Here is a 55,074-nt window from a genome sequence, read left to right as displayed (position 1 = left end):
CAGATAGCGGCGGGATTCCGCAGACGGGTGGCGGGTGGTGAGGGTAGCGTACACATCCCCCGGCGCCATGCTGTTGATGATGTTCGCGGCCTGCACTTTGTCATTCGAGAAGACGCGCAGCACGCTGCCCGCCCCGCCGTTGTAGGCGGTGATCACCGCATAGCGACGTGAGGTTGGGTTATCAATCCCGCCGAGATAGACATTGTTCAGCATCGCCAGATAGGCCGTGCCGGTATCAATGTTGCTCTGCGGGTCAAACAGGTAGCTGCGGCTCGGCGTGCCGGATTTCCCCTGCGCGCGGAACACGTCTTTACCGGCGCTGTGCTGCACAACCTGCATCAGCCCCAGCGCGTCGGAACGGCTTACCGCGTAGGGGTTGAACGAGGACTCGGTCTGCATAATCGCCAGGATAAGCGACTCATCCACGCCATACTTACGCGACGCCTGACGCACCATGCCCAGATACTTATGCGCACGCTTGTCGAGGTGGTTCGGCACCAGGTTGATGGTGACGCTGTAGATCACTTTCAGGCCGTTGGTACGGCTTTTCAGGCGCGTTTGCAGCAGATAGTCGGCAAATTTCGTGGCGCGGCCTTCCCAGCGGATCGGCTGACCGGTCTGGTCAACGACCTGGCCATACAGGAACGGCTCTTTGGAGATGGTGATGTCATCGGCATCAGAGTAGAGGTCGATAGACCCCGGATCGTCGCCCATCAGCAGGGTTTTAATGATGGCCTGACGTAAATGCGCCGCAGGTTCAGTCCCCGCGATGGTTTCGACCGTAATCGTACCGTCATCAAAGTTGATGTGGCTACGGGTCTGATAGGCGTCGGTGTACTTAACGTAGTCCTTCGGTCCGGCAATAAGAACTTCGTTAAATCCCCATATGTTCTCGATGTTGTGGGCAAACTGCCCCATCAAAATGTCAAAACCGTTGGTGTCCTTGACCCAGGCTTCGTTGTATTCATCGCCTTTTTTGGAAGAACAAGACACAAGCAACGGCGCAACAAGGGCTAGCGCTAAAAGTTTTTTCATCATTCCGGGAGTGCGTGTTGTGTTTGCTTTGGGGTTGCTGTTGCCGGGTGGCGCGCTGCGCTTACCCGACCTACAAAACCGTAGGCCCGTGCAAGCGCAGCGCAGCCGGGCAGCAGCTGCGCGTTATTATTTTTCCGGTGGCGTATAGCCTTCGATGTGGACGTCTTTACCCTCGAACAGGAAGTTCACCATCTCCTGCTCCAGCAGTTTGCGGTGTTCCGGGTTCATCATGCTGAGCTTTTTCTCGTTGATCAGCATGGTCTGTTTTTTCTGCCACTGTCCCCAGGCTTCTTTGGAGATCTCGTTGTAAATGCGCTTACCCAGGTCGCCCGGGTAGAGCTGGAAATCCTGGCCTTCAGCGTCGCGCTGTAGGAAAGTACAAAAAATGGTTCTGGCCATACTCATTCCTCTTTGTCTTGCCGATGCTAAACCATTGCACCGACACGTAATTGCTGTAACAGGCGCTCCACGGGAGCCGCCAGCCCGACTGATGGCGGTTGCGCTAAGTTATACCAGAGAGCGGTGCCTTCATCCATGCACGACGTGAATGAGGACACGGGAAGCCACATCGGCACAATGTCCAGATGGAAATGGCTGAAGGTATGACGGAACGCGTTGAGTTGCGTCAGGGTTTCGGCCGCAATGCCGCGCTGTTCAAGCCATGCCCGAAGCGAGGCTTCATCCTCAAACTGTGGGAAGCAGTATAGACCACCCCACAGGCCACTCGGCGGGCGCTGAGCGAGAAACACCTCGTCGCCATGCTGCATCAGCAGCATGTACCCGGTGCGTTCAGGCAGCGTCTGCTTCGGTTTTTTCCCCGGATACTGCGCCCAGGTGTGGTTCGCATAGGCCACGCAGAGGTTGTTTACCGGGCAGAGTTCGCACTTCGGTTTTGAACGGGTACAGACCATCGCGCCCAGATCCATCATCGCCTGGTTAAAACGCTCCACCCCTTTCGCCGGAGTGACCGCTTCACTTATCTCCCACAGGCGTTTCTCAACCTCTTTCTTACCCGGCCAGCCATCTACGGCGTAGCAGCGTGCGAGCACGCGCTTGACGTTGCCGTCGAGAATAGGGAAATGTTTGCCTAAAGAGAGGGAGAGGATTGCGCCTGCGGTCGAACGCCCGACGCCGGGCAAATCCGCCACCTCGTCGAAGGTTTCCGGGAATTTACCGTTGTGGCGCGTCGCGACCTGCTGTGCGGCCTTGTGCAGGTTGCGCGCGCGGGCGTAATAGCCAAGCCCGGTCCACAGGTGCAGCACCTCGTCCAACGGGGCGTTCGCCAGATCGGTGACTGTCGGGAAGCGCGCCATAAAACGCTCGAAGTAAGGAATGACCGTCGCGACCTGCGTTTGTTGCAACATCACCTCGGAGAGCCATACTTTGTACGGCGTTTTTTCAATTTGCCAGGGCAGGGTTTTACGCCCGTATTTGTCGTACCAGTCCAGCACCTGGGCTGAAAATTGAGAGGCTTGCATGGTCATCGATTCGCTTAATCAGGGACGCAGATTGCAGCACAGCGTCAATCTGCTGTAAACCGGATCTTTCCCATGCTTGCATAGAAGCCTTAACTTTGGATAATGCCCGTTTCCCGAACATTCTCACAAGCAGACAACTCTTTTATGAAAAACGACGTCATTTCACCGGAATTTGATGAAAACGGTCGCCCGCTGCGCCGTATTCGCAGCTTTGTCCGCCGTCAAGGGCGCCTGACAAAAGGGCAGCAACACGCGCTGGACAACTACTGGCCGGTGATGGGCGTTGAGTTCAGCGAGCAACCGCTCGACTTCACCGACCTGTTTGGCCGCGACGCGCCAGTGACCCTGGAGATCGGCTTTGGTATGGGCACCTCGCTGGTCACTATGGCGAAAGCGCGCCCGGAGCAGAACTTCCTCGGTATTGAAGTACATTCGCCGGGCGTCGGCGCATGCCTGGCAACGGCCCATGAAGAGGGCGTTGAGAACCTGCGCGTCATGTGTCACGACGCGGTGGAAGTGCTGCACAAAATGATTCCTGACAATTCTTTGAACATGGTTCAGCTCTTTTTCCCTGACCCATGGCACAAAGCGCGTCATAATAAACGCCGTATCGTTCAGGCACCGTTTGCCGAGCTGGTGAAAAGTAAGCTCAAGCTGGGCGGCGTTTTCCACATGGCAACCGACTGGGAACCTTATGCGGAACATATGCTGGAAGTGATGTCGTCCCTGGACGGGTATAAAAATCAGTCTGAAAGCAACGACTACGTACCGCGTCCGGATTCACGTCCGGTGACAAAATTTGAACAGCGTGGCCATCGTCTTGGTCACGGCGTATGGGACTTAATGTTCGAGAGGGTGAAATAATGGCAAAGAATCGTAGCCGTCGTCTGCGTAAAAAGATGCACATCGAAGAATTCCAGGAAGTGGGTTTCTCCGTTGCCTGGCGTTTCCCGGAAGGCACCAGCGTTGAGCAGATCGATCAGGACGTTGATGCGTTCATCAACGAGGTGATCGAGCCAAACAAGCTGGCCTTCGACGGTAGCGGCTATCTGGCGTGGGAAGGTCTGATTTGCACCCAGGAAGTGGGGAAATGCACCGAAGAGCATCAGGCGCTGGTACGCAAATGGCTTGAAGACCACAAACTGGAAGATGTCCGCGTTAGCGAACTTTTCGACGTTTGGTGGGACTAATAAAGCAAGAACGGGGCCAGCATTAGCTGGCCCATTTTGTCTGAGGGAGTGTTTAAGATGCGCAAAACGTTGCTGGCTGTTGCTTTACTGGCAATCGGATCCACCGCCCATGCGGAGTATAAATGTAGCGTCACCCCGCGTGATGACGTGGTGCTGAGTCCGCAAACCGTGCAGGTTAAGGGCGAGAATGGCAATCTGGTGATTACGCCGGATGGCAACGTGACCTTTAACGGCAAACCGCAAAACCTGACGGCCGCCCAGCGCGAGCAGGCGATGGACTACCAGGCCGAGTTGCGTACCGCGCTGCCCTGGATCAACGATGGCGCGCTGACCCGCGTTGAAAAGAGCCGCGTGGCGCTGGATAAAATCATCACCAAAGAGGTGGGGGAGAGCAGCAATATGCGCACCCGCCTGACGAAGCTGGATAAACAGCTGAAAGAGCAGATGAACCGTATTATCGAGACGCGCTCTGATGGCCTGACGTTCCACTATAAGGCGATCGATCAGGTGCGTGCCGACGGTCAGCAGCTGGTGAACCAGGCGATGGGCGGCATTCTCCAGGACAGCATCAACGAGATGGGCGCCAAAGCGGTGCTGAAGGGTGGCGGTAATCCTTTGCAGGGTGTACTGGGTAGTCTGGGCGGACTGCAAACCTCGATTCAGAACGAGTGGAAGAATCAGGAAGCCGATTTCCAGCAGTTCGGCAAAGACGTGTGTAAGCGCGTGGTGTCGCTGGAAGACAGCCGGAAGGCGCTGGTGGGGACGCTGAAGTAATTCACTTAGCCCCTCACCCTAACCCTCTCCCCAAAGGGGCGAGGGAATAGTTTGCGCCCTCACATTAACCCTTTTCCTAAAGGGGCGAGGGGATGTTTGCCCCCTCTCCCTTTCAGGGAGAGGGCCGGGGTGAGGGTTGCAGCGCTTGCAGCGTTTCAAGGATCCTTTCTAACACCGCCTCTTCGTTATTCCAGAGTTCGTTGTTCCAGAATCGAATGACGTGCCAGTCCTTATGGTTTAACCACAATGTCCTTTGTCGATCGTATTCCTGATTTTCATCATGTTGTCCGCCATCCAGCTCAACGGCCAGCCGAGCCGCGCAACAGGCGAAATCCAGAATGTAGTTACCTACCGGGTGCTGTCGGCGAAATTTATAATTTTCGAAACGGCGGCTGCGCAGTAAATACCAAAGCCGTCTTTCTTCCTGTGTCAGCTCGCGTCTGAGCTGCTTTGCGTATGAACGTATTGTTTCCATCCCCACACTCTGCCAGCCTTTCCCTCAGCCAGCAGAACGGGATGTAAAATCCTGAATCAGCCTTCAGGATTTTCAGCGAGGAACAACTCAAGAAGGGAGTTCAGGAACAGCTTGCCGTACTCGGTGATCTGCCAGGACTCATCACACTCGGTCAGATACACCTGCGCCAGCGCCTCGTCAATCTGCGGGCGAATCACTGACTCCGGCAGCCCGGTATAACGCGTAAATTCCGCGCGCGGAGCGGCTTCCAGCAGACGGAAGCGGTTCATAAAGAACTCAAACGGCTTATCCACCGCCTCGACGTCGTGCTGACGCTCCAGGTAGCGGCCTTCCATATACCCGCGCGGATGACGCGTTTTGGCGGTACGCAGAATGCGTCCGTCCGGGAAGGTCACCTTGCCGTGCGCACCGCAGCCAATTCCGAGATAGTCGCCAAAACGCCAGTAGTTCAGATTGTGCTGACACTGATAGCCCGGCTTCGCATACGCCGACGTTTCGTATTGCTGATATCCCGCCGCGGTCAAAAGCTGGTGGCCCTGCTCGAAGATATCCCACAGCGCGTCGTCGTCCGGCAGCACCGGCGGGCGCGAACCAAACAGGGTGTTCGGTTCAATGGTCAACTGATACCACGACAGATGCGGCGGGTTCAGTTCAATCGCCTGACGCAAATCGTCAAGCGCTTCTTCGAGCGACTGATCCGGCAGGCCGTGCATCAGGTCGAGGTTAAAGCTGCGCAGCCCAAGCCCCGTTGCCAGGTTTGCCGCGCGCTTTGCCTCTTCCGGGCCGTGAATGCGCCCCAGACGCTTCAGCTTTGGCTCGCTAAAGCTCTGCACGCCGATAGAGATACGGTTCACGCCCGCACGCTGGTACTCGACAAAACGGTCGGCCTCAACGGTGCCGGGGTTGGCTTCCATCGTAATTTCAGCATCCGCTGCCAGGTTCAGGCGTGCGCGCACACCGTCCAGCAGCGTCTGCATCGCCGGGCCTGAAAGCAGGCTCGGCGTACCGCCACCAATAAAAATGGTCTTCACTTCACGTCCCTGTGCGTACGGTACATCGGCATCCAGATCGGCCAGCAGATGCGCGACGTAATCATCGTGCGGCACTTCACCCTTCAGCGCGTGCGAGTTGAAATCACAGTACGGACATTTCTGCACGCACCATGGGATGTGAATATAAAGACTCAGAGGCGGCAAATTAGCCATTACGCAGTGCTTCCAGTAACAGTTTCAGGGCGCGTCCACGGTGGGAGATCGCGCTTTTCTCTTCGCGGGTGAGTTCCGCAGCGGTTTTGCCCTCGGTCGGGACAAAGAAAATCGGGTCGTAACCAAAGCCGCCGTTGCCCGCCGCTTCACGGGTGATCACGCCCGGCCAGCTGCCGTGACAGACAATCGGCGTGGGATCTTCCGCGTGACGCATGTAGACCAGCACGCAGTGGAACTGCGCGGTACGCTGTTCGTCAGGAACGTCTTTCAGGGCCACAAGCAGCTTTTCCAGGTTCTGCTGGTCGGTGGCGTCCGGCCCGGAATAGCGGGCGGAGTAAATCCCCGGCGCACCGCCCAGAAAATCCACGGCCAGACCGGAATCATCGGCAATCGCGGGCAGTCCGGTTACCTGCGCCGCATGGCGCGCTTTCAGAATGGCGTTTTCGATAAACGTCAGGCCGGTCTCTTCGGCGGAGTCCACGCCCAGCTCGGTCTGAGCCACCACGTCCAGCCCAAAATCATTTAATAGCGAGGCCAGCTCGCGCACTTTACCGGCGTTACCGGTGGCGAGAACAACTTTCTGCATGGTTTAGTCCTGTTCTGTCAGAGCCGCGACTTCCGTCGGGATAGATTGCGGGTTAAGGATTTTTACCTGTTTATGCCGGCCAAGTTCACCTTTCTCAATGATGACCTGGCTTTTAGCGACGCGAAACTGTTTAGCCAGATATTTGGTCAGATGCGCATTCGCCTGGCCGTCAACCGGCGGGGCCGTGATGGCGACTTTTAGCTCGTCGCCATGCAGCCCAACAATACTGTCGCGGCTGGCTTTCGGCTGAATGTACAGCCGTAAAACCAGCCCGTCGGCGCAGGGGCTAACTGCACTCATAACGCCATCCACAGCCCCGGCAGCAGCATATTACCCGTCGCCTGTAACAGTTCCGCGATACCCATATTCAGCACGTACAGCAGCAGAACGAGAAGCATCGGTGAGAAGTCGATTCCGCCCATCGCAGGCAGCAGGCTACGAATTGGACGCAGCAACGGTTCTGTCAGCTGAATCAACGCGTACTCCACCGGGCTACGGCCCCGGCTTACCCAGCTCATGATCGCCATCACCAGCAGGACCCAGAAGATCAGCGAGCCGACGGTTTTAACCAGGATCAGAACGGCTGAAATCCAGATAATCGGCTGGAAAGTGATGACCATAAACAGCACGATCGCTTTGATAACGCTCAGAATAAACGCCATCAGCAGAGATGAACTGTCAATCGGCCCCATTGCCGGAATGATGCGGCGAAGCGGCCCCACAATGGGCTGCGTGATTTTCACGATAAATTGTGAGAATGGATTGTAAAAATCACAACGGGCCCACTGCATCCAGACGCGCAACAGCAGCGCCATCGTATACAGTTCAATGACCGTTGAAAGCAGGAAAGTCAACGTCTTCATGGCGTTCCTCAGGTTTCCTTATTATTAGGGGTAATCGCGCGCACCGAAAATTGCTGTGCCGATGCGCACCATGGTGCTGCCTGCCGCGATGGCGGCTTCCATATCATCCGACATGCCCAGAGAAAGCGTGTCTACCGTGTCATAGCGCGCTTTAAGCGCCTCAAATGCTACAGCCATTTGCTGTGCTACGGCAAACTGCCTTTCATAACTTGACTCTGGCGCCGGGATAGCCATCAGCCCGCGCAGGGTTAAGCGCGGCAGCGCCGCCACGTCCGCCGCCAGCGCATCCAGTTCGCTCAGCGTAATGCCGGACTTGCTGTTTTCATCGCTGATGTTGATTTGAATTAGCACGTTAAGCGCTGGCATCTCAATAGGGCGCTGGTCGCTCAAACGGGTAGCGATACGCAGACGATCGATGGTGTGACACCAGTCGAAGTGCTCTGCTACCAGACGGCTTTTGTTCGACTGTAGCGGACCGATAAAGTGCCATTGCAGGTCTGCATTTCCCCGTTCCCGGAAAGCGAGAATCTTATCTACGCCTTCCTGCACATAGTTTTCACCAAAGGCACGATGACCGGCGGCTATCGCTTCTGCGATGGCGCTCGCAGGCTTGGTTTTGCTGACTGCAAGCAACGTAATTTCTTCTGAAGCACGGCCGCAACGCGTTGCCGCGGCTGAGATTTTGTCCCGGACCTGTGCCAGGTTATGCGCAATGTCGTTCATTTTCCGAGGAGTTGTCTATGGATGTGGAAGAAATTGTGGCCCTTAGTGTAAAGCATAACGTCTCCGATCTACACCTGTGCAGTGATTCACCACCGCGCTGGCGCAGGTCAGGCCGTCTTGAACCTGCGCCGTTTCCGCCCCCGGATGTGGAGGCATTATTAAAAGCGTGGCTCAATGACGAACAGCAGGGCGCCTGGTGGGCAAACGGGCAGGTGGATTTTGCCGTTACCCTCACAGGCGGTCAGCGGCTGCGCGGCAGTGCGTTTAAGCATATGCACGGCGTTTCGATCGCGCTGCGCCTGTTGCCGCTGACGTGCCCGCAGCTCTCTGCGTTAGGCGTGCCGCGCGCGATCCCGGAGCTTTTGTCCAATGACAATGGCCTGATTCTGGTCACCGGCGCCACCGGCAGCGGGAAATCGACCACTCTGGCCGCGATGGTCGATTTCCTCAATCACCAGACGGACGGGCATATTCTGACCCTGGAAGATCCGGTGGAGTTTATGTACCAGAGTGAACGTTGCCTGATCCAGCAGCGGGAGATAGGCCTGCACAGCCCGTCCTTTGCCGAGGCCCTGCGCAGCGCTCTGCGTGAAGATCCGGATGTGATTCTGCTTGGTGAGCTGCGCGACAGCGAGACGATACGCCTGGCGCTGACGGCGGCGGAAACCGGCCATCTGGTGTTGGCCACGCTGCACACGCGCGGTGCGGCGCAGGCGATCGAGCGCCTGGTCGACACCTTTCCGGCGCAGGAGAAAGATCCGGTGCGTAATCAACTGGCGGGAAGCCTGCGTGCGGTTCTGGCGCAGAAGCTGCGTCAGGATGTCCAGGGCGGGCGCGTGGCGCTGTATGAGCTACTGGTGAATACGTCGGCGGCGGCAAACCTGATCCGCGAAGGCAAAACCTGGCAACTGCCGGGCATTATTCAAACGGGGCAGCAGGCGGGGATGCAGAACTTTGAGCAGAGTCTGGCGGAGCGACGGGCGCAGGGGCGGGTGTAGGCCCCGGCGCTCAGTAACCCTGGTCGAAATAGCTTTCGAGGATAATGACGGCTGAAGCTGAATCCACGCTGCCTTTGTTCAACGCCCGGAAGCCACCGTGCTCGAACAGGCCAGCGCGTGCCTCGACGGTGCTCAAACGTTCATCGTGCAGCTTAACGGAGACACCAAAGCGGCCATGGATTTTGTTCGCGAACTTGCGCGCGCGGGCGGTAAGCGGCTGCTCGGTGCCGTCCATGTTCAGCGGCAGACCGACAATCACGTCGTCCGGCTGCCACTCTTTGAGCAAGCGCTCAATAAGGTTCCAGTCCGGCGTGCCGTCGTTAGCTTTCAGCGCAGTGAGCGGGCGAGCGGTGCCGGTGATCCGTTGACCCACAGCGACGCCGATGCTTTTGGTGCCGAAGTCGAAGGCGAGAAGGGTGCCGCTCATTACGCGTGCCCCGCAACGCCAGGCATGGTCAGAATATCAATGCCAATCAGTTTTGCCGCGTCACGCCAGCGATCGGCGATAGGGGTTTTAAACAGGATATTCATATCCGCAGGGGCCGTCAGCCAGGCGTTGTCCAGAATTTCTTGTTCCAGCTGCCCTTTTTCCCAGGAAGCGTAGCCGAGCGCAACCAGCACCTCAGAAGGCTGATTTGCCGTGCCCAGTGTTTCGAGCACATCGCGAGAGGTGGTGACGACGGTGTTATCGGAGATACGAATGCTGGACGAGAAAACCGGCGGGGTATGCAGGATAAAACCACGATCTTCTGCAAGCGGGCCGCCGAGCATCACCGGTTTATCGAGACGGATTTCCGGCAGCCGCGCTTCAGCAGGGATTTTCAGCTTGTCCAGAATCCCTTCAACCTGAAGGTTTTCCAGCGGCTTATTGATGATAATCCCCATCGCGCCGTCTTCGTTGTATTCACAAATATAGACCACGGCGCGGCGGAAAATCGGATCCTGGAGAGCAGGCATGGCAATAAGAAAGTGATGCTGTAAATTCATTGTCAGAGGTACTGTTTCCTGGTTTAAAAAGCGACAGCGCCCAGTATGGGGATAAACACAGGCGCTGTCACAGGTTATTTCTGTAAACGTTTTTCGATAGCGTCCATCAGCATTCCGGTGATCGAGATCGGGAATTCCGCTTCGATTTCACGAATGCAGGTTGGGCTGGTGACGTTCACTTCGGTCAGACGATCGCCGATGATATCGAGGCCAACGAAGATCAGGCCTTTGGCTTTAAGCGTAGGGCCGACGCGGCGGGCAATTTCCCAGTCGCTTTCGCTTAACGGACGCGGTTCGCCACGGCCGCCAGCCGCCAGGTTGCCACGGGTTTCCCCTCCCTGCGGGATACGCGCCAGGCAGTAAGGCACCGGCTCGCCGTCTACGACCAGCACACGCTTGTCGCCGTCTTTAATGGCTGGCAGATAGTTCTGTGCCATACAGTAGCGGGTTCCCAGCTCGGTCAGCGTTTCGGCAATCACGCCAATGTTCGGATCGCCCTCTTTCACCCGGAAGATCGACGCGCCGCCCATGCCGTCCAGCGGTTTCATGATGATGTCGCCGTGCTTCTGCCAGAATTCTTTCAGCTGCGTTTTGCTGCGGGTGACGAGCGTTTCCGGCGTCAGGTCAGAGAACCATGCGGTATAGAGCTTCTCGTTGCAGTCGCGCAGGCTCTGCGGCTTGTTGACGATCAGCGTGCCTTTCTCTTCGGCACGCTCAAGGATATAGGTGGAATAAATGTATTCGGTGTCGAACGGCGGATCTTTACGCATCAGGATGACGTTGAGGTCGGCCAGGGCAATATCCTGCTCGGTACCGAATTCGTACCATTTTTCGTAGTTCTGCTCGACGTTAACGATGCGGGTGCGTGCGCGGGCTTCACCGTTGATCAGGTAAAGATCGTTCATCTCCATGTAGTGGAGTTCATAGCCGCGACGCTGCGCTTCCAGCAGCATAGCGAAGCTGGAGTCTTTCTTGATGTTAATGTTTGCGATGGGGTCCATCACGATGCCGAGCTTAATCATCTTCTTCTCCGGTTATGGGTCTTTGCTTCAACCCAGATCGCCAAATCGCACCTGTAGCGCGGTAATGGCGGTGAGTGCCGTTGTCTCAGTGCGCAGAACGCGAGGTCCCAACAGAATATCAGTAAACTGGTAACGCGCCGTCATGGCAATTTCGTCAGCCGACAGGCCGCCTTCCGGGCCAATCAGCAGGCGTACACGCTCAACGGGCAGCGGCAGCGTATTGATGCTGGCGCTGGCGCGCGGATGAAGATTGAGCTTAAGCCCGCTTTCATCTTCTGCACACCAGTCCTCCAGATCCATCGCCGGGCGGATCTCCGGGATACGGTTGCGGCCGCTCTGTTCGCAGGCCGCAATGGCAATTTTTTGCCACTGCTGGATCTTTTTGTTCAGACGTTCCGCATCCAGTTTAACGCCGCAGCGCTCAGAAAAAAGTGGCGTAATGAGGCTTACACCCAGTTCAATGGATTTCTGAATGGTGAACTCCATCTTTTCCCCACGCGACATCACCTGGCCCAGGTGAATGTGCAGCGGGGATTCCCGGTCATCCACGTCGCCACGCAGCACCTTCACGTGCACGCTTTTTTTATCGGCGCGCGTAATTTCAGCGTCGAAAATCTGATTAGAGCCGTCAAAGAGCTGAATCGCCTGGCCTGCACCCATGCGCAGCACGCGACCAACATGGTTTGCGGCATCATCAGACAGGGCGATTTCGCCGCCTGGGGTAATCAGTTCAGGGTGATAGATGCGAGGGATGCGCATAGTCAGAAATTCCATGTGTCATGCGATATAAGCGAATTGCCGTAGTGTAGGTTAGCTCTTTTGCGCCTGGCAAGCCCGCTGGACGTAAGGGTTGTGATTCCCCTGGACTTTGGCGATACGTTCGTCGCGCTGGCATTCCCAGTCCGTCACCGGGTAGAGCTTGTCCCAGGCATTGAAGAGTTGCGTCTGCTGGCGGGAAAGATTGAGATCGTAGCGGTCGCGCATATAGAAATAAGTGCGGGCGATGCTACCGCGCGCGCGGGCAGGCGGTTCGGCGACTTTCTCTTTGAAATCGACCTTCATGGCGCACTGACCGTACTGGCCTTCGCCACCGTTCCACTGGCTGTACATGAAGTTTCCGCGGTCGCCATTGACCTCACCCACGGCGGGTTGCAGGTTGTGCATATCGCTTTCCATCTGGCGGTAGACCGGATCTTTTGCGCAATTTTTACGTCCACCGTCCTGCCAGCACTGGCGCTGGTGGCCAAACTGCCAGGCCGGAACGACATGTTCCCATTCGATTCGGCTGGCGCGGTTCTCGTTCTTGCGCACCTTATAGCCGCAGGATCCCAGATCCACGACCCCTTTCTTACCCTGCCAGTTAATTTTACAGCCGCAGTAGAAATCACCCGGTACGTCGGCGTTAATCTTTACGCCTGCGGTTTTTGCCTGAGAGAAACTGTGAATACCGTCGGCCAGAGCATGGCCGGAGAGCGCTGTCGCCAGAAAAGCGACCGCGAGAGAAACATTACGGGACATCTTACACTCCGTGTCAAAACGAGCCCGCAACGTAACGAATGTTGTTCCCGTATGCAATCAGTCAGATCAGGAAAGTTCCTGAAAGTTCGCGTGATTATTCCGCAACCAGCGGTTCGCCGCATTTAACGCAGCGGTAGGTCGCCTCGCCCCGCACTACGCGGTTATGGCGGCGGACGGTAAGCTGGTGCTGCTGGCACTGGCAGCGGTAGGGGAAGGTATTGCGGCGTACCGATTCCAGCTCGAACTGATGGGTGCGACGGGCCGGAACGCCGAGCACCGCCTCCATCATCCACTTCCACTCTTTGCCGTGCGGCGCGACGCGGCCAAAGTGCTTCCACACCAGCAGATGCGCCAGCTCGTGCGGCACCACTTCTTCGATAAACGCCTGCTGATTTTCCATCATCAACACCGGGTTGAGGCGGATCTCATACGATTCCAGCCAGGCGGTACCTGCCGCGGTGCCACGCTGCTGATAGACCAGCTTCGGTTCAGGATAATTGCGGCCGAGCTTCAGGTTGGCATGGGCGAGTTTTTCCCGCAGGCTGCGCATAACGGCTTGCTGAATGGCGATGGGGAGACGGGGTGCTTTCATAGGGGCAGAGCATAAAGCGGGAAGCGGGGAGGCGCAAGAGGCGCCTCCCGCAGGAGGATCAGTCGTGTGCGCCGATTTCGCGCAGAGGACGACCTTTCATCAGGTTACGTTCAATGTGTTCCAGTGAAACATGTTTGGTTTCAGGAACCAGCCAGATAGTGAGAACAATAAAGAACAGGTTCAGACCGGCGTAGACCCAGAAGGTGTTGGCATTACCCAGAGTATTAAGCATGGTCAGGAACGTTGCGCCGACGATCATGTTGGCAATCCAGTTGGTCGCGGTAGAGCAGGTGATGCCAAAATCACGTCCTTTCAGCGGCTGGATCTCAGAGCACAGCACCCAAATCAGCGGACCGGCGCTCATCGCAAACCCAATGATAAACATCAGCAGCATCGCCACGGCGAAGTACTGTGCCGTTGGGGAGTGAATGCCCATGTGCATCATGGTACCCAGCACGCCCATCCCGACGGCCATCACCAGGAAGCCCAGCGTCAGGGTTGGCTTACGTCCCCAGCGGTCCACCAGGCCGATAGCGATAAAGGTCGCCAGCACGTTGGTCAGGCCGACGATCACGGTGCCCCACATCTGCTCGGTGGTGTTGGTGTAGCCCGCCAGTTCGAAGATTTTCGGCGCGTAATACATGATGACGTTCATCCCGGTGAACTGTTGCATGATCTGTAACAGCACGCCGAGGAACACCGCGCGGCGGAAGTTGCTGTTCTCTTTGAACAGCGCCCAGCCGGACTGTTTGACCTTCAGGCTTTCGCGGATCTCTTCCAGCTCGTTTTTGGCTTCGGCGCTGGTATCACGCAGGCGTAAGAGCACGCGTTCGGCATCATGGAAGCGGCGTTTGGCGGCGAACCAGCGCGGACTGTCCGGCAGGAAGAAGACGCCAATCAGCAGCAGGATGGCAGGAATGATGATGACGCCCAGCATCCAGCGCCATGCGCCGCTGTAGCTGAATGCGGTATCGGAGAGATAAGCCCCCAGAATACCGATAGTGATCATCAGCTGATACATGGAAATCATGCTGCCGCGGATTTTTTCCGGAGCGATTTCAGACAGGTACAGCGGGGCAGTATAAGACGCCACGCCCACTGCCAGACCGAGCAGCACGCGGGAGATGATCAGCACTTCAACATTAGGCGCAGCGGCAGAGAACAGTGAGCCGGCAACGAACAGGATCGCGCCAATCATCAGGCTCTTTTTACGCCCGAGCTTAAAGGAGAGCCAGCCGCTGCCGACCGCGCCGACGGCGGCACCGAACATCATGGAGCTAACCACCCATTCCTGAGTGTGTGCGCTAATCTGGAACTCATCGGTGATGAAAGGTAATGCACCGGCAATTACGCCAATATCCAGGCCAAAGAGTAATCCTGCCAGAGCGGCGAGGAAGCAGACGAAGAACGTCATTGCCTTATTGGACGTACGCCCCTGTTTATTATTGTCAGGCATTATGCCCTCCAGTTGGGTTATCAGTTTTTACGATATAAAGAGTAGGTGAGCGGCTCATAAAAATATGTGAGTCAAATCACAACGGTGTAATCGGTTACACTGACTTGTAACCGTAAAAATAATTAAAGCTTTGAAAATATAGAGGTAAATTAATTGATGTGCATCGCGTTTGCACAAATTTAAGACTTAACTGAAAGGGAATGTAACAGCAGAAGAAATGCGATCATGCAAAGAGAATATTCTGAAAGCGGGATATAGAGAGTGAGGTGTAAACGGTTCCAAACATTGTCGGATGGCTGCTATGCCTTACCCGGCCTACAAAAACTCACTACCCGTAGGTCGGGTAAGGCATAGCCGCCACCCGACATAAAAAAGACCAGCACAAAGGCTGGCCTGTTTAAGCTGCTGGCAGTCGATTATTTCAGACCGGCAGCATCACGCAGCAGGGCGGCTTTGTCGGTTTTTTCCCATGGGAAATGTTCGCGACCAAAGTGACCGTACGCTGCAGTTTCCTGGTAGATTGGGTGCAGCAGATCCAGCATCTGAATCAGACCGTATGGACGCAGGTCGAAGAACTCACGCACCAGCAGGGTCAGCTGTTCAGAAGGCACTTTTTCAGTACCGAAGGTTTCCACCATGATGGAGGTTGGCTCAGCCACGCCGATGGCGTAGGAAACCTGAATTTCACAGCGGTCAGCCAGACCGGCAGCAACGATGTTTTTCGCCACATAACGTGCAGCGTACGCGGCAGAACGGTCAACTTTAGACGGATCTTTACCGGAGAATGCGCCGCCGCCGTGACGTGCCATGCCGCCGTAGGTATCTACGATGATTTTACGACCGGTCAGACCGCAGTCACCCATTGGGCCGCCGATAACAAAGCGTCCGGTTGGGTTGATGAAGAATTTGGTCGCAGAGCTCAGCCATTCAGTTGGCAGAACCGGCTTGATGATCTCTTCCATCACCGCTTCTTGCAGGGATTTCTGGTCAATCTCTTCAGCATGCTGCGTGGAAAGAACCACGGCATCAATACCGACGATTTTCCCGTCGTCATACTGGAAGGTCACCTGGCTTTTCGCATCCGGACGCAGCCACGGCAGAGTGCCGTTTTTACGCACTTCAGCCTGACGCTGCACCAGACGGTGTGCGTAGGTCACCGGCGCTGGCATCAGTACGTCGGTTTCGTTGGTTGCGTAGCCGAACATCAGGCCCTGGTCGCCCGCGCCCTGTTCCAGCGGATCGGCACGGTCAACGCCCTGGTTGATGTCCGGAGACTGTTTGCCAATCGCGCTCAGTACGGCGCAGGAGTTGGCATCAAAGCCCATATCAGAATGTACATAGCCGATCTCACGCACCGTGTTACGGGTGATCTCTTCGATATCAACCCATGCGCTGGTGGTGATCTCACCGCCAACCAGAACCATGCCGGTTTTGACATAGGTTTCACACGCTACGCGCGCCTTTGGATCCTGCGCGAGGATCGCATCCAGCACCGCATCGGAGATTTGGTCAGCAATTTTATCAGGATGTCCTTCTGATACGGACTCGGACGTAAACAGGTGTTTTGCCATGTTTTATTTCACCTAAGAGGAATTTGGTTAGCTCAAGCTGCTGTGTGGAATAGCCATAGGAGATAATTCTACCAAGGCCTACAGGATTTTGACACTGGCAGTCTGAGTGTTAATCGGTATGGATGGATTAACATCTGGACGTCTATTTTAGGTCACTTCTTCACCCGATTTCCAGTTTTTTTTGACTCACCTCTCATTGCGTTGAAAACACGGCTGGAAATTTTTCCTGACGACGCTGGCAACCTGCGCATTTTTGTTTTGCTTTTTAGTGACCTTCTCGGTATAAAACGCGGCGCGCGGCTCATATAAAATAAGCGCTCGATGAACACATCGTGTCGCCACTTCCAGCCGGGTTAAGCAGTGAACTTTTAGCTTTGGCTTGTGGTCCGTTTCAGCAGAGGCGGCCGTGGAGGTGATACCAGATAATGAACCATCGTTTTCCGCTCATTCAGCGCAGCCGTTCTGGCGCGCATTTGATTCCCACCCGCACTTCTGGTCTAAACACCTGCCGATGTTATACCCATCTCGGTGCTTCTCAGGATTCCAGAGCCGGTCACGCTTTGTGAAAACTGAACAAGGGCGCTCTTGTTAATACAGGAGTTTTCTCGTGGTTTCGCCGAACCTTGTCATACAGAGTTCGGATACGTGTTTTGCAATGATATGAATAAGAAACCGGTCGCACGGTCTGGATTTCAGCATACTCTGCTGGGAAATGGAGCCGTTAATGGGTTGTTATCGCCGTATAACGCTGCGATAGTAGTCAACTGTTTTACACTTAATACAAAGAGTTGAGGTTCGCTATGTCTGACGACATGTCTTCTTTTTCGCCTTCGTCAGCGGGCGAACAGGGTGTACTACGTTCTATGCAGGAGGTTGCGATGAGCTCCGAGGAAGCCAGCAAGATGCTGCGCACTTACAATATTGCCTGGTGGGGCAATAACTACTACGACGTTAACGAGCTGGGCCACATCAGTGTCTGCCCGGATCCGGACGTCCCGGAAGCGCGCGTGGATCTCGCTAAACTGGTGAAAACCCGTGAAGCGCAGGGTCAGCGCTTGCCTGCACTGTTCTGCTTCCCGCAGATCCTGCAACATCGCCTGCGTTCTATTAACGCCGCGTTCAAACGCGCGCGGGAATCGTATGGTTATAACGGCGACTATTTCCTCGTTTACCCGATCAAGGTCAACCAGCACCGTCGCGTGATTGAGTCCCTGATCCACTCCGGCGAGCCGCTGGGCCTGGAAGCAGGCTCTAAAGCGGAGCTGATGGCGGTTCTGGCGCACGCGGGCATGACCCGGTCGGTGATCGTCTGTAACGGCTATAAAGATCGCGAATACATTCGTCTGGCATTAATTGGCGAGAAGATGGGCCACAAGGTCTATCTGGTGATCGAGAAGATGACCGAAATCGCGATCGTGCTGGAAGAGGCCGAGCGTCTGAACGTGATCCCGCGCCTTGGCGTGCGTGCGCGACTGGCGTCGCAGGGTTCCGGTAAATGGCAGTCTTCCGGCGGTGAAAAATCCAAGTTCGGCCTCGCGGCGAACCAGGTGCTTCAGCTGGTGGAAATTCTACGCGAGCGCGGTCGTCTGGACAGCATTCAGCTGCTGCACTTCCACCTCGGCTCGCAGATGGCCAACATTCGCGACATCGCCACCGGCGTGCGTGAATCGGCACGTTTCTACGTTGAGCTGCATAAGCTCGGCGTGAATATTCAGTGCTTTGACGTGGGCGGCGGCCTGGGCGTGGACTACGAAGGGACCCGCTCGCAGTCTGACTGTTCGGTAAACTATGGCCTGAACGAATATGCCAACAACATCATCTGGGCGATTGGCGATGCCTGCGAAGAGCACGGCCTGCCGCACCCGACGGTGATCACCGAATCCGGCCGCGCGGTCACGGCGCACCATACGGTACTGGTCTCTAACATCATTGGCGTTGAGCGTAGCGAAATCACCGAAGCCACGCCTCCGGCAGACGATGCCCCACGTTCCCTGCAAAGCATGTGGGAAACCTGGCAGGAGATGCACGAGCCGGGCACGCGTCGTTCCCTGCGCGAATGGCTGCACGACAGCCAGATGGACCTGCACGATATTCACGTCGGCTACTCGTCAGGCACATTCAGCCTGCAAGAGCGCGCGTGGGCCGAGCAGCTCTACCTGAATATGTGCCACGAAGTGCAGAAACAGCTCGACCCGAGCAACCGCGCGCACCGTCCGATTATCGACGAGTTGCAGGAGCGTATGGCGGACAAAATGTACGTCAACTTCTCCCTGTTCCAGTCGATGCCGGATGCCTGGGGTATCGACCAGCTATTCCCGGTTCTGCCGCTGGAAGGGCTGAACCACGCCCCGGAACGCCGCGCCGTGCTGCTGGACATCACCTGTGACTCTGACGGCGCGATTGACCATTACGTCGACGGCGACGGTATTGCGACCACTATGCCAATGCCGGAGTACGATCCGGAGAACCCACCAATGCTGGGCTTCTTTATGGTGGGGGCGTATCAGGAGATCCTCGGCAACATGCACAACCTGTTCGGTGATACCGAAGCGGTTGACGTGTTTGTCTTCCCTGACGGCAGCGTGGAGGTTGAGCTGTCCGACGAAGGGGACACCGTGGCGGACATGCTCGAATACGTTCAGCTGGATCCGAAAAAACTGCTCACCCAGTTCCGCGATCAGGTAAAAAACACCGGTCTGGACGATGCCTTGCAGCAGCAGTTCCTGGAAGAGTTTGAAGCGGGTCTGTACGGGTACACCTACCTGGAAGATGAGTAGGTAAACTCCCTCTCCCCGTGGGAGAGGGGCGGGGTGAGGGCAACAGACCGCACAATGCCCTATACTCACTTGAACCCGTATGAATTAACGGCGATAATTCGCCCCAATTAGCGATTTACGAATCAATCCCTTCCTCGTCGGGTTTAACGACGCGGAGGGGATTTTTTTTCATCTGTTTTTAATGTATCGACTTTATAAGAGGTCAGGACATGAGCACTTTAGGTCATCAGTACGATAACTCTCTGGTATCTAACGCGTTTGGTTTTTTACGCCTTCCGATGAACTTCCAGCCGTACGACAGCGATGCGGACTGGGTGATCACCGGCGTACCGTTCGACATGGCAACGTCCGGTCGCGCGGGGGGACGTCATGGCCCGGCGGCGATCCGTCAGGTTTCCACCAACCTGGCCTGGGAGCACAACCGCTTCCCGTGGAACTTCGACATGCGCGAGCGCCTGAACGTGGTGGACTGCGGCGATCTGGTGTACGCCTTCGGCGACGCGCGTGAGATGAGCGAAAAATTGCAGGCGCACGCCGAGAAGCTGCTGGCGGCCGGTAAACGCATGCTCTCCTTCGGCGGTGACCACTTCGTGACCCTGCCGCTGCTGCGCGCCCACGCGAAGCACTTCGGTAAAATGGCGCTGGTGCACTTCGATGCGCACACCGACACCTACGCGAACGGCTGTGAATTCGACCACGGCACCATGTTCTATACCGCGCCGAAAGAAGGCCTGATCGATCCGAACCACTCCGTGCAGATCGGCATCCGCACCGAGTTCGACAAAGACAACGGCTTCACCGTGCTCGACGCGGGCCAGGTGAACGATCGCGGCGTGGACGATATTCTGGCTCAGGTTAAGCAGATCGTCGGCGACATGCCTGTCTACCTGACCTTCGATATCGACTGCCTGGATCCGGCATTCGCACCGGGTACCGGTACGCCGGTGATCGGCGGCCTGACATCAGACCGCGCCATCAAGCTGGTGCGCGGCCTGAAGGATCTGAACATCGTCGGGATGGACGTGGTGGAAGTAGCTCCGGCCTATGACCAGTCCGAGATCACCGCGCTGGCCGCGGCGACCCTGGCGCTGGAAATGCTCTACATCCAGGCGGCGAAAAAAGGCGAATAAGCCTTACGCGCTGATTGCTGCTGCGCGCCGCATGCGCAGCAGCAACATTCCCCCGGCAAGCAGGGTGACAACCTGCGAGACGACCAGCACCGAAAAGCCTGAACTGACCGACCCCACCGATCTCATCACCATCCCCATCAGCAGCGGAATAAACGCCGCGCAGATATTGCCGATCCCATTGATTATGCCGTAAGCGCTGCCCACCGCTTCACGCGCGGCGTGATGCTGGATCACCGCCGGAATAGCCGCTCCCTGTAGCCCCCAGAAGACGTTAGCCGAAAGCATAAACAGCGCCAGCCAGGCAGGCTGATGGCTGAGCATCAGCGCGACCACGGACAGCGCCGTCATCGCCCCGCCCACCACAAACAGCACCGGTGCCTGTTCCGGACGCATTTTGTCGAGCAGCACGCCGCCCAGAAACTTTGACCCCAGGCTGAGCAGGAAGGGGATCGCCGCAAGCCAGCCCGTGGCATGCAGCGAGAAGTGGTGCTCGTCACGCAGCCACGCGGGTAACCAGGCGCTGCTCCCCCAGAGATAGCTCAGGGTGGCGATTTCAACCACCATGATCCAGCCCAGCAGCGGCGTCTGCCAGGCCAGCGTGAAGGTGTGAACAAACCCCGGCTTTTTCGCGGTCGGGAGCTTGCGCGGCGCGGGCAGAAAACGCCAGATTAAGCCGCCGCCGAGGAGAAGGTTGATTGCCGCCAGTGCATAAAACGATCCGGCCCAGCCCAGATGCGACATCAGCCAGGTCACCAGCGGAAAGCCCACGGCCAGCCCGAGCGAGACGCCCAGCGCGGTCACGGCGTTGGGTTTGCCGATCTCTTGCGCGCTAAAGTTATCGCTGATAAAGCGCGTTTTCAGCGAAAAGAGCGGCCCTTCGGCAATGCCTAAAATCAGGCGTGCGACGAGCATCCCCATCAGCGAGCCAAGCAGCGGTGAAACCGCGCAGACCACGGCCCAAATCGCAATGCTGCTTAACAATCCCTGCCGGTAATGGAGCTTGCTTTCAATAACCGGCGTTAATAATAAAGCCGAAAAGCCATAACCCAGCAGAAAGCAGGTCATCAGCATTCCCTGTAACATTCTGTTTTCATTTAACTGAAAATGTTCGGCAAATTCCGGGTTTAAAATCATTACCGAGATATTTACCCGATCGACGTAGGAAATAATAATGAGTAATAAAAGCGCAATCGTGCCTTGCCATCTTGCCGTCATCATGTCCGCCTTACGTTTTTTGTAACTTATATTTTTCATCAATGTGATTGTCACGGAGCTAAAATGGTTCACCTGTGAAACTATTTGTTTATTAAAGATAAATTAAAAATTCATTTCACAGGTGAAACGCGAAAGAGGTGACGTTCATTTATTTTTAGAGAGTAAAAAGAAAAGAAGTCAATATCTTTTATTGAAAATAAGAGACCATTAAAAAAACGTATTTCTCACGCTGCAATAATGAAAATTTCATATCGCTGCATTTTTTCGTGATCCCTTGCACACTTAGTTAATTAATTGCCGATCGATTAACAAATTCGTCACATTGTCGCTTGACGAAACATTCATCGCTTTTATATTGACCGTATTAAATAAGAAACAGAGTTTCATATATGAAACAAAAGCCTGGAGGATCGTGATGAGCTGGATAGGCGTATGTGACGCAGAGCAAGTACAGGAAGATTTCCCTTTTAGCGGCAACGTCGACGGTAAAGAGATCGGCGTGTATTTGATTGACGGTGAATATTACGCGCTGGAGGACGTATGCCCGCACGCCTATGCCCTGCTGAGTCAGGGCTTCGTGGAAGACGGCAAGGTGGAATGCCCGCTGCACGAGGCGGTATTCGACGTCAAAACCGGTCAGTGCCTGCACGGCCCCGGCAGGCGCAACCTCAACCGCTACCCGGTTCGGGTCTTTGAAAACCAGATTCAGATTACCTTCGTCGAGGAGACCGTGGCATGAGCGACACCCTGAACTTCAACCCGGCGCTGCCGGAAAGCCGCCAGTTTACCCCACCGGCAGAGGGCGGTAATGGCGCCATTCATAAGCCGGGTGATTACACCAACCTGATCTGGCAAACCCGCAGCCGCGAGCCGGAAAGCTGGGAAGTGAAGCTGATTGCGACGCTGGAAGATCTCTTCGAGCAGGGCGTTGAAACCTTGCCGGAGCTGGTAAGCGGGCTGAACGCGGTGCGCATGCACGACCAGCAGGGCGAGCCGTGGAGCGACGCCAGCTTCCAGGCATTCTTACAGGTTAACGGCTACTGAGGGCAACGCGATGACGACGACCGTACAACATTATCTGGATAAAGGCCTGCGTGGCCTCTGGTATCCGGTGCTGGCGAGCTGGGAAGTGCAGTCTGCGCCGGTGGGCATCACCCGCCTGGGCGAGCAGATTGTGGTCTGGCGCAATAAAGATGGCCAGGTGCAGGCGCTGGAGGACCGCTGCCCGCACCGCAGCGCGCGCCTGTCGATGGGCTGGAACCTCGGGGACCGCATTGCCTGCTGGTATCACGGCGTAGAGGTGGCGGGCAACGGCGAAGTGAAAGACGTGCCCGCCGTAGATAAATGTCCGCTGGTCGGCCAGCAGTGCGTACGCAGCTATAACGTGCAGGAGGCGCACGGCGCCATCTTCCTCTGGTTTGGCGTCACCGCGGACCAGCAGCCGGACGAGCTGACCTTCCCGGACGAGCTCGCCGATACGGACAGCTTCAGCAACTTCCTCTGCACCGCCGCGTGGAAATGCAATTACCAGTACGCGCTGGAAAACGTGATGGACCCGATGCACGGCACCTATCTGCACTCCTCGTCGCACTCGATGGCGGAAGGGGATCGCAAGGCCGACATGGTGCTCCAGCCGACCAAAACCGGTTTTATTTTCGAGAAGAAAGGGCAGAGCGGCGTCAATTTTGACTGGGTGGAGCTGGGCAACAGCGGCACCTGCTGGATGCGCCTCTCCATTCCGTACAAGAAGCGCTTCGGGCCGGGCGGCCACTTCTTTATCGTCGGCATGGTGGTGCCGGAAGATAACGACAACTGCCGCGTCTTCTTCTGGCGCATTCGCCGGGTGCAGGGCTGGCAGCGCGATATGTGGCGTTTCATGTACCGCAACCGTCTGGAAAAACTGCACTGGGAAGTGCTGGAGCAGGACCGCGTGGTGCTGGAAAGCCTGGCGCCAAACGCGCGCGATCATGAGTACCTGTATCAGCACGACGTCGGTCTTTCGCGCCTGCGCCGCATGATGCAAAAGGCCGCCAAAGAGCAGCTGGCGATGCGTGAAGCACAGCAGGGAGCCGCCTGATGAACGGGCTGCTGAGCGGCAAGCGCATCGTCATAACCGGCGCCGCGCGCGGGCTGGGCTTTCACTTTGCCAAAGCCTGCGCGGAGCAGGGCGCGGCGGTGGTGATGTGCGACATCCTGAAGGGCGAGCTGGCCGAAAGCGCCCACGCCCTGAGCGAGCGGGGCTATGCGATCGAACCGCACGTTATCGATCTGGCCGATCCACAGTCCATTGAGCAGGTGTTCAGCGCCATTGGCGAGCAGGGTCAGATCGATGGCCTGGTGAACAACGCGGCGATGGCGACGGGCGTCGGCGGCAAAAACATGCTCGATTACGATCCGGATCTCTGGGATCGGGTGATGAGCGTCAATGTCAAAGGCACCTGGCTGGTGACGCGCGCCGCCGTGCCGCTGCTGCGTGAAGGGGCGGGCATTGTGAACGTGGCGTCCGACACCGCGCTGTGGGGCGCGCCGCGCCTGATGGCCTACGTCGCCAGCAAGGGGGCCGTCATTGCCATGACCCGATCAATGGCGCGCGAACTGGGTGAAAAGCGTATACGCATTAATGCCATCGCGCCGGGGTTAACCCGCGTCGAGGCGACGGAATATGTCCCCGCCGAACGGCATCAGCTCTACGAAAACGGACGCGCGTTAACCGGCGCGCAGCAGCCGGAAGATGTCACCGGCAGCGTGGTCTGGCTGCTAAGCGATCTGTCTCGGTTCATCACCGGACAGCTGATCCCGGTCAACGGCGGTTTTGTCTTTAACTAAGGTAGGGCGATGATGGCAAACGATCAGGAAGTGAAGTATCTGGTGCCGGGGCTGGAGCGCGGTTTACAGCTGCTGTTGGCCTTTGGCGAGCAGCATCGCGATCTGACTTTTGCCGAGCTGCACCGGCTGGTGGATATGCCGAAGGCGACCGCCTATCGCGTGGTGCAGACGCTGGAGTACATGGGCTTTCTGGAGCGCAACACGCGCACCAATACCTTTTCGCTGGGCATGAACGTGCTGCGTCTTGGCTTTGAGTACATCGCCTCGCTGGACGTGGCGCAGGTCGGCCAGCCGGTGATCGAGCAACTGCGCGACGTGAGCCAGTGCAGCAGCCATCTGGCGATCCGCGACGGGCGCGACATTATATACATCGCCCGCGTCAGCGCCGCCGGGTCGCGTATCAACCAGGTCAGCATTGGTACCCGTCTGCCGGTGCACTGTACCTCGCTGGGCCGCATGCTGTTGACCGATATTTCCCGCGCTGATTTCGAACAGCTGTTCCCGCATGAGCGTCTGCCGGGCAACACGCCGGGGCAGCTTCACGACCGTGAAGCCCTGTGGCAGATGGTGCAGCAGGACAAAGCCCGCGGGTATGTCATCGGCGAATCCTTCTTCCGCCACGGCATCTCTTCCATCGTCTACCCGGTGTATGACCGAAGCGGCCGCGTGGCGGCGGTAGTCAGCATTCTGGTGCCGTCGGAGGAGATCCCGCAGAGCGACCGCGAGCGCCTGCAAAACGAGGTTCGCCTTGCGGCGGATAAAATTTCTGGCTTCTTAGGGTATCTATCACAGGCCAGTTAAATCAGTGAGTTAACGCCAGGCGCTTGACTGCGTCGGGCATGTTTTACGCCCAATCTGGGCCAGATGAGGCAACGAACGATGAGTGTAACCGGAATTGAAAAGCTGGAATTTGGTGTGGAAGACCTGACGCACTGCGCCAAATTTATGCGTGATTTTGGCCTGACGGGCGATGCCAGCGGCCAGCGTTTCACCACCCTGAGCGGCGCGCGCGTGGAGCTTAACCCGATCGACAGCCCCGACCTGCCGCCCGCGTTTGAAGCGGGCAACACCCTGCGCCGCATGACCTGGGCGGTTGCCGCACAGTCCGATCTCGACGCGCTGCGCCCGAAGCTGGCGCAGCAGCCCGGCTTTCGCGAAGTGGGCGACGCGCTGGAATGCCTCGATCCGAACGGCATGACGCTGCGCGTGCAGGTGACCCAGCAGACCGACGTGGAGCTTAACGTCGAGCCAATAAACCAGTGGGGCGACGCCCGCCGTATCGACACGCCCAGCCCGGTTTACGATCGCGCCCAGCCGATCAACGTGGGGCATGTGGTGTTCTTCGTGGAGGAGCTGGCGGCGGTGGAAAAATTCTACCGCGAGGTGCTCGGCTTCCAGGTCTCGGATCGCTATATCAACCGCGCCGTGTTCCTGCGCTGCGGCGTGCGTGGCGGCCATCACAACCTGTTCCTGCTGCAACTGCCGAACCGCAAGCGCGGCCTTAACCACGTGGCCTTCACCGTGCGCGATATCCACGAGGTGATCGGCGGCGGTATCGCGATGAATAAACATGACTGGAGCACCTTTATCGGACCGGGACGTCATCCGGTGTCGTCGGCGTACTTCTGGTACGTCAACAGCCCGACCGGCGGCGCGTTTGAGTATTACACCAACGATGATTACCTGACGGAAAACTGGCAGCCGCGCGAGCTGGAGCATTCCCTGGTCTCCTTCACCGAGTGGGCGGTGGAAGGCGGGATTGACCACGACACGCGCCGTCAGCAGAAAAAGCCGGAGGCGGTATGACATCGCGCATTGTCATTATCGGCGGCGGCCAGTCAGGCGGCTGGGCGGCGAAAACCCTGCGTGACGAGGGCTTCGACGGCGAGATTTGCGTGGTAGCGGAAGAGGAATGGGATTTCTATGAGCGCCCGCCGCTGTCAAAAGCGTCTCTGCTGGAACCGGACGCGGCGCTTCCAAGGCTGTTTACCGACGAGGTGCAGCAGGCGCTGAACCTGACCTGGTACCGACCGCTGCGCGCAAAATCTGTCGATCGCGTTGAAAAAAAAGTCCTTCTTAGCAACGGCGAGCAGCTTAGTTACAACATCCTTTTAATCGCTACCGGCGGTCGGGCGCGCCTGCCTTCGCAGGCGTGGGCCAGCCATCCGCAGGTCTATACCCTGCGCCACTGGCAGGACGCGCAGCGCCTGAAAAGTCGCCTGATGGAAAGTCACAAACTCGCGATTATCGGCGGCGGCTGGATTGGCCTTGAGATTGCCGCTTCCGCGCGGAAAAGCGGCGTGGCGGTCACGCTGTTCGAGCAGCAGCCTGCGCTGTGCATGCGCTCGGTGAGCGGCGAGGTGTCGCAGCGCCTGGAGGCCATCCACCGCGAGCAGGGGGTGGAGATCCGTACCGGCTGCGGCGCGCTGGAGCTGGAGGACGACGGCGGCCTGCCGGTCGTCCACTGCGACGGCAACCGTGAAACCTTTGATGCAGTGGTGGTGGGGATCGGCGTCGATCTCAATCTGGAGCTGGCGCGTGACGCGGGGCTGAAAACCGGGCGCGGGATCGTGGTGGATGCCCAGGGACGCACCTCGGATCCGTTCATCTTTGCCGCAGGAGATGTCGCCCAGCACCATCACTACGGCTTGTGCATCCAGTCCTGGGCCTTCGCCCAGAATCAGGCGGTGGCGACGGCGAAAGCGATGCTCAATCCCGATGCGCCAGGTTATGACGACGCGCCGTGGCTGTGGTCGGATCAATACCAGCACAACATTCAGATCCTCGGCATTCCGCAGGCAGGCTGCCGAACGATATTGCGTGAAGAGGCGCTGTACTTCTCGCTGGACGACAACGGGCGGCTAACGCAGCTTGTGGCGTTCAACGATGCGCGCACCGTCAAGCTGGCGAAGCGCTGGATGGCGGCGGGGCGGGATCTGTCGGACGTACCGCTTGCCGACCCGACATTTTCACTGATGTCACTGCGATAGCTAACCCGCACCCGTAGGGGGAGAAATGACCACACTAGAGACTAACACCGCGCCGGTTGAGGCGAGCGGTGAGGGGACCCGCACGCCCGAAAAAGCGGTGCGCTGGGCCATCCCGCTGTCGCTGCTGGCCTGCGTGCTGCTGGCGTTTTTCGACAAAATCAGCATCGCGGCGCTCTTTTCGGATACCCATTTCCAGCAGGCGATGGGCATTGATTTCGACACCACGCGCCTCGGCATTCTGATGAGCGCTTTCCTGCTGAGCTACGGCTTCTCATCGGTGTTTTTAAGCGGTTTAGGCGACAAAATCGCGCCGCTGCGCCTGCTCACCGGGATGATGGCAGTGTGGTGCGTGCTGATGGTGGCGATGGGCTTTACCCATAACTACACGCTGATGATCGTCCTGCGTATTCTGCTGGGCGTGGCGGAAGGACCGCTGTTCCCGCTGGCCTTCGCCATTGTGCGCCACAACTTCCCGCAGCATTTGCAGGCGCGCGCCACCATGCTGTGGCTGCTGGGCACCCCGGTGGGCGCGGCGATTGGTTTCCCGCTCTCCCTCTGGCTGCTAAACACCTTTGGCTGGCAGAGCACTTTCTTTGTGATGGCCATGCTTACCGTGCCGGTGCTTATCTTTGTGCGCATTGGTCTGCGCGGGATCCGCCTGGAGGCAAAACCCGGCACCTCGCAGGCGTCCCGGGACGAGCGGCGCGCGGCGCGGCGCGAGCTGTTTGTCAGCCCGCACTTCTGGATCATCTGCATCTTTAACATCGCTTTCCTGACCTACCTGTGGGGCATCAACGGCTGGTTGCCTGGCTACTTAATTAAGGGCAAAGGCATCCACCTGGAGCATGCGGGCTGGCTGTCGTCGATGCCGTTCATCGCCATGCTGGCAGGGGAAGTGATTGGCGCGTGGCTCTCTGACCGGGTCGATAAGCGCGCGGCGGCCTGCTTTATCTCGATGGCGGGGGCGGCGGTAGGCCTGGCGGCGGTGATGCACCTCGACACCCCGCTTGCCATCATTGCGGCGATGAGCTTCAGCACCTTTATGTGGGGCACCGGCGCACCCAACATTTTCGCCCTGCTGGCGAAGGCCACCCATCCCCGGGTGAGCGCCACGGCGGGCGGTATCTTCAACGGGCTGGGAAACTTTGCGGGCGCGCTGTCGCCGGCGGTGATGGGCGCGCTGATCGCCTTTACCCACAGCATGGATTCCGGGCTGATTTTTCTGGCGGTGATGGCGGCGGTGGGCTGCGTCCTGTTACTGCCGCTGCTGAGACGTTACTGAGGAGAGTGTCATGACTGATTCAATCGTAACCAACAAAACAGGCATCAAACCTGACCATCTGACGATGGAAGAGTGGGTCGAGTCGCGCATCGCGCGCTTCGAAGGCCGTAAATACGACTGGAACGCGCTGAAGTTCCAGGCCGATTTTGATCCGAAATATCGCCGGGCGCAGATGCGCTACATCGGCACCGGCGCAACCGGCGTGGCGAACGACACCAATACCGTGCAGGCGGACCATTTTACCTTCTCCACCATGGTGCTGCCGTCGAAGTGCGAAGGACCGCTGCACCTGCACGACGACGTGGAAGAGGTGTTCTTCATGCTCAAGGGGCAGATCACGCTGATGATCCAGGACGGCGACAACTACACCGAAACCGTGCTGCGCGAGCGTGACCTGATCTCCGTTCCGCCGGGCATCTATCGCGGCCTGTTTAACCACGGTGAAGAAGAGGCGCTGATGTGCGTCATGCTGGGGACCAATAAGCCGGAAATCCCGACCTATCCGTCCGATCATCCGCTTTCCAAAGTGAAGCGGAACTAAGGGGGCATGATGACGGGTTTTCGTGAACAGGGAAGCGGCATTCCGCTGATGCTGCTGCACGGGATCAGCTCCGGCGCCGCCTCCTGGCACAAGCAGATGGCGCTGAACGGTTTTCGCGTGCTGGCGTGGGACATGCCGGGCTATGGCGAAAGCCCGATGCTGGCCGTAGCGCGGGCAAACGCGGGGGATTACGCCGACGCGCTGGCGGCCATGCTGGATCGCGCCGGTGTCTGGCAGGCAGTGCTGGTCGGCCATTCCCTGGGGGCGCTGGTGGCCAGCGCCTTTGCGGCAAAGTTCCCGGATCGCGTCATTCATCTGGTGCTGGCCGACGCGGCGCAGGGGTACGGCAATGCCGCGCCGGAGCAGCGGGAGCAGGTCTGGCGCAACCGAGAGCAGCAGATGGCGCTGGGGGGCGAAATCCTCGCCCAGACCCGCGCCCCGAAGCTGCTGCGCCCCGGCGCGCGCGCGGAAGATATCGCCACCGTCGCGGCGGGCATGCGGGTGCTGCGCCCGGAAGGCTACCTTGCCGCCTCGTGGATGCTGGCGCATGACGACATCCACGGCTGGCTGAAGCGTTATTCCGGCAGTTTTGAAGTCTGGTGCGGCGAGCAGGATGCCATCACCCAGCCGGAGCTGGTTCAGGGTCTGGCGCTGCGCTACGGCATGCCGTTTATCGCCATTCCGCAGGCCGGGCACGCCAGCTATCTCGATAACGGCGCGTTTTTCAACCAACAGCTTTTACGCATTAACGAAGAGGTGCGCGATGAATGCACAAATTGACGGGCGCGTAGCGGTAGTCACCGGCGGTTCTTCCGGCATTGGCTTTGAAACGCTGCGCCTGCTGCTGGGAGAAGGGGCGAAAGTCGCCTTCTGCGGCCGTGACGCGGACCGGCTCGCCAGCGCCCATGCGACGCTGCAAAACGAATTTCCTCACGGGGAGATTTTCGCTTACCGCTGCGACGTGCTGAATGCCGACGAAGTTCAGGCCTTCGCGGATGCGGTGCAGGCGCGTTTTGGCGCGGCGGATATGCTGATCAACAACGCCGGGCAGGGCTACGTGGCGCACTTCCATGACACGCCGCGCGAGGCGTGGCTGCACGAAGCCGAACTCAAACTGTTCGGGGTGATTAACCCGGTGCAGGCGTTTCAGCCGCTGCTGGAACGGTCCGACATCGCCTCCATCACCTGCGTGAACTCCCTGCTGGCGCTTCAGCCGGAAGAGCACATGATCGCCACGTCGGCAGCCCGCGCCGCGCTGTTGAACATGACGCTGACGCTCTCGAAAGAGCTGGTGGGCAAAGGGATTCGCGTCAATTCCATACTGCTCGGTATGGTCGAGTCCGGCCAGTGGCAGCGCCGCTTTGAAAGCCGGGCGGATAAAAGCCAGAGCTGGCCGGAGTGGACGGCGGAGATCGCGCGCAAGCGCGGCATTCCGATGGCGCGCCTCGGCAAGCCGCAGGAGCCCGCGCAGGCGCTGCTGTTCCTCGCCTCGCCGCTGGCCTCATTTACCACCGGCGCGGCGCTGGACGTTTCCGGCGGCTTTTGCCGCCATCTGTAAGGACGCATCATGAAAAAGGTAATGTTAATTGGTTATGGCGCCATGGCGCAGGCGGTGATTGAGCGCCTGCCCGCCGGCGTGGCTATCGGCTGGATCGTGGCGCGCGCGTCTCACCATCCCGCCATTCACGACCAGTTTGGCAATGCGGTCGAGGCGCTGACGTCGCCGATGGCGTGCGCACAAACGCCGGATCTGGTGCTGGAATGCGCCAGCCAGCAGGCGGTGGCCCAGTACGGGGAAGAGATCCTGCGTCGCGGCTGGCATCTGGCCATCATTTCCACCGGCGCGCTGGCGGACAGCGCGCTGGAGCAGCGTCTGCTCGCCGCGGGCGGAAAACTGACCCTGCTTTCCGGTGCGGTGGCCGGTATCGACGGGCTGGCGGCGGCGAAAGAGGGCGGGCTTGAGCGCGTCACCTATCAGTCGCGCAAAAGCCCGGCCAGCTGGCGCGGCAGCTATGCCGAGCAGCTTATCGATCTGAATGCGGTGTCAGAGGCAAAGGTTTTCTTCGAGGGCAGCGCCCGCGAGGCGGCGCGCCTGTTCCCGGCGAACGCCAACGTGGCGGCGACCGTGGCGCTCGGCGGCGTCGGGATGGACGACACCCGCGTGCAACTGATGGTTGACCCGGCAACGAAACGTAACACCCACACGCTGCATGTCGAAGGATTATTCGGCGAGTTCCATCTGGAACTGAGCGGACTGCCGCTGGCTTCTAATCCTAAAACCTCCACCCTGGCGGCACTGAGCGCGGTGCGCGCCTGCCGCGAGCTGGCCCTGAGCTGAGGAGTGACGATGGACGATCTGAAGATTTTTATCGGCGGCCAGTGGCGACGCGGCGGCGGCAACCCGATGCAGAGCCACTTTCCGGCAGACGGGTCGCTCAACGCGACGCTGAATGCCGCCAGTCTGGATGACCTGGAGGAGGCGGTAGCCGCCGGAGAGCGCGCCTGGCGCGATCCCGCATGGCGTAACAGTCTGCCGCACATGCGCGCGAAGATCCTGCATAAAGTTGCCGATCTTATTGAATCCCGCGTCGATGCGCTGGCGCAGATGCAGAGCCGTGATAACGGCAAGCCGCTGGCGGAAGCGCGCGGGCTGGTGATGAGCGCGGCGGGAACGGCGCGCTACTTTGCCGCCGCCTGCGAGCTGCTGGAAGGGGAACTTCCGACGCCGCGCCAGCCGGATCTGCTGACGCTGAGCTGCTACGAGCCCCTTGGCGTGGTGGCGGCCATCACGCCGTGGAACTCGCCGATTGCCAGCGAAATGCAGAAGGTCGCACCGGCGATTGCCGCCGGGAACGCGGTGATCCTCAAGCCCGCCGAAGCCACGCCGCTGATGGCGCTGGAGCTGGCGCGGATTTTTAAACAGGCCGGGCTGCCCGCCGGGCTGCTGAGTGTCCTGCCGGGCAAAGGCTCGGTGATTGGCGATGCGCTGGCGCGTCATCCTCGCGTGCGGAAAATTTCCTTTACCGGCGGCACCACCACGGGCCGTCATCTGGCGCACGTGGCGGCGGAAAAACTGATCCCGGCCTCGCTGGAACTGGGCGGCAAATCGCCGACCATCGTGCTGGAGGATGCCGATATCGAACAGGCCGCGCGCGGGATCTGCTACGGCATTTTCAGCTCGGCGGGGCAGGCGTGTATCGCCGGGTCGCGGCTGTTTATCCACGAGAGTATTTACGCCCCGCTGATGGCGAGGCTGCTGGAATTAACACGCGGGCTGCGCGTCGGACATCCGTTTACCGACGGCGTCCATGTAGGACCGCTGATCAACGAAAAACATCGCCAGAGCGTGATCCAGTACGTCGAACTGGCGAAGCGTGAAGGGGGCCGCGTGCTGTGCGGCGGCGAGATCCCCGCCGATCCCGCTCTGGTAAACGGCAGCTTCTTTCTGCCAACCATTATCGAAGGGCTGAGCAACAGCGCCCGCGCCTGTCAGGAAGAGATCTTCGGCCCGGTGCTGGTGGCGATGCCGTTTGGCGATGAAGCCACGCTTATCCACGAGGCGAACGACTCGGTGTACGGCCTGGCGGCGGGGATCTGGACGCGCGATACCGGTCGCGCCCTGCGTCTCAGCGAGCAGCTGGAGGCAGGCACGGTGTGGATCAACACCTACAAGGTTTTTGCGATTTCGACCCCGTTCGGGGGCTTTAAAGAGAGCGGTCTGGGCCGCGAGAAGGGTATCCAGGGGCTGAAAGCCTGGATGCAACAAAAGAGCATTTATCTGGCGACGGGTAACAGCGTCAACCACTGGTGCGACTGAGAAAGGGTGAGCAATGAGCGAAATGATAACCGTCGGCGACGCCATCGCCAGAACGCTGGAGCAGTATCAGGTTGAGGCCATCTACGGCGTCATCTCCATTCACAACCTGCCGATCGCGGATGCGGTTGGGCAGCGGGGCAATATCCGCTTTGTGCCCGCGCGCGGTGAAGCCGGTTCCGTCACCATGGCCGATGCTCACGGGCGCTTTTCCGGCCTCGGCGTGGCGCTGACCAGCACCGGCGCGGGGGCCGGGAACGCGGTAGGCGCGCTGGTGGAAGCCATGAATGCCTGCACGCCGCTGCTGCATTTAACCGGGCAGGTTGAGAAAGCCTGGCTGGACGCCGACACCGGGTTTATCCATGAAACCCGTGACCAGCTGACCTTCCTGAAGGCCAGCTCAAAACGGGCGTACCGCATCAGCAATGCGAATCAGGCGATAGCGATTCTGCATAAAGCCATCCAGGACGCGCAGACCCCGCCGTGCGGACCGGTCTCGGTGGAAATCCCGATTGATATTCAGAGCGCCAAAATTCCGCTGTCGCTGGTAACCGCTCCGATCAAACCGGTATCGGCACCGGCCGTGGATACCGGAATGGTTGACGCGCTGTGGGCGCAGCTCAAACAGGCGAAACAGCCGCTGCTGTGGCTGGGCGGCGGGGCGCTGGGTAGCGCTGAGGCAGTGAAAAAACTGGCGGATGCGGGCATCACCGTGATTTCCAGCACCCACGCGCGCGGCGTGCTGCCGGACAACCACCGCGCCAGCCTTCGCGCGTTCCATAATTCGCCGTCGGTTGAGGCGCTGATTGCGCAGTGTGATTTTACGTTGGTGGCCGGTTCTCGCCTGCGCAGCAACGAAACCCGATCCTGGACGCTTGAGCTGCCTTCCCCGCGGGTGCAGCTCGATATCGACCCGGCGGCAGCAAGCCGTAACTATCTGATGGATAGCACGTTGATAGCCGATTGTTCCGCGCTGCTTGGCGCGCTGGCTGAAAAAGTGCAGGGCCGCGAGTGGGGCAACGCCCAGTGGGATACGCAGGTACAGCAGGCTGTCGGGCAAGCTGAGCAGGGGCTGCGCGAGCAGTGCGGCGCCTATGCGAAGCTTAACGACGCCATTGAGAAAGCCCTGCCGAAAGACGGCCTGCTGGTGCGCGATATCACCGTGTCCGGCAGCCTGTGGGGTAGCCGCCTGTTCAGGGCTAACGGTCCGCTGATGAATATTCACTCCCTCGCCGGGGCGATTGGCATGGGCCTGCCGATGGCTATCGGCACCGCGATTGCCAACCCACAGCGCAAGGTGGTGGGGCTGGTGGGCGACGGCGGCCTGAGCCTCAATTTAGGCGAACTGGCGACGCTGGCGCAGGAGAAAGCCAACGTGACGCTGCTGATCATGAACGACGGGGGCTACGGCGTAATGCGTGGTATTCAGGATAAATATTTTGGCGGGCGTCAGTATTATAACGCGCTGCATACGCCGGATTTTACCCTGCTGGCGCAGGCGATTGGTCTACAGGCCTGGAGCGTTGAGCAGGCCGAGGATTTTGACGCGGTGATGATGGAAGCGTTAGCGATGCCGGGGCCGTCGGTGGTAGAGGTGCGGATGGGGCAGATTGGCGCCCTTAAGTTTGCCGGGCCGCCACAGAAAACGCTGTACTGATTGAGTCTTGTTGCCCGGTAGCGCGGCGCGCACCGGGCCGGAGTATTATTTAATACCGTCTGCCGCCATGCGGTCACGGATATGCTGCGCGCGTTCAACGGAGGCCGGGTGATCGTCAAACATGGAGCTTTGACGGCCTTCCTCCAGTTTCGCCAGTTTTTCGAAGCTGGTGGCTAAACCTGATGGATTGATGCCGCGTTTGCGCAACAGATCGTAAGAGTAGTCATCCGCTTCCGACTCCTGACGCTGGGAGAACTGGGAGTTAACCAGTTTCTCACCCACGTCGCCCAGCTGCGACTGGGACAGGCTGCCGACAATGCCGCCCGCAGAGGCCGCCGCTGCACGCACGGCATTGGTGCCCAGCGCAACCTGCATCCCTTTCTTCACGTGACCCAGAGCAACGTGACCCATTTCATGGCCGATCACCGCTTCCACTTCGTTGTCGGTCATCATGTCCATCAGGCCGCTGTATACGCGGATACAGCCGTTAGCCATCGCGAAGGCGTTCACGTCTTTCGCCATATACACCTTGTAGTTCACCGGCTGACCGTTAATGTTGTCGCCCAGCGCGGAAGCAATCTTGTTCAGACGCTGCGTGTAGGTGCTGTTTGCCGGGGCAAGCGTAGCTTTTCCATCCATATCCTTACAGGCCTCGTCGCTCAGCGCTTTCACCTGCGCATCGCTCAGTGAGTAGGCCTGAAAAGCTTCTGCGCCTGAGGTCATCAGGCCGTTAGAATCCATATTCTGACAGCCGCTTAGCAGGAGCGTTGTTCCCACAGCCAGCCCGATTGCACGCATTTTCATGATGTTGCTTCCGTACTCGTTAATCTGAATTAATTCCGAAAAATGCACCGTCAACGAAGCCGGTGTCGGGCTAAGTATAAGGAATATCTACAGGGGCGGGCGAGCAGATTGCGCAACATGCGAGCATGATCCAGAGATTTCTTAAGCAGCAAAAGAATGCTCCATGTACATGCCCTGCGGCTTGGGTTACATTGTTGGCACTTTTTTCCGGCGTAGCCCAAAACGCGCTGTCGTCAAGGGCATGGCCTTTAACAGTCCGATCTGGAGTTAAAATGTCCTCACGTAAAGAGCTTGCTAATGCTATTCGTGCGCTGAGCATGGACGCAGTACAGAAAGCCAAATCCGGCCACCCGGGCGCCCCTATGGGCATGGCTGACATCGCCGAAGTCCTGTGGCGTGATTTCCTGAACCATAACCCGCAGAACCCGGCATGGGCAGACCGCGACCGTTTCGTGCTGTCTAACGGCCACGGCTCTATGCTGATCTACAGCCTGCTGCACCTCACCGGCTACGATCTGCCAATCGAAGAGCTGAAAAACTTCCGTCAGCTGCACTCCAAAACTCCAGGTCACCCGGAAGTGGGCTACACCGCTGGCGTTGAAACCACTACCGGTCCGCTGGGTCAGGGCATCGCTAACGCCGTAGGTATGGCGATTGCAGAGAAGACCCTGGCGGCGCAGTTTAACCGTCCTGGCCACGACATCGTTGACCACTTCACCTACGCCTTCCTGGGCGACGGCTGCATGATGGAAGGCATTTCTCACGAAGTGTGCTCCCTGGCAGGCACCCTGAAGCTGGGTAAACTGGTTGCGTTCTACGACGACAACGGTATCTCCATCGACGGTCATGTTGAAGGCTGGTTCACTGACGACACCGCAGCACGTTTCGAAGCCTACGGCTGGCACGTTGTGCGCGGCGTTGATGGCCACGATGCTGACTCGATTAAACGTGCCGTAGAAGAAGCGCGCGCCGTGACCGACAAACCGTCCCTGCTGATGTGCAAAACCATCATCGGCTTCGGTTCTCCGAACAAAGCGGGCACTCACGACTCCCACGGCGCACCGCTGGGCGACGCGGAAATTGCACTGACCCGTGAAGCGCTGGGCTGGAAACACCCTGCCTTCGAAATCCCGTCTGAAATCTACGCTCAGTGGGATGCGAAAGAAGTGGGTCAGGCGAAAGAAGCGGCCTGGAACGAGAAGTTCGCGGCTTACGCGAAAGCCTTCCCACAGGAAGCGGCTGAGTTCACCCGTCGTATGAAAGGTGACATGCCGTCTGACTTCGACGCCAAAGCGAACGAGTTCATCGCGAAGTTGCAGGCGAACCCAGCCAAGATCGCCAGCCGTAAAGCATCTCAGAATGCGATCGAAGCGTTTGGCCCTCTGCTTCCAGAATTCCTCGGCGGCTCCGCTGACCTGGCGCCATCAAACCTGACCCTGTGGTCCGGATCTAAGCCAATCAACGAAGATACTGCCGGTAACTACATCCATTACGGTGTACGTGAGTTCGGTATGACTGCGATTGCCAACGGTATCGCTCTGCACGGTGGTTTCCTGCCGTACACTTCTACCTTCCTGATGTTTGTGGAATATGCACGTAACGCCGTGCGTATGGCTGCGCTGATGAAACAGCGTCAGGTGATGGTCTACACCCACGACTCCATCGGTCTGGGCGAAGATGGTCCAACTCACCAGCCCGTAGAGCAGGTGGCTTCCCTGCGCGTGACCCCGAACATGAGCACATGGCGTCCATGTGACCAGGTTGAATCTGCGGTGGCGTGGAAATACGGCGTTGAGCGTCAGGATGGCCCGACCGCGCTAATCCTCTCCCGTCAGAACCTGGCGCAGCAGGAGCGTACCCCAGAGCAGCTGGCAAACATCGCGCGCGGTGGTTACGTGCTGAAAGATTGCGCAGGCCAGCCTGAGCTGATCTTCATCGCGACCGGTTCTGAAGTTGAACTGGCCGTTGCCGCATGGGAAAAACTGTCTGCCGAAGGCGTGAAAGCGCGTGTGGTTTCTATGCCTTCTACCGATGCGTTCGACAAGCAGGATGCCGCGTACCGCGAATCCGTACTGCCTAAAGCGGTCTCCGCTCGCGTGGCAGTGGAAGCGGGTATCGCAGACTACTGGTTCAAATACGTGGGTCTGAACGGCGCTATCGTCGGGATGACCACGTTTGGTGAGTCTGCGCCAGCTGAACAGCTGTTTGAAGAGTTCGGCTTCACCGTTGAAAACGTTGTCGCTAAGGCGAAAGAACTGCTGTAATTGTTTGTCCGGTGCGGGCTGATGCCCTCACCCTGGCTCTCTCCCACGGGGAGAGGGAGAATAAAGTAGGCCGGGTAAGCGCTAACGCGCCACCCGGCTTTTTTGTAAGCATTATTCCACCCAAAATGTGACGCAAGTCATATAGCTCGCTTATTCATCTGGACAGACATTCCTTTTATTCCCCGATTCGCTTATTCTTGCTGAAGCGTTTCAGTCGATTAAATGTTCGACAATTGACCAATCAATCGCAGTTTGTGACAGCAAGGATTCCCCTTCGGGCGTCGCTGGATTACTCTTTCAGCCACCTCAAACTCAGGGATAGCTTTGCAGGAGATCTATGACCGTACGCGTAGCGATTAATGGCTTCGGTCGCATCGGGCGCAACGTGGTTCGTGCTTTATATGAATCCGGGCGTCGTGCGGAAATCACCGTGGTGGCAATCAATGAACTGGCGGATGCTGCGGGCATGGCGCATTTGTTGAAATATGACACCAGCCACGGTCGCTTTGCCTGGGACGTTCGCCAGGAAAGGGAACAGCTGTTCGTCGGTGACGATGCCATCCGCGTGCTGCATGAGAACAGTATTGAAGGGCTGCCCTGGCGCGAACTGGGTGTGGATGTGGTGCTGGACTGTACCGGCGTGTACGGTAACCGTGAACATGGCGAAGCGCATCTGAATGCTGGCGCGAAAAAAGTGCTGTTCTCCCATCCCGGCAGTAACGACCTCGACGCCACCGTCGTGTTTGGTGTTAACCAGCACGAGCTGCACGCTGAACACCGCATTGTCTCCAACGCCTCCTGCACCACCAACTGCATTATTCCGGTCATTAAACTGTTAGACGATGCTTATGGCATTGAATCCGGCACCGTGACCACGATTCACTCCGCCATGCACGATCAGCAGGTAATCGACGCCTACCATCCGGATTTACGACGCACTCGCGCGGCGAGCCAGTCAATCATTCCGGTGGATACGAAACTGGCTGCCGGGATCACCCGTATTTTCCCGCAGTTTAACGATCGTTTTGAAGCGATTGCCGTGCGCGTTCCGACCATAAACGTCACCGCAATCGATCTTAGCGTGACGGTGAAAAAACCGGTAAAAGCCTGTGAAGTCAACCTGTTGCTGCAAAAAGCGGCACAGGGAGCATTTCATGGTATAGTTGACTATACGGAATTACCGTTGGTCTCAGTAGATTTTAACCACGACCCGCATAGCGCCATCGTGGATGGCACGCAGACGCGAGTCAGTGGTGCGCACCTCATCAAGACGCTGGTCTGGTGTGATAACGAATGGGGCTTTGCTAACCGAATGCTCGACACCACGTTAGCCATGGCCACAAAAGGTTTCAGGTAGAGCGCACCTTGCGCTTGCAAAACTTTAAGAATCAACGAGAGGATTCACCATGTCTGTAATTAAGATGACCGATCTGGATCTGGCAGGTAAACGCGTTTTCATCCGTGCCGACCTGAACGTACCGGTTAAAGATGGCAAAGTGACCAGCGACGCGCGTATCCGTGCATCTCTGCCAACCATTGAACTGGCTCTGAAGCAGGGCGCTAAAGTGATGGTCACCTCCCACCTGGGCCGTCCAACTGAAGGCGAGTACAACGAAGAGTTCTCTCTGCTGCCGGTTGTTAATTACCTGAAAGACAAACTGTCCAGCCCGGTTCGCCTGGTGAAAGATTACCTGGACGGCGTGGAAGTTGCCGAAGGTGAGCTGGTTGTTCTGGAAAACGTTCGCTTCAACAAAGGCGAAAAGAAAGACGACGAAACCCTGTCCAAAAAATACGCTGCGCTGTGCGACGTATTCGTGATGGATGCATTCGGTACGGCTCACCGTGCGCAGGCATCTACCCACGGTATCGGTAAATTCGCAGACGTCGCCTGTGCAGGTCCGCTGCTGGCTGACGAACTGGAAGCGCTGGGTAAAGCACTGAAAGAACCTGCTCGTCCAATGGTCGCTATCGTTGGTGGTTCTAAAGTTTCTACCAAACTGACCGTACTGGATTCTCTGTCCAAAATCGCTGACCAGCTGATCGTTGGCGGTGGTATCGCGAACACCTTCGTTGCTGCGCAAGGCCACAACGTGGGTAAATCCCTGTACGAAGCGGATCTGGTTGACGAAGCCAAACGTCTGCTGGGTACCTGTGATATCCCGGTTCCAACTGACGTTCGCGTGGCAACCGAGTTCTCCGAAACTGCTACCGCAACCCTGAAATCTGTTAACGACATCAAAGATGAAGAGCAGATTCTGGACCTGGGCGACGTTTCTGCACAGAAACTGGCTGAAATCCTGAAAAACGCAAAAACTATCCTGTGGAACGGTCCTGTCGGCGTGTTCGAATTCCCGAACTTCCGCAAAGGGACTGAGATCGTGGCTAACGCTATCGCAGACAGCGAAGCGTTCTCTATCGCAGGCGGTGGTGACACCCTGGCAGCTATCGACCTGTTCGGTATCGCTGACAAGATCTCCTACATCTCCACTGGTGGCGGCGCATTCCTCGAATTCGTGGAAGGTAAAGTCCTGCCAGCAGTAGCAATGCTCGAAGAGCGCGCTAAGAAGTAAGCCATTCAGGGGCAGGGAAACCTGCCCAATTTTCAGCGCGCTTATCAGAGCTCGCACCATTTCTAACGGCCGAAGATACAGGACTAAGCAATATGTCTAAAATTTTTGATTTCGTAAAACCTGGCGTTATCACTGGTGATGACGTACAGAAAGTGTTCCAGGTAGCTAAAGAAAACAACTTCGCTCTGCCAGCAGTTAACTGCGTGGGTACCGACTCCATCAACGCCGTACTGGAAACTGCTGCTAAAGTTAAAGCACCGGTTATCGTTCAGTTCTCTAACGGCGGCGCTGCGTTCATCGCAGGTAAAGGCGTGAAAACTGACATTCCTCAGGGTGCTGCAATCCTGGGCGCTATCTCTGGTGCGCACCACGTACACCAGATGGCTGAACACTACGGTGTTCCGGTTATCCTGCACACTGACCACTGCGCGAAGAAACTGCTGCCGTGGATCGACGGTCTGCTGGACGCGGGTGAAAAACACTTCGCGGCAACCGGTAAGCCACTGTTCTCTTCTCACATGATCGACCTGTCCGAAGAGTCTCTGGAAGAAAACATCGAGATCTGCTCTAAGTACCTGGCGCGTATGTCCAAAATGGGCATGACCCTGGAAATCGAACTGGGTTGCACCGGCGGTGAAGAAGACGGTGTGGACAACAGCCACATGGACGCTTCTGCACTGTACACTCAGCCAGAAGACGTTGATTACGCTTACACCGAGCTGAGCAAAATCAGCCCACGCTTCACTATCGCAGCGTCCTTCGGTAACGTACACGGCGTATACAAACCAGGTAACGTGGTTCTGACCCCGACCATCCTGCGTGATTCTCAGGAATACGTGTCCAAAAAACACAACCTGCCGCACAACAGCCTGAACTTCGTCTTCCACGGCGGTTCCGGTTCTTCTGCTCAGGAAATCAAAGACTCCGTAAGCTACGGCGTAGTGAAAATGAACATCGATACCGACACCCAATGGGCAACCTGGGACGGTATCCTGCAATACTACAAAACCAACGAAGCTTACCTGCAAGGTCAGCTGGGCAACCCGAAAGGCGAAGACCAGCCGAACAAGAAATACTACGATCCACGCGTATGGCTGCGCGCTGCCCAGACTTCTATGATTACTCGTCTGGAGCAGGCATTCAAAGAACTGAACGCGGTTGACGTTCTGTAATTTGAGCTGTTCATAGCGTCAAGAAGGTCCGCATATGCGGGCCTTTTTTTATGCTTTTTCAATATCCTGCAATACCTGATTTTGTGATCTGTTTGGCAAAGCCGGTGCTTTTTGTTTACCCTTTACTGACCTGCCTGTCTCCATGGGGGATGGATTTTGTGTTTTGGTTTAACAAAAGGAAGAATAAATGGAACAACTTGATGTTGTAGACAGCATCAATAACGCGGGTAACTGGCTGGTGCGCAACCAGGCGCTACTGCTGAGCTACGCCGTGAATATTGTTGCCGCTATTGCCATCATCATTGTCGGGATGATCGTGGCGCGTATCGTTTCGAACGCTGTCAACCGGGTGATGGTCGCACGACACATTGATGCCACAGTCGCCGATTTCCTCTCCGCGCTGGTCCGTTACGGCATTATCGCCTTTACGCTGATTGCGGCGCTGGGGCGTGTCGGCGTGCAGACGGCATCCGTCATCGCTGTGCTCGGTGCTGCCGGTCTGGCCATTGGTCTGGCATTGCAGGGTTCGCTGTCTAACCTGGCGGCGGGCGTATTGCTGGTGACCTTCCGTCCGTTCCGTTCCGGTGAGTATGTGGATCTGGGCGGTATTGCCGGTACCGTGTTGCAGGTTCAGATTTTCTCCACGACCCTGCGTACCGTGGATGGTCGCATTGTGGTAGTCCCGAACGGGAAAATCATTGCGGGCAATATCATTAACTTCTCCCGCGAGCCGGTGCGTCGTAACGAGCTGATCATCAGCGTGGCGTACGACTCCGATATCGATCAGGTGAAGTCGCTGATCGCCAACATCATTGCCTCTGACGATCGCATTCTGAAGGACCGCGAGCAGACCGTTCGTCTGAACGAGCTGGGCGCGTCATCTATTAATTTTGTGGTGCGCATCTGGAGCAAAAGCAGCGATCTTCAAAACGTTTACTGGGATGTGCTGGAGCGCATCAAGCGTGATTTCGATGCCAACGGCATCAGCTTCCCGTACCCGCAGATGGACGTAAACGTCAAAAAAATCAAAGAAGCAGAGTAACGTCTCCCGTAGGCCCGGTAAGCGTCAGCGACACCGGGCTTTTCTTTTATTAGCCCGGCTAATCCCCAATTAATATTATCCATTTCCTCTAATGACGTTCCCGCAGTATAGTCTGCCCCAGGACAACTCTGCGAGAATTACGTCATGTTATCTTATTATTTTCAGGGGCTTGCGTTAGGTGCGGCCATGATCCTTCCCCTTGGTCCACAAAATGCGTTCGTGATGAACCAGGGCATTCGCCGTCAGTACCATCTGATGATTGCCCTGCTGTGTGCGGTGAGCGATCTGCTGCTGATTTGCGCCGGGATTTTTGGCGGCAGCGCCCTGTTGATGCAGTCGCCGTGGCTGCTGGCGCTGGTTACCTGGGGCGGCGTAGCGTTTCTGCTGTGGTACGGGTTTGGTGCCCTGAAAACGGCCATGAGCAGCAATCTTGAGCTGGCTAGCGCCGAAGTGATGAAGCAGGGGCGCTGGAAGATTATCGTCACCATGCTCGCCGTGACGTGGCTTAACCCGCACGTCTACCTTGATACCTTTGTGGTACTGGGCAGCCTGGGCGGACAGCTGGACGTTGAGCCGAAACGCTGGTTTGCGCTCGGTACGGTCAGCGCCTCCTTCCTCTGGTTCTTCGGTCTTGCGATCCTGGCGGCGTGGCTGGCGCCACGACTGCGTACCGCCAAAGCACAGCGCATTATCAATACCCTGGTGGGGCTGGTGATGTGGTTTATTGCCTTCCAGCTGGCGAAAGAGGGCATTCATCACGTACAGGGATTGTTCAACTAAGCGTTGTCTTATGGACATCTGGACAAGACCCGCTAAGCTTGCTGGCATGAGCCCTGTTAACAGGGCACTCTTCGCAACATGGAGGAATGACAGTGAAGTTTAAGGTGATGGCCCTGGCGGCATTAGTAAGTTTAGGTGCGGTGTCGGTGCAGGCGAATGAACTGCCAAACGGCCCGCACATCGTCACTTCAGGTACGGCAAGCGTGGATGCGGTACCGGATGTTGCAACCCTGGCAATTGAAGTGAACGTGGCGGCGAAAGATGCTGCTTCCGCCAAGAAACAGGCAGACGATCGTGTTGCGCAATACCTCTCTTTCCTGGAACAGAACGGTGTCGCGAAAAAAGACATCAGCTCTGCGAACCTGCGTACCCAACCGGATTACGACTACCAGAACGGCAAAAGCATCCTGAAAGGCTATCGCGCCGTGCGTACTGTGGAAGTGACTGTACGCCAGCTTGATAAGCTCAACGGATTGCTGGATGGTGCGCTGAAGGCAGGGCTGAACGAAATTCGTTCCGTCTCGCTGGGCGTTGCGCAACCGGAGAAATATAAAGACGAAGCGCGTAAAGCGGCGATAGATGATGCCATTCATCAGGCGCAGCAGCTGGCTTCCGGCTTCAAGACCAAGCTCGGTCCGGTTTACAGCGTGCGCTACCACGTTTCAAACTACCAGCCAAGCCCGATGGTGCGGATGATGAAGGCGGACGCCGCGCCGGTTTCTGCTCAGGAAACCTACGAGCAGCCAACCATTCAGTTCGACGATCAGGTTGATGTGGTGTTCCAGCTGGAACCGACTGAAACTCAGCAAACTGAGGCGGCTAAGGCGCAGTAGTTTGCCCTCACCCTAACCCTCTCCCACAGGGAGAGGGAATTCAAGCGATTAATCCTGTCTCAACACCTTATGCCCAAACGCCAGCAGCGCGTCGGTGACGTTGCGCATCATGCGGCTTTCCGGGGCAAAACGGTGCCAGTACAGCATCCGGCGCTGATACAGCCCCGGGGTTAAATCAATCAGCTCACCGCTTTTCAACTCTTTCTCAATCTGCAAATGCGGGATCATGCAGCAGGTGGTGCCCTGACGCGCGAGCTGTACGAAGGCTTCGGACGAGTTAACGATATGACACGGCACGCTGCCCGGCGGCAAATCGAAGTTTTGTTGCAGGAAGGCCTGATGCATATCGTCCAGATGGTCGAACGCGACGGCAGGGGCTTTCAGCAGCGCGGCGCGAGTCACGCCGTTCGGGAAGTAGCGCTCTGCAAAGGCTTTTGAACCGACAAACAGGTAATCCAGCGCGCCCAGCTGATCCACCAGACAGCTTGGCAGCGCCTGCGGCTGAATACTGACCGCCCCAACCACTTCGCCACGGCGCAGGCGTTCCTGAGTGCGGGTCTCGTCTTCAACCTGAAGGTTCAGGCGGATTGGGGAGTCGGCCAGCACCGGCGCAAGGGCCGGCAGCAGCCAGGTTGCCAGACTGTCGGCGTTCACCGCCAGCGACAGCAGCAGCGGCGTGGAGCCGGTTTGTTCATCGCCCAGCCATTCATCTTCCAGCAGTTCAACCTGACGCAGCAGGGCGAGGAGCTTTTGTCCTTGCTCTGTCGGACGCGGCGGTACGGTACGCACCAGCAGCGGCTGCCCGAACATGTTTTCAAGCTGTTTGATACGCTGTGATACGGCGGACTGGGTGATGCACAGCTTTTGCGCCGCGCGCTCAAAACCGCGTTCACGAATAACTGCATCAAGTGCCTGTAGTGTTCTGTAGTCCGGACGTTTCATTGCTCTGGCTGACTCCTTAATTTTGCTTAATCTGCACTATGACACAATTTTCCCTTCGTGGCAGACGAAATCCATTCGACGTGTTCTATAATGCGCCCTGAGTTTTCACACCACAGGCAAAACGATCATGACGCAGGATGAACTGAAAAAAGCAGTAGGATGGGCCGCTCTCCAGTACGTACAGCCGGGTACCATTGTCGGTGTTGGTACGGGGTCGACGGCGGCGCACTTTATCGATGCGCTGGGCACGATGAAGGGGCAGATCGAGGGCGCGGTTTCCAGCTCCGATGCTTCCACGGAAAAGCTGAAAAGCCTCGGCATCACCGTTTTCGACCTCAACGAAGTGGACCGTCTGGGCATTTACGTTGATGGCGCGGATGAAATCAACGGCCACATGCAGATGATCAAAGGCGGTGGCGCGGCGCTGACCCGCGAAAAAATCATCGCTTCCGTGGCGGATAAGTTCATCTGCATCGCGGACGCCTCCAAGCAGGTCGACATTCTGGGGAATTTCCCGCTGCCGGTCGAAGTGATCCCGATGGCGCGCAGCGCGGTTGCCCGTCAACTTGTGAAGCTGGGCGGTCGTCCGGAATACCGTCAGGGTGTGGTGACCGACAACGGCAACGTGATCCTCGACGTTCACGGCCTTGAGATCCTCGATGCCATTGCGCTGGAAAATGCGATCAACGGCATTCCAGGCGTTGTTACCGTAGGGTTATTTGCCAACCGTGGCGCGGATGTGGCGCTGATCGGCACCGCTGACGGCGTGAAAACCATCGTAAAATGATCTGACGGGGGGAGTCCTCCCCCCGCTAAAAAATTTTTGAAACGCTAAATTCGGTGACTTGTGTCACGTTTTTATGTCTCTTTTGCCGATCCTTCCGCGTTTGTAAATTTCCATAGCATTTTCCTCTGCCATTTTGCGCTGTATGACTTTCCTTCAGCGTACTGACGCAAACGTTCATATTGCTGCAATAGTTTTTTTTGATATGTTGGCTACAGCGGATTTATATCCAGCACAACATCAGTTCAGACAAAAACAGGGTCGGGTAAATGGCAAAGGTATCACTGGAGAAAGACAAGATTAAATTCCTGCTGGTTGAAGGCGTGCACCAGAAAGCGCTCGATAGCCTTCGCGCAGCAGGCTACACCAACATCGAATTTCACAAAGGCGCGCTGGACACTGAAGAGCTGAAAGCGTCCATCCGTGATGCCCATTTCATTGGCCTGCGATCCCGTACCCAACTGACTGAAGACGTTATTGCTGCGGCGGAAAAGCTGGTGGCGATTGGCTGTTTCTGCATCGGCACCAACCAGGTTGATCTGAATGCCGCCGCAAAACGCGGTATCCCGGTCTTTAACGCGCCGTTCTCTAACACCCGTTCCGTGGCGGAGCTGGTAATTGGCGAGCTGCTGCTGCTGCTTCGCGGCATTCCGGAGGCTAACGCCAAAGCGCACCGCGGCGTGTGGAATAAGCTGGCTGCGGGCTCCTACGAAGCCCGTGGGAAAAAACTGGGTATCATCGGCTATGGCCACATCGGTACCCAGTTGGGGATTCTGGCGGAATCTCTCGGTATGCATGTCTATTTTTACGATATCGAAAGCAAGCTGCCGTTAGGCAATGCCACCCAGGTTCAACACCTGTCTGACCTGCTGAATATGAGCGACGTGGTAAGCCTGCACGTGCCGGAAAATGCGTCCACCAAAAACATGATGGGCGCAGAAGAGCTGGCGCTGATGAAGCCGGGCTCTCTGCTGATCAACGCCGCGCGCGGTACGGTGGTCGATATTCCTGCACTGTGCGACGCGCTGAAGCGTAAACATTTGGCGGGTGCGGCGATTGACGTGTTCCCGACGGAACCGGCCACCAACAGCGATCCGTTCACCTCTCCGTTGTGCGAGTTCGACAACGTGATCCTGACGCCGCACATCGGCGGTTCTACTCAGGAAGCGCAGGAGAATATCGGCCTGGAAGTGGCGGGTAAACTGAGCAAATATTCCGATAACGGTTCAACGCTCTCTGCGGTGAACTTCCCGGAGGTGTCTCTGCCGCTGCACGGTGGGCGTCGTCTGCTGCACATCCACGAAAACCGTCCTGGCGTGCTGACCGCCATCAACCAGATCTTTGCCGAGCAGGGCGTTAACATTGCTGCGCAGTATCTGCAAACTAACTCGCAGATGGGTTATGTGGTTATTGATATTGAAGCGGATGAAGACATCGCCGAGAAAGCATTGCAGAGCATGAAGGCCATTCCGGGGACGATTCGCGCGCGTCTGCTGTACTGATGGTGCGGTCTGTGGTGTCGGGTGGCGCTTACGCTTACCCGACCTACAATGTTCGATGATTTATGTAGGCCGGGTAAGGCGTAGCCGCCACCCGGCTTTATTCTACCAGGTCCAGGTTTTAATGGGCGTCACCACCGCCGGCAACGGCACATCCCATTTCTCTACGGGTAATACCTCCACGCCCTGGCAATCATGCGCATACCCCACCGGCTGCAATCCGTACTGCTGCCAGTTTTGCAGCGTCCTGTCGTAGAACCCCCCGCCCATGCCTAATCGCTGGCCCTGCTCGTCAAACGCCACCAGCGGCGTAATCAGCACATCCAGTTCAGATAGCGGCAGCACGTCGCGCACGTCGAGTTTGGGTTCGGTGATTTTCAGACGATTTACCACCAGCTCGCTGTGCGGATGGTAGTGCAGAAACAGCAGATTGCCTCGGCTAAAGGGATGTAGCACCGGCAGATAAACTTTTTTCCCGGCGCGCCAGAGCTGGTCGATAAGCGGTTGGGTATCCAGCTCACCATCAAACGAGAGAAACAGGGCGACGGTGTTTGCCATCACCACAGGCGGATAGGCCATCATGCGGGCGGCGGCCTGCTGGGCAAAATGTGCCTGTTGCTCGGCGCTTAAGGCGCGACGACGCTGGCGAATAAGCTGACGGATGTCCTGGCGTGAAGCAGAAACTTCAGGGAATTGAGTCATGGTAGTCGGTAGAAGAAAAGAGAGGGAATCTCCGAGATGCCGCCGCAGGCTGTAACCCTTGAACCCTTGGTTCAAGGTGAATGTGTCGTCATAGTTTTAAGGCTTCTCGGACGGACCGAGCATGCTCACCAACCATGGAGCGCCACATTCTTGTGGTATGAAATATCGGCTCAGGGGACTGGCCCGCTTGCGAACATCTCAGAGAAATTTTGTCTTCACAGTTACTCTACCATAGTCAACTGAGAAGTGTTATTCAAACTTTGGTCCCGGTCTTTCGGGACTGCGACCTTGATCAAGCAATGCCTGTTCTATGGTCTGCTGGAGCATTTTAATGCGCTGCTCCATGCTTGCCGCGTAATCGCGGGTCTTCGCTTTTTCCTGAGTCAGTTCATAGCTGATGTTCAACGCGGCGATGAAAACCAGCTGCTCAGTATTTGTGACTCTAGTGCGTTCTTTTAGATCTTGCAACCGCTGATTCAAATCGTCCGCAGCCTGATTCAAGGCATCCCTTTGTTCAGGCGGACAATTCACTCGCAGTGAACGGCCAAAAATCTGGAGATCGACGGGTTGTGCAGACATGCCACCTTCCTGCTGATTGACTGCGCTGCCTTCGCTTACTGCCCCGGGGGCTGCGAAGGGGCGACACTATAGCTACCCTGATGTGAAGATACAAGCCCTTTTCTGGTATCACCAGGGTCCAAAGTGGTAGCATATCATGAATATCCTCCCTTTGATGACGAATGCGTATGTCTATACAGAACGAAATGCCTGGTTACAAGGATTTAAACCAGTTACTGAACCAGCAGGGAGTCGGTCTGACCCCTGCCGAAATGCACGGTCTGATCAGCGGCATACTGTGCGGCGGAAACAGCGACAGCTCATGGCAGCCGCTGATCCACGACCTCACCAACGAAGGGCTGGCGTTTGGCCACGAACTGGCGGAAGCGCTGCGTAAAATGCACGCCGCAACCAGCGATTCCCTGGAAGACGATGGCTTTCTTTTTCAGCTTTATCTGCCTGAAGGCGACGATGTCAGCGTCTTCGATCGCGCCGATGCGCTCGCGGGTTGGGTAAACCACTATCTTCTTGGCCTGGGCGTAACCCAGCCTAAACTGGATAAAGTGACCGGCGAAGCGGGTGAAGCGATCGACGATCTGCGTAATATCGCCCAGCTCGGCTACGATGAAGACGAAGACCAGGAAGAGCTGGAAATGTCTCTCGAAGAGATTATCGAGTACGTGCGCGTGGCGTCTCTGCTGTGCCACGACAACTTTACGCGCTCGCAGCCGACCGCGCCGGAAGTTCGCAAGCCAACATTACACTAAGAAAAATAACGCACAGGAGGGTGTCATGGTTATCTCCAGTCAAGAGTATTCTCGCCGTCGTCAGGCGCTGCTGGCAAAAATGCAGCCGGGAAGCGCTGCCCTGATTTTCGCCGCGCCGGAAGTGACGCGCAGCGCCGACAGCGAATACCCCTATCGCCAGAGCAGTGATTTCTGGTACTTCACCGGGTTTAACGAGCCGGAAGCGGTACTGGTGCTGATTAAAAGCAATGACACCCACAACCACAGCGTGATTTTTAACCGCGTGCGCGATCTGACCGCGGAAATCTGGTTTGGCCGCCGCTTAGGGCAGGAGGCGGCGCCGGAAAAACTGGGCGTGGACCGTGCGCTGGCCTACAGCGAAATCAACCAGCAGCTTTACCAACTGCTGAACGGCCTGGACGTGCTCTATCACGCGCAGGGCGAATACGCGTATGCGGATGACATTGTCTTCACCGCGCTGGATAAGCTGCGTAAAGGCTCACGTCAGAATTTGTCTGCACCCGCCACCCTGACGGACTGGCGACCGATGGTGCATGAGATGCGCCTGTTTAAGTCTGAAGAAGAGCTGAATGTGATGCGCCGCGCGGGCGAAATCAGCGCCCTGGCGCATACCCGCGCCATGGAAAAGTGCCGTCCCGGTATGTTCGAGTACCAGCTTGAAGGCGAAATTCACCATGAATTTAACCGTCACGGCGCGCGCTTCCCGTCCTATAACACCATCGTAGGCGGCGGTGAAAACGGCTGCATTCTGCACTACACCGAAAACGAAAGTGAACTGCGCGACGGCGATCTGGTGCTGATTGACGCGGGCTGTGAATATCAGGGTTACGCGGGCGACATCACCCGTACCTTCCCGGTGAACGGTAAATTCACCACCGCGCAGCGTGAAATCTATGACATCGTGCTTGAGTCTCTGGAGACCGCGCTGACGCTGTTCCGCCCTGGCACCTCCATCCAGGAGGTTACGGGCGAGGTGGTGCGCATCATGATTACCGGGCTGGTGAAGCTCGGCATTTTGAAAGGCGATGTGGACACCCTTATAACCGAAAACGCCCATCGTCCGTACTTTATGCACGGCCTGAGCCACTGGCTGGGGCTGGATGTGCATGACGTCGGGGCATACGGTCCGGAACGTTCGCGCGTGCTGGAGCCAGGCATGGTGCTGACCGTTGAGCCTGGGCTGTACATCGCGCCGGATGCCGACGTGCCAGAACGGTACCGCGGGATCGGCATTCGCATTGAAGATGACATCGTCATCACCGAAACCGGTAACGAAAACCTGACCGCGACCGTGGTGAAAAAAGCCGACGACATCGAGGCGCTGATGGCGGCGGCACGCGTATGAGCGTGATCATCGTTGGCGGAGGCATGACCGGCGCTACTCTGGCGCTGGCCATTTCGCAGTTAACCAAAGGCCAGCTTCCGGTGCATCTTGTTGAGGCGGTTGCGCCGCAGGCGGCCGATCATCCCGGCTTCGATGCCCGCGCCATCGCGCTGGCCCAGGGAACCTGCCAGCAGCTTGCGCGCATTGGGATCTGGCAGGCGATAGCGGACTGCGCGACGGCCATCGGCACCGTTCACGTCAGCGATCGCGGCCACGCCGGGTTTGTGACGCTGGATGCCCACGATTACCGAATTGAGGCACTGGGGCAGGTCGTCGAGCTGCATGACGTGGGGCTGCGGCTGTTCCGTCTGTTACAGGATGCCCCTGGCGTTACGCTGCACTGTCCGGCGCGCGTCGCCAGCTTCAGCCGCCGTGACGAGGCCGTCAGCGTGACGCTGGACAACGGCACCACGCTGGAGGGGCAACTGCTGGTGGCGGCAGATGGTTCACGCTCCGCGATCGCCACGCAGTGCGGCGTCGAATGGCGCTCTGAACCCTATGGACAGGCGGCGGTCATCGCTAATGTCTCTACGGCTGGCGCGCATAACGGCAGGGCATTTGAGCGCTTCACGGAGCACGGCCCGCTGGCCATGCTGCCGATGTCGAACGGGCGCTGCTCGCTGGTATGGTGCCATGCGCAGGATCGGGCCGATGAGGTTCTCTCCTGGTCCGACGAACGTTTTTGTTCCGAGCTGCAAAAGGCCTTCGGCTGGCGGCTTGGGCGCATCACCCACGCCGGAAAACGCGTGGCCTATCCGCTTGCGCTGACGACCGCATCGCAGACTGTCTCCCATCGCGTCGCCCTGGTCGGCAACGCCGCGCAGACGCTACACCCCATCGCCGGGCAAGGCTTCAACCTTGGCCTCCGTGACGTGATGAGCCTGGCCGAGCTCCTGGCCCGGACGTGGAGCGAACAACAGGATTGTGGCGCATACTCAGTGCTGAGCCATTACCAGAAACGACGCCAGGCGGACAAAGCGGCGACCATTGGCGTCACCGACGGTTTAGTCCACCTGTTTGCCAATCGCTGGGCACCGCTGGTTGCGGGTCGCAACCTTGGGCTTATGGCGATGGAACTGTTCATTCCGGCACGTGACGTGCTGGCGCAGCGGACCCTGGGTTGGGTCGCGCGTTAAGGAGTATTGACCGTGCAAAATGTTGATGTCGCCATTGTGGGCGGCGGAATGGTAGGACTGGCGCTGGCTTGTGGTTTACAGGGCAGCGGCCTGCGCGTGGCCGTGCTTGAGCAAAAAGCGCCGCAGCCTGTGGCGCAGGATGCACCGCCAGAGCTTCGCGTCTCGGCGATCAATGCCGCCAGCGAAAAGCTACTGACGCACCTTGGCGTCTGGTCTGAAATCGTGGCGCTCCGTGCCAGTTGTTATCACGGGATGGAAGTGTGGGACAAAGACAGCTTTGGCCGTATCGCGTTTGACGATGAAAGCATGGGTTACAGCCACCTTGGACATATCGTTGAAAACGCGGTGATCCACCACGTGCTGTGGCAGAAAGCACAGCAGTGCAGCGACGTCACGCTGATCGCACCGGCGAAACTTCAGCAGGTGGCGTGGGGCGAAAACGACGCGTTTATCACTCTTGAAAGTGGCGATATGCTGACTGCGCGTCTGGTAGTGGGTGCCGACGGCGCCAATTCCTGGCTCCGTAACAAAGCGGATATTCCGCTGACCTTCTGGGATTACCGTCATCACGCGTTGGTGGCCACAATCCGCACCGAAGAGCCGCACGGCGGCGTGGCGCGCCAGATTTTCCATAATGACGGCATTCTGGCCTTCCTGCCGCTTGCCGATCCGCATCTCTGCTCCATCGTCTGGTCCTTAGAGCCGGAGAAAGCGCAGCAGATGCAGGAGACGACGCCGGATGCCTTCAGTCAGGCGCTATGCGTGGCGTTTGATAACCGTCTGGGCCTGTGCGGGCTTGAAAGCGAACGCCAGACGTTTCCGTTAACCGGTCGCTACGCGCGTCAGTTTGCCGCGCACCGTCTGGCGCTGGTGGGGGATGCGGCGCATACCATTCATCCGCTGGCCGGGCAGGGAGTGAACCTCGGCTTTATGGACGCGGCTGAGCTGGTTGAAGAGCTGCGTCGCCTGCATCGGGAAGGCAAAGATATTGGTCAGCATCTGTATCTGCGTCGCTACGAGCGCAGCCGCAAACACAGTGCGGCGATGATGCTGGCGGGTATGCAGGGCTTCCGCGAGCTGTTTGCCGGAGCGAACCCGGCGAAAAAACTGCTGCGCGATATTGGCCTCAAACTGGCCGACACCCTTCCCGGCGTAAAACCGCAGCTTCTTCGTCAGGCAATGGGCCTCAACGATCTTCCCGACTGGTTACGTTAATCTCGATCCCCGTCACACTTTATTTTCCCGGCCTGCGCGCCGGGGAAATTCCCTCGTTTGAAATAATCTAATTTCACGTCATTTTTCGCATTAGAAAATCTAATCTTACTATTTTTATGTTACGGAAATTCGGCCCATTTTTCCGCATGAAATATCAGCATCTGCTAAATCCTGTTAGATCATTGTTAATTTTATGCGGGTTTAATCGCATTTTCCCAGTGAATAACTCTGTAGGCTTTTCAGCGATTTTTGGTCATAAGCTAATGTGATGACCCGTTTTACCTTATGGTTAACCGCCGGTTTCGGTGGTAAGTTCAGGTAAAAGAGAACGTTTGCGTCGGCCCCCGATCGCGAGGCCGACACCGGGTTTCACGGTGAATTTTTCAACGAGGAAAAGATGGCTCAACAGACTCCTTTGTACGAACAGCACGTGTTATGCGGTGCCCGCATGGTGGACTTCCACGGCTGGATGATGCCGCTGCACTACGGCTCGCAGATTGATGAGCACCACGCGGTGCGCACCGATGCCGGTATGTTCGACGTGTCTCATATGACGATTGTCGACCTGCGCGGTAGCCGCACCCGGGAGTTTTTGCGTTATCTGCTGGCAAACGACGTCGCCAAACTGAAGACGCCGGGCAAAGCGCTCTATACCGGTATGCTCAATGCCTCTGGCGGCGTGATTGACGACCTCATCGTCTACTACTTCACCGAAGATTTCTTCCGCCTCGTTGTAAACTCCGCCACCCGCGAAAAAGACCTCTCCTGGATTTCCCAACACGCTGAACCTTACGCCATTGACATCACTGTCCGTGACGATCTGTCGCTGATTGCCGTACAGGGGCCAAACGCCCAGGCGAAAGCCGCGTCTCTGTTCAGCGACGAGCAGCGCAAAGCCACCGAAGGCATGAAGCCATTCTTCGGCGTGCAGGCGGGGGATCTGTTTATCGCCACCACCGGCTACACCGGTGAAGCGGGCTATGAAATTGCCATGCCAAACGAGAAGGCCGCTGATTTCTGGCGTGCGCTGGTGGAGGCAGGTGTGAAGCCTGCGGGCCTGGGCGCGCGCGATACGCTGCGTCTGGAAGCGGGGATGAACCTCTACGGTCAGGAGATGGACGAAGGCGTCTCTCCGCTGGCCGCCAACATGGGCTGGACCATCGCATGGGAACCGGCTGACCGTGATTTTATTGGTCGTGAAGCGCTGGAGATGCAGCGCGAGAAGGGCACTGAACAGCTGGTAGGCCTGGTGATGAAAGAAAAAGGCGTGCTGCGCGGCGAGCTGCCGGTGCGCTTCACCGATGCCGATGGCAATCATCGCGAAGGCGTGATCACCAGCGGAACGTTCTCCCCGACGCTCGGCTACAGTATTGCCCTGGCACGCGTGCCGGCGGGGATTGGCGAAACGGCGGTGGTGCAGATCCGCAACCGCGAAATGCCGGTCAACGTGACCAAACCGATTTTTGTTCGCGCCGGTAAGCCGGTCGCCTAACTATTTTTATCAGGAGAACTTCAATGAGCAATGTGCCAGCAGAACTGAAATACAGCAAAGAACACGAGTGGCTGCGCAAAGAGGCGGACGGCACTTACACCGTTGGGATCACCGAGCACGCGCAGGAGCTGCTGGGCGACATGGTGTTTGTTGACCTGCCGGAAGTGGGCGCAACCGTGAGCGCAGGCGATGACTGTGCGGTGGCGGAATCCGTTAAAGCGGCCTCTGACATCTACGCCCCGGTAAGCGGTGAAATTGTTGCCGTGAACGACGCGCTCAGCGACTCCCCGGAGCTGGTGAACAGCGAACCGTATGAAGGCGGCTGGATCTTCAAGATCAAAGCCAGCGACGAAGCGCAGGTTGCCGCGCTGCTGGATGCGACCGCGTACGAAGCACTACTGGAAGACGAATAAGCCATTTCCCTC

At 57.6% G+C, this 55,074-nt stretch carries 59 protein-coding genes and 1 other RNA gene (1 of these 60 only partly in view); 37 read left to right on the top strand and 23 right to left on the bottom strand.

The features are described 5' to 3' along the window. From mltC to mutY, 3 genes are all read right to left on the bottom strand, one after another. Positions 1 to 1,035: the 5' portion of a membrane-bound lytic murein transglycosylase MltC gene (gene mltC / locus ACOTX1_RS07175; RefSeq protein WP_003862427.1), read on the bottom strand. It extends 42 nt beyond the left edge of the window; 1,035 of the gene's 1,077 nt are visible here — the first part of the coding sequence; its start codon is at positions 1,033 to 1,035; its stop codon lies off the left edge, out of view. 126 nt (positions 1,036 to 1,161) lie between these two features. Continuing rightward, entirely contained in the window at positions 1,162 to 1,434 is a 273-nt protein-coding gene (locus ACOTX1_RS07170) for an oxidative damage protection protein (RefSeq protein WP_003862425.1), read from the bottom strand. Between the two features lie 26 nt (positions 1,435 to 1,460). Beyond that, on the bottom strand, positions 1,461 to 2,513 hold the full coding sequence (gene mutY / locus ACOTX1_RS07165) for an A/G-specific adenine glycosylase (protein WP_023314826.1): 1,053 nt from the start codon (positions 2,511 to 2,513) through the stop codon (positions 1,461 to 1,463). Positions 2,514 to 2,657: 144 nt separating this feature from the next. On the opposite strand from mutY, the gene trmB reads away from it, so the two are divergent. From trmB to ACOTX1_RS07150, 3 genes are read left to right on the top strand one after another with little or no spacing between them, the layout of a single operon-like run. Beyond that, positions 2,658 to 3,377, top strand: a complete 720-nt coding sequence (gene trmB / locus ACOTX1_RS07160; RefSeq protein WP_015571843.1) for a tRNA (guanosine(46)-N7)-methyltransferase TrmB — start codon at positions 2,658 to 2,660, stop codon at positions 3,375 to 3,377. Next, positions 3,377 to 3,703 carry a YggL family protein gene (locus ACOTX1_RS07155; RefSeq protein WP_003862421.1) on the top strand — a complete coding sequence of 109 codons (327 nt, stop codon included), beginning with the start codon at positions 3,377 to 3,379 and terminating at the stop codon, positions 3,701 to 3,703. The genes trmB and ACOTX1_RS07155 overlap by 1 nt, the downstream gene beginning before the upstream one ends. Positions 3,704 to 3,760: 57 nt before the next feature. Continuing rightward, entirely contained in the window at positions 3,761 to 4,477 is a 717-nt protein-coding gene (locus tag ACOTX1_RS07150) for a DUF2884 domain-containing protein (RefSeq protein ID WP_003862419.1), read from the top strand. A gap of 112 nt (positions 4,478 to 4,589) precedes the next feature. On the opposite strand, the gene ACOTX1_RS07145 is transcribed toward ACOTX1_RS07150, so the two are convergent. Genes ACOTX1_RS07145 through ACOTX1_RS07120 form a run of 6 tightly spaced genes read right to left on the bottom strand, consistent with a single transcriptional unit; the run spans position 4,590 to position 8,329 of the window. Further along, complete coding sequence (locus ACOTX1_RS07145; RefSeq protein WP_022651832.1) at positions 4,590 to 4,952, bottom strand: endonuclease domain-containing protein; 363 nt, start codon at positions 4,950 to 4,952, stop codon at positions 4,590 to 4,592. A 56-nt stretch (positions 4,953 to 5,008) separates the two neighbouring features. Then, positions 5,009 to 6,157, bottom strand: coding sequence for a radical SAM family heme chaperone HemW (hemW, locus tag ACOTX1_RS07140; protein ID WP_023314825.1), 1,149 nt, complete (start codon positions 6,155 to 6,157; stop codon positions 5,009 to 5,011). Beyond that, entirely contained in the window at positions 6,150 to 6,743 is a 594-nt protein-coding gene (locus ACOTX1_RS07135; RefSeq protein ID WP_022651831.1) for an XTP/dITP diphosphatase, read from the bottom strand. The genes hemW and ACOTX1_RS07135 overlap by 8 nt, the downstream gene beginning before the upstream one ends. 3 nt (positions 6,744 to 6,746) lie before the next feature. Further along, the gene (gene yggU / locus ACOTX1_RS07130; protein WP_003860023.1) at positions 6,747 to 7,043 is read right to left on the bottom strand and encodes a DUF167 family protein YggU; all 297 of its coding nucleotides are present in this window, start codon (positions 7,041 to 7,043) and stop codon (positions 6,747 to 6,749) included. Next, positions 7,040 to 7,606: a YggT family protein gene (locus tag ACOTX1_RS07125; RefSeq protein ID WP_003860024.1), complete on the bottom strand. Its 567-nt coding sequence runs from the start codon at positions 7,604 to 7,606 to the stop codon at positions 7,040 to 7,042. Before ACOTX1_RS07125 ends, yggU begins: the two co-directional genes overlap by 4 nt. Positions 7,607 to 7,630: 24 nt before the next feature. Further along, complete coding sequence (locus tag ACOTX1_RS07120; RefSeq protein WP_023314824.1) at positions 7,631 to 8,329, bottom strand: YggS family pyridoxal phosphate-dependent enzyme; 699 nt, start codon at positions 8,327 to 8,329, stop codon at positions 7,631 to 7,633. Positions 8,330 to 8,346: 17 nt separating this feature from the next. Between ACOTX1_RS07120 and ACOTX1_RS07115 the strand changes: the two genes are divergently transcribed. Beyond that, complete coding sequence (locus tag ACOTX1_RS07115) at positions 8,347 to 9,327, top strand: type IV pilus twitching motility protein PilT (RefSeq protein WP_023314823.1); 981 nt, start codon at positions 8,347 to 8,349, stop codon at positions 9,325 to 9,327. Between the two features lie 10 nt (positions 9,328 to 9,337). Here the strand turns inward: ACOTX1_RS07115 and ruvX are convergent, their stop codons facing one another. The 8 genes from ruvX to metK all read right to left on the bottom strand — a co-directional run bounded on the left by ruvX (position 9,338) and on the right by metK (position 16,473). Then, a complete protein-coding gene (gene ruvX, locus ACOTX1_RS07110) occupies positions 9,338 to 9,754 on the bottom strand; it encodes a Holliday junction resolvase RuvX (RefSeq protein ID WP_003860030.1) in 417 nt (138 codons plus the stop codon). Next, positions 9,754 to 10,314 carry a YqgE/AlgH family protein gene (locus ACOTX1_RS07105; protein WP_022649353.1) on the bottom strand — a complete coding sequence of 187 codons (561 nt, stop codon included), beginning with the start codon at positions 10,312 to 10,314 and terminating at the stop codon, positions 9,754 to 9,756. Before ACOTX1_RS07105 ends, ruvX begins: the two co-directional genes overlap by 1 nt. Positions 10,315 to 10,388: 74 nt before the next feature. Beyond that, entirely contained in the window at positions 10,389 to 11,336 is a 948-nt protein-coding gene (gene gshB, locus ACOTX1_RS07100; protein ID WP_003860032.1) for a glutathione synthase, read from the bottom strand. A gap of 27 nt (positions 11,337 to 11,363) precedes the next feature. After that, complete coding sequence (gene rsmE, locus ACOTX1_RS07095; RefSeq protein WP_023314822.1) at positions 11,364 to 12,095, bottom strand: 16S rRNA (uracil(1498)-N(3))-methyltransferase; 732 nt, start codon at positions 12,093 to 12,095, stop codon at positions 11,364 to 11,366. A gap of 51 nt (positions 12,096 to 12,146) precedes the next feature. Continuing rightward, positions 12,147 to 12,854 carry a deoxyribonuclease I gene (endA, locus tag ACOTX1_RS07090; protein ID WP_003860034.1) on the bottom strand — a complete coding sequence of 236 codons (708 nt, stop codon included), beginning with the start codon at positions 12,852 to 12,854 and terminating at the stop codon, positions 12,147 to 12,149. A gap of 94 nt (positions 12,855 to 12,948) precedes the next feature. After that, positions 12,949 to 13,446 carry a SprT family zinc-dependent metalloprotease gene (locus tag ACOTX1_RS07085; protein ID WP_023314821.1) on the bottom strand — a complete coding sequence of 166 codons (498 nt, stop codon included), beginning with the start codon at positions 13,444 to 13,446 and terminating at the stop codon, positions 12,949 to 12,951. Between the two features lie 58 nt (positions 13,447 to 13,504). After that, the gene (gene galP, locus ACOTX1_RS07080; RefSeq protein ID WP_015571832.1) at positions 13,505 to 14,902 is read right to left on the bottom strand and encodes a galactose/proton symporter; all 1,398 of its coding nucleotides are present in this window, start codon (positions 14,900 to 14,902) and stop codon (positions 13,505 to 13,507) included. Positions 14,903 to 15,318: 416 nt separating this feature from the next. Next, positions 15,319 to 16,473: a methionine adenosyltransferase gene (metK, locus tag ACOTX1_RS07075; RefSeq protein ID WP_003860037.1), complete on the bottom strand. Its 1,155-nt coding sequence runs from the start codon at positions 16,471 to 16,473 to the stop codon at positions 15,319 to 15,321. Positions 16,474 to 16,898: 425 nt separating this feature from the next. Between metK and ACOTX1_RS07070 the strand changes: the two genes are divergently transcribed. The 4 genes from ACOTX1_RS07070 to speB all read left to right on the top strand — a co-directional run bounded on the left by ACOTX1_RS07070 (position 16,899) and on the right by speB (position 20,380). Continuing rightward, positions 16,899 to 17,039 (top strand): hypothetical protein, encoded by a 141-nt coding sequence (locus tag ACOTX1_RS07070; protein ID WP_418235904.1) that lies wholly within the window; start codon positions 16,899 to 16,901, stop codon positions 17,037 to 17,039. A 94-nt stretch (positions 17,040 to 17,133) separates the two neighbouring features. Continuing rightward, positions 17,134 to 17,265 (top strand): acid stress response protein YqgB, encoded by a 132-nt coding sequence (gene yqgB, locus ACOTX1_RS07065; RefSeq protein WP_057979949.1) that lies wholly within the window; start codon positions 17,134 to 17,136, stop codon positions 17,263 to 17,265. An 8-nt stretch (positions 17,266 to 17,273) separates the two neighbouring features. Next, positions 17,274 to 19,250, top strand: coding sequence for a biosynthetic arginine decarboxylase (speA, locus tag ACOTX1_RS07060; protein WP_003860039.1), 1,977 nt, complete (start codon positions 17,274 to 17,276; stop codon positions 19,248 to 19,250). A gap of 209 nt (positions 19,251 to 19,459) precedes the next feature. Continuing rightward, complete coding sequence (gene speB / locus ACOTX1_RS07055) at positions 19,460 to 20,380, top strand: agmatinase (RefSeq protein ID WP_017382921.1); 921 nt, start codon at positions 19,460 to 19,462, stop codon at positions 20,378 to 20,380. A gap of 3 nt (positions 20,381 to 20,383) precedes the next feature. Here the strand turns inward: speB and ACOTX1_RS07050 are convergent, their stop codons facing one another. Next, entirely contained in the window at positions 20,384 to 21,595 is a 1,212-nt protein-coding gene (locus tag ACOTX1_RS07050) for an MFS transporter (protein WP_023314820.1), read from the bottom strand. Positions 21,596 to 22,010: 415 nt separating this feature from the next. Between ACOTX1_RS07050 and ACOTX1_RS07045 the strand changes: the two genes are divergently transcribed. From ACOTX1_RS07045 to ACOTX1_RS06980, 14 genes are all read left to right on the top strand, one after another. Continuing rightward, positions 22,011 to 22,334 carry a Rieske (2Fe-2S) protein gene (locus tag ACOTX1_RS07045; RefSeq protein WP_023314819.1) on the top strand — a complete coding sequence of 108 codons (324 nt, stop codon included), beginning with the start codon at positions 22,011 to 22,013 and terminating at the stop codon, positions 22,332 to 22,334. Beyond that, entirely contained in the window at positions 22,331 to 22,639 is a 309-nt protein-coding gene (locus tag ACOTX1_RS07040; protein ID WP_022651826.1) for a recombinase-like helix-turn-helix domain-containing protein, read from the top strand. Before ACOTX1_RS07045 ends, ACOTX1_RS07040 begins: the two co-directional genes overlap by 4 nt. 10 nt (positions 22,640 to 22,649) lie before the next feature. Continuing rightward, positions 22,650 to 23,672, top strand: a complete 1,023-nt coding sequence (locus ACOTX1_RS07035) for an aromatic ring-hydroxylating oxygenase subunit alpha (protein ID WP_023314818.1) — start codon at positions 22,650 to 22,652, stop codon at positions 23,670 to 23,672. Next, positions 23,672 to 24,421: an SDR family oxidoreductase gene (locus ACOTX1_RS07030; RefSeq protein ID WP_003860050.1), complete on the top strand. Its 750-nt coding sequence runs from the start codon at positions 23,672 to 23,674 to the stop codon at positions 24,419 to 24,421. Before ACOTX1_RS07035 ends, ACOTX1_RS07030 begins: the two co-directional genes overlap by 1 nt. A gap of 12 nt (positions 24,422 to 24,433) precedes the next feature. Further along, positions 24,434 to 25,222 (top strand): IclR family transcriptional regulator, encoded by a 789-nt coding sequence (locus ACOTX1_RS07025; protein WP_003860053.1) that lies wholly within the window; start codon positions 24,434 to 24,436, stop codon positions 25,220 to 25,222. 78 nt (positions 25,223 to 25,300) lie between these two features. Then, complete coding sequence (locus ACOTX1_RS07020; RefSeq protein WP_003860055.1) at positions 25,301 to 26,227, top strand: VOC family protein; 927 nt, start codon at positions 25,301 to 25,303, stop codon at positions 26,225 to 26,227. Beyond that, a complete protein-coding gene (locus ACOTX1_RS07015) occupies positions 26,224 to 27,411 on the top strand; it encodes an NAD(P)/FAD-dependent oxidoreductase (RefSeq protein WP_023314816.1) in 1,188 nt (395 codons plus the stop codon). Before ACOTX1_RS07020 ends, ACOTX1_RS07015 begins: the two co-directional genes overlap by 4 nt. Before the next feature lie 25 nt (positions 27,412 to 27,436). Further along, entirely contained in the window at positions 27,437 to 28,693 is a 1,257-nt protein-coding gene (locus ACOTX1_RS07010) for an MFS transporter (RefSeq protein ID WP_023314815.1), read from the top strand. A gap of 10 nt (positions 28,694 to 28,703) precedes the next feature. After that, complete coding sequence (locus ACOTX1_RS07005) at positions 28,704 to 29,234, top strand: cupin domain-containing protein (protein WP_003860061.1); 531 nt, start codon at positions 28,704 to 28,706, stop codon at positions 29,232 to 29,234. 9 nt (positions 29,235 to 29,243) lie between these two features. After that, positions 29,244 to 30,014, top strand: coding sequence for an alpha/beta fold hydrolase (locus ACOTX1_RS07000; protein ID WP_023314814.1), 771 nt, complete (start codon positions 29,244 to 29,246; stop codon positions 30,012 to 30,014). Then, positions 29,998 to 30,792, top strand: coding sequence for an SDR family oxidoreductase (locus ACOTX1_RS06995; protein ID WP_023314813.1), 795 nt, complete (start codon positions 29,998 to 30,000; stop codon positions 30,790 to 30,792). The genes ACOTX1_RS07000 and ACOTX1_RS06995 overlap by 17 nt, the downstream gene beginning before the upstream one ends. Positions 30,793 to 30,801: 9 nt before the next feature. Continuing rightward, a complete protein-coding gene (locus ACOTX1_RS06990) occupies positions 30,802 to 31,572 on the top strand; it encodes an aspartate dehydrogenase (protein WP_023314812.1) in 771 nt (256 codons plus the stop codon). 9 nt (positions 31,573 to 31,581) lie between these two features. Beyond that, complete coding sequence (locus ACOTX1_RS06985) at positions 31,582 to 33,051, top strand: aldehyde dehydrogenase (protein WP_032667307.1); 1,470 nt, start codon at positions 31,582 to 31,584, stop codon at positions 33,049 to 33,051. A gap of 13 nt (positions 33,052 to 33,064) precedes the next feature. Further along, positions 33,065 to 34,705, top strand: a complete 1,641-nt coding sequence (locus ACOTX1_RS06980) for a thiamine pyrophosphate-binding protein (protein ID WP_022651819.1) — start codon at positions 33,065 to 33,067, stop codon at positions 34,703 to 34,705. Positions 34,706 to 34,750: 45 nt separating this feature from the next. Here ACOTX1_RS06980 and ACOTX1_RS06975 read toward each other — a convergent pair whose 3' ends face one another. Next, on the bottom strand, positions 34,751 to 35,509 hold the full coding sequence (locus ACOTX1_RS06975) for a M48 family metallopeptidase (RefSeq protein ID WP_003860073.1): 759 nt from the start codon (positions 35,507 to 35,509) through the stop codon (positions 34,751 to 34,753). 272 nt (positions 35,510 to 35,781) lie between these two features. Here ACOTX1_RS06975 and tkt point away from each other — a divergent pair, with 272 nt between their 5' ends. The 7 genes from tkt to ACOTX1_RS06940 all read left to right on the top strand — a co-directional run bounded on the left by tkt (position 35,782) and on the right by ACOTX1_RS06940 (position 44,170). Then, the gene (gene tkt / locus ACOTX1_RS06970; RefSeq protein ID WP_023314810.1) at positions 35,782 to 37,773 is read left to right on the top strand and encodes a transketolase; all 1,992 of its coding nucleotides are present in this window, start codon (positions 35,782 to 35,784) and stop codon (positions 37,771 to 37,773) included. A 337-nt stretch (positions 37,774 to 38,110) separates the two neighbouring features. Beyond that, positions 38,111 to 39,130: an erythrose-4-phosphate dehydrogenase gene (gene epd, locus ACOTX1_RS06965; protein ID WP_023314809.1), complete on the top strand. Its 1,020-nt coding sequence runs from the start codon at positions 38,111 to 38,113 to the stop codon at positions 39,128 to 39,130. Positions 39,131 to 39,179: 49 nt separating this feature from the next. Next, the gene (gene pgk / locus ACOTX1_RS06960) at positions 39,180 to 40,343 is read left to right on the top strand and encodes a phosphoglycerate kinase (protein WP_003860077.1); all 1,164 of its coding nucleotides are present in this window, start codon (positions 39,180 to 39,182) and stop codon (positions 40,341 to 40,343) included. Between the two features lie 92 nt (positions 40,344 to 40,435). Further along, positions 40,436 to 41,515 carry a class II fructose-bisphosphate aldolase gene (gene fbaA, locus ACOTX1_RS06955; protein ID WP_003860079.1) on the top strand — a complete coding sequence of 360 codons (1,080 nt, stop codon included), beginning with the start codon at positions 40,436 to 40,438 and terminating at the stop codon, positions 41,513 to 41,515. A gap of 187 nt (positions 41,516 to 41,702) precedes the next feature. After that, positions 41,703 to 42,557: a small-conductance mechanosensitive channel MscS gene (gene mscS / locus ACOTX1_RS06950; protein ID WP_032610091.1), complete on the top strand. Its 855-nt coding sequence runs from the start codon at positions 41,703 to 41,705 to the stop codon at positions 42,555 to 42,557. 144 nt (positions 42,558 to 42,701) lie between these two features. After that, a complete protein-coding gene (argO, locus tag ACOTX1_RS06945) occupies positions 42,702 to 43,337 on the top strand; it encodes an arginine exporter ArgO (protein WP_003860085.1) in 636 nt (211 codons plus the stop codon). A 92-nt stretch (positions 43,338 to 43,429) separates the two neighbouring features. Then, the gene (locus ACOTX1_RS06940; protein ID WP_023314807.1) at positions 43,430 to 44,170 is read left to right on the top strand and encodes an oxidative stress defense protein; all 741 of its coding nucleotides are present in this window, start codon (positions 43,430 to 43,432) and stop codon (positions 44,168 to 44,170) included. A gap of 48 nt (positions 44,171 to 44,218) precedes the next feature. Here the strand turns inward: ACOTX1_RS06940 and argP are convergent, their stop codons facing one another. Further along, positions 44,219 to 45,112 carry a DNA-binding transcriptional regulator ArgP gene (argP, locus tag ACOTX1_RS06935; RefSeq protein ID WP_003860089.1) on the bottom strand — a complete coding sequence of 298 codons (894 nt, stop codon included), beginning with the start codon at positions 45,110 to 45,112 and terminating at the stop codon, positions 44,219 to 44,221. A 127-nt stretch (positions 45,113 to 45,239) separates the two neighbouring features. Here argP and rpiA point away from each other — a divergent pair, with 127 nt between their 5' ends. Both rpiA and serA read left to right on the top strand, forming a co-directional pair. Next, entirely contained in the window at positions 45,240 to 45,899 is a 660-nt protein-coding gene (gene rpiA / locus ACOTX1_RS06930; protein WP_003860091.1) for a ribose-5-phosphate isomerase RpiA, read from the top strand. 266 nt (positions 45,900 to 46,165) lie between these two features. Continuing rightward, on the top strand, positions 46,166 to 47,398 hold the full coding sequence (serA, locus tag ACOTX1_RS06925) for a phosphoglycerate dehydrogenase (RefSeq protein WP_023314806.1): 1,233 nt from the start codon (positions 46,166 to 46,168) through the stop codon (positions 47,396 to 47,398). 102 nt (positions 47,399 to 47,500) lie between these two features. On the opposite strand, the gene ACOTX1_RS06920 is transcribed toward serA, so the two are convergent. The 3 genes from ACOTX1_RS06920 to zapA form a co-directional block, all read right to left on the bottom strand. Continuing rightward, on the bottom strand, positions 47,501 to 48,097 hold the full coding sequence (locus ACOTX1_RS06920; protein WP_023314805.1) for a 5-formyltetrahydrofolate cyclo-ligase: 597 nt from the start codon (positions 48,095 to 48,097) through the stop codon (positions 47,501 to 47,503). Between the two features lie 24 nt (positions 48,098 to 48,121). Then, positions 48,122 to 48,305: non-coding RNA, 6S RNA (ssrS, locus tag ACOTX1_RS06915), on the bottom strand. Between the two features lie 41 nt (positions 48,306 to 48,346). Continuing rightward, positions 48,347 to 48,676, bottom strand: a complete 330-nt coding sequence (zapA, locus tag ACOTX1_RS06910; RefSeq protein WP_003860096.1) for a cell division protein ZapA — start codon at positions 48,674 to 48,676, stop codon at positions 48,347 to 48,349. A gap of 167 nt (positions 48,677 to 48,843) precedes the next feature. Between zapA and ACOTX1_RS06905 the strand changes: the two genes are divergently transcribed. From ACOTX1_RS06905 to gcvH, 6 genes are all read left to right on the top strand, one after another. Next, complete coding sequence (locus ACOTX1_RS06905; RefSeq protein WP_003860099.1) at positions 48,844 to 49,422, top strand: YecA family protein; 579 nt, start codon at positions 48,844 to 48,846, stop codon at positions 49,420 to 49,422. Positions 49,423 to 49,453: 31 nt separating this feature from the next. Next, positions 49,454 to 50,767 (top strand): Xaa-Pro aminopeptidase, encoded by a 1,314-nt coding sequence (gene pepP / locus ACOTX1_RS06900; RefSeq protein ID WP_100397570.1) that lies wholly within the window; start codon positions 49,454 to 49,456, stop codon positions 50,765 to 50,767. Beyond that, positions 50,764 to 51,942, top strand: coding sequence for a 2-octaprenyl-6-methoxyphenyl hydroxylase (ubiH, locus tag ACOTX1_RS06895; protein WP_003860103.1), 1,179 nt, complete (start codon positions 50,764 to 50,766; stop codon positions 51,940 to 51,942). The genes pepP and ubiH overlap by 4 nt, the downstream gene beginning before the upstream one ends. Before the next feature lie 12 nt (positions 51,943 to 51,954). After that, entirely contained in the window at positions 51,955 to 53,157 is a 1,203-nt protein-coding gene (gene ubiI, locus ACOTX1_RS06890) for an FAD-dependent 2-octaprenylphenol hydroxylase (protein WP_023314803.1), read from the top strand. 397 nt (positions 53,158 to 53,554) lie between these two features. After that, positions 53,555 to 54,649 (top strand): glycine cleavage system aminomethyltransferase GcvT, encoded by a 1,095-nt coding sequence (gene gcvT, locus ACOTX1_RS06885; protein WP_003860107.1) that lies wholly within the window; start codon positions 53,555 to 53,557, stop codon positions 54,647 to 54,649. Between the two features lie 23 nt (positions 54,650 to 54,672). Continuing rightward, entirely contained in the window at positions 54,673 to 55,062 is a 390-nt protein-coding gene (gcvH, locus tag ACOTX1_RS06880) for a glycine cleavage system protein GcvH (protein ID WP_006811885.1), read from the top strand. Positions 55,063 to 55,074: the final 12 nt, after the last annotated feature.

Source organism: Enterobacter cloacae complex sp. IR5401 (assembly GCF_049238425.1).
GTDB classification, from domain to species: domain Bacteria; phylum Pseudomonadota; class Gammaproteobacteria; order Enterobacterales; family Enterobacteriaceae; genus Enterobacter; species Enterobacter hormaechei_C.
Note: the sequence above shows the minus strand (reverse complement) of the source record. Positions and strands in the feature narration are given on the sequence as shown.

Excerpts from the sequence above, each read along its gene's own strand:
- tkt (WP_023314810.1), top strand. The coding sequence starts at position 35,782 with ATGTCCTCACGTAAAGAGCTTGCTAATGCTATTCGTGCGCTGAGCATG.
- gcvT (WP_003860107.1), top strand. The coding sequence starts at position 53,555 with ATGGCTCAACAGACTCCTTTGTACGAACAGCACGTGTTATGCGGTGCC.
- argP (WP_003860089.1), bottom strand. The coding sequence starts at position 45,112 with ATGAAACGTCCGGACTACAGAACACTACAGGCACTTGATGCAGTTATT.
- ACOTX1_RS07125 (WP_003860024.1), bottom strand. The coding sequence starts at position 7,606 with ATGAAGACGTTGACTTTCCTGCTTTCAACGGTCATTGAACTGTATACG.
- gshB (WP_003860032.1), bottom strand. The coding sequence starts at position 11,336 with ATGATTAAGCTCGGCATCGTGATGGACCCCATCGCAAACATTAACATC.
- ruvX (WP_003860030.1), bottom strand. The coding sequence starts at position 9,754 with ATGAGCGGCACCCTTCTCGCCTTCGACTTCGGCACCAAAAGCATCGGC.
- ACOTX1_RS06985 (WP_032667307.1), top strand. The coding sequence starts at position 31,582 with ATGGACGATCTGAAGATTTTTATCGGCGGCCAGTGGCGACGCGGCGGC.
- galP (WP_015571832.1), bottom strand. The coding sequence starts at position 14,902 with ATGCCTGACAATAATAAACAGGGGCGTACGTCCAATAAGGCAATGACG.
- ACOTX1_RS06905 (WP_003860099.1), top strand. The coding sequence starts at position 48,844 with ATGTCTATACAGAACGAAATGCCTGGTTACAAGGATTTAAACCAGTTA.
- trmB (WP_015571843.1), top strand. The coding sequence starts at position 2,658 with ATGAAAAACGACGTCATTTCACCGGAATTTGATGAAAACGGTCGCCCG.
- ACOTX1_RS06995 (WP_023314813.1), top strand. The coding sequence starts at position 29,998 with ATGAATGCACAAATTGACGGGCGCGTAGCGGTAGTCACCGGCGGTTCT.
- hemW (WP_023314825.1), bottom strand. The coding sequence starts at position 6,157 with ATGGCTAATTTGCCGCCTCTGAGTCTTTATATTCACATCCCATGGTGC.
- ACOTX1_RS06990 (WP_023314812.1), top strand. The coding sequence starts at position 30,802 with ATGAAAAAGGTAATGTTAATTGGTTATGGCGCCATGGCGCAGGCGGTG.
- ACOTX1_RS07045 (WP_023314819.1), top strand. The coding sequence starts at position 22,011 with ATGAGCTGGATAGGCGTATGTGACGCAGAGCAAGTACAGGAAGATTTC.
- ACOTX1_RS07135 (WP_022651831.1), bottom strand. The coding sequence starts at position 6,743 with ATGCAGAAAGTTGTTCTCGCCACCGGTAACGCCGGTAAAGTGCGCGAG.
- ACOTX1_RS06975 (WP_003860073.1), bottom strand. The coding sequence starts at position 35,509 with ATGAAAATGCGTGCAATCGGGCTGGCTGTGGGAACAACGCTCCTGCTA.
- pgk (WP_003860077.1), top strand. The coding sequence starts at position 39,180 with ATGTCTGTAATTAAGATGACCGATCTGGATCTGGCAGGTAAACGCGTT.
- ACOTX1_RS07020 (WP_003860055.1), top strand. The coding sequence starts at position 25,301 with ATGAGTGTAACCGGAATTGAAAAGCTGGAATTTGGTGTGGAAGACCTG.
- ACOTX1_RS07115 (WP_023314823.1), top strand. The coding sequence starts at position 8,347 with ATGGATGTGGAAGAAATTGTGGCCCTTAGTGTAAAGCATAACGTCTCC.
- ACOTX1_RS07040 (WP_022651826.1), top strand. The coding sequence starts at position 22,331 with ATGAGCGACACCCTGAACTTCAACCCGGCGCTGCCGGAAAGCCGCCAG.
- ACOTX1_RS07000 (WP_023314814.1), top strand. The coding sequence starts at position 29,244 with ATGACGGGTTTTCGTGAACAGGGAAGCGGCATTCCGCTGATGCTGCTG.
- ACOTX1_RS07070 (WP_418235904.1), top strand. The coding sequence starts at position 16,899 with ATGAACCATCGTTTTCCGCTCATTCAGCGCAGCCGTTCTGGCGCGCAT.
- metK (WP_003860037.1), bottom strand. The coding sequence starts at position 16,473 with ATGGCAAAACACCTGTTTACGTCCGAGTCCGTATCAGAAGGACATCCT.
- yggU (WP_003860023.1), bottom strand. The coding sequence starts at position 7,043 with ATGAGTGCAGTTAGCCCCTGCGCCGACGGGCTGGTTTTACGGCTGTAC.
- ACOTX1_RS07170 (WP_003862425.1), bottom strand. The coding sequence starts at position 1,434 with ATGGCCAGAACCATTTTTTGTACTTTCCTACAGCGCGACGCTGAAGGC.
- rsmE (WP_023314822.1), bottom strand. The coding sequence starts at position 12,095 with ATGCGCATCCCTCGCATCTATCACCCTGAACTGATTACCCCAGGCGGC.
- fbaA (WP_003860079.1), top strand. The coding sequence starts at position 40,436 with ATGTCTAAAATTTTTGATTTCGTAAAACCTGGCGTTATCACTGGTGAT.
- ACOTX1_RS07005 (WP_003860061.1), top strand. The coding sequence starts at position 28,704 with ATGACTGATTCAATCGTAACCAACAAAACAGGCATCAAACCTGACCAT.
- ACOTX1_RS07145 (WP_022651832.1), bottom strand. The coding sequence starts at position 4,952 with ATGGAAACAATACGTTCATACGCAAAGCAGCTCAGACGCGAGCTGACA.
- ACOTX1_RS07025 (WP_003860053.1), top strand. The coding sequence starts at position 24,434 with ATGGCAAACGATCAGGAAGTGAAGTATCTGGTGCCGGGGCTGGAGCGC.
- ACOTX1_RS07150 (WP_003862419.1), top strand. The coding sequence starts at position 3,761 with ATGCGCAAAACGTTGCTGGCTGTTGCTTTACTGGCAATCGGATCCACC.
- ACOTX1_RS07050 (WP_023314820.1), bottom strand. The coding sequence starts at position 21,595 with ATGACGGCAAGATGGCAAGGCACGATTGCGCTTTTATTACTCATTATT.
- ACOTX1_RS06980 (WP_022651819.1), top strand. The coding sequence starts at position 33,065 with ATGAGCGAAATGATAACCGTCGGCGACGCCATCGCCAGAACGCTGGAG.
- mscS (WP_032610091.1), top strand. The coding sequence starts at position 41,703 with ATGGAACAACTTGATGTTGTAGACAGCATCAATAACGCGGGTAACTGG.
- ACOTX1_RS07010 (WP_023314815.1), top strand. The coding sequence starts at position 27,437 with ATGACCACACTAGAGACTAACACCGCGCCGGTTGAGGCGAGCGGTGAG.
- ACOTX1_RS07035 (WP_023314818.1), top strand. The coding sequence starts at position 22,650 with ATGACGACGACCGTACAACATTATCTGGATAAAGGCCTGCGTGGCCTC.
- ACOTX1_RS07015 (WP_023314816.1), top strand. The coding sequence starts at position 26,224 with ATGACATCGCGCATTGTCATTATCGGCGGCGGCCAGTCAGGCGGCTGG.
- ACOTX1_RS06920 (WP_023314805.1), bottom strand. The coding sequence starts at position 48,097 with ATGACTCAATTCCCTGAAGTTTCTGCTTCACGCCAGGACATCCGTCAG.
- zapA (WP_003860096.1), bottom strand. The coding sequence starts at position 48,676 with ATGTCTGCACAACCCGTCGATCTCCAGATTTTTGGCCGTTCACTGCGA.
- speB (WP_017382921.1), top strand. The coding sequence starts at position 19,460 with ATGAGCACTTTAGGTCATCAGTACGATAACTCTCTGGTATCTAACGCG.
- ubiH (WP_003860103.1), top strand. The coding sequence starts at position 50,764 with ATGAGCGTGATCATCGTTGGCGGAGGCATGACCGGCGCTACTCTGGCG.
- ACOTX1_RS07120 (WP_023314824.1), bottom strand. The coding sequence starts at position 8,329 with ATGAACGACATTGCGCATAACCTGGCACAGGTCCGGGACAAAATCTCA.
- gcvH (WP_006811885.1), top strand. The coding sequence starts at position 54,673 with ATGAGCAATGTGCCAGCAGAACTGAAATACAGCAAAGAACACGAGTGG.
- yqgB (WP_057979949.1), top strand. The coding sequence starts at position 17,134 with ATGAATAAGAAACCGGTCGCACGGTCTGGATTTCAGCATACTCTGCTG.
- rpiA (WP_003860091.1), top strand. The coding sequence starts at position 45,240 with ATGACGCAGGATGAACTGAAAAAAGCAGTAGGATGGGCCGCTCTCCAG.
- ACOTX1_RS07105 (WP_022649353.1), bottom strand. The coding sequence starts at position 10,314 with ATGAATTTACAGCATCACTTTCTTATTGCCATGCCTGCTCTCCAGGAT.
- speA (WP_003860039.1), top strand. The coding sequence starts at position 17,274 with ATGTCTGACGACATGTCTTCTTTTTCGCCTTCGTCAGCGGGCGAACAG.
- ACOTX1_RS07030 (WP_003860050.1), top strand. The coding sequence starts at position 23,672 with ATGAACGGGCTGCTGAGCGGCAAGCGCATCGTCATAACCGGCGCCGCG.
- epd (WP_023314809.1), top strand. The coding sequence starts at position 38,111 with ATGACCGTACGCGTAGCGATTAATGGCTTCGGTCGCATCGGGCGCAAC.
- ACOTX1_RS07155 (WP_003862421.1), top strand. The coding sequence starts at position 3,377 with ATGGCAAAGAATCGTAGCCGTCGTCTGCGTAAAAAGATGCACATCGAA.
- ACOTX1_RS07085 (WP_023314821.1), bottom strand. The coding sequence starts at position 13,446 with ATGAAAGCACCCCGTCTCCCCATCGCCATTCAGCAAGCCGTTATGCGC.
- argO (WP_003860085.1), top strand. The coding sequence starts at position 42,702 with ATGTTATCTTATTATTTTCAGGGGCTTGCGTTAGGTGCGGCCATGATC.
- mutY (WP_023314826.1), bottom strand. The coding sequence starts at position 2,513 with ATGCAAGCCTCTCAATTTTCAGCCCAGGTGCTGGACTGGTACGACAAA.
- endA (WP_003860034.1), bottom strand. The coding sequence starts at position 12,854 with ATGTCCCGTAATGTTTCTCTCGCGGTCGCTTTTCTGGCGACAGCGCTC.
- serA (WP_023314806.1), top strand. The coding sequence starts at position 46,166 with ATGGCAAAGGTATCACTGGAGAAAGACAAGATTAAATTCCTGCTGGTT.